This is a genomic window from Acinetobacter sp. YH12063 (genome assembly GCF_013419715.1).
In the GTDB taxonomy this organism is placed as follows: domain Bacteria; phylum Pseudomonadota; class Gammaproteobacteria; order Pseudomonadales; family Moraxellaceae; genus Acinetobacter; species Acinetobacter amyesii.
On sequence record NZ_VOZO01000004.1, the window covers coordinates 1 to 57,671 of the forward strand.

Annotated in this window: 50 protein-coding genes and 2 tRNA genes (1 of these 52 running past the window's edge); 30 read left to right on the plus strand and 22 right to left on the minus strand. The window is 40.8% G+C overall.

Annotation, left to right across the window (positions count from 1 at the left end):
- Nucleotides 1–120: 120 nt before the first annotated feature.
- On the minus strand, nt 121–1,308 hold the full coding sequence (locus tag FTU12_RS05350) for a glycerophosphodiester phosphodiesterase (RefSeq protein ID WP_180026670.1): 1,188 nt from the start codon (nt 1,306–1,308) through the stop codon (nt 121–123).
- Between the two features lie 276 nt (nt 1,309–1,584).
- Here FTU12_RS05350 and FTU12_RS05355 point away from each other — a divergent pair, with 276 nt between their 5' ends.
- The 3 genes from FTU12_RS05355 (at nt 1,585) to FTU12_RS05365 (ending at nt 6,933) form a co-directional block, all read left to right on the plus strand.
- Nucleotides 1,585–4,686, plus strand: coding sequence for a multidrug efflux RND transporter permease subunit (locus FTU12_RS05355; protein ID WP_180113917.1), 3,102 nt, complete (start codon nt 1,585–1,587; stop codon nt 4,684–4,686).
- Between the two features lie 232 nt (nt 4,687–4,918).
- Entirely contained in the window at nt 4,919–6,262 is a 1,344-nt protein-coding gene (mgtE, locus tag FTU12_RS05360) for a magnesium transporter (protein ID WP_180007504.1), read from the plus strand.
- 80 nt (nt 6,263–6,342) lie between these two features.
- Nucleotides 6,343–6,933, plus strand: a complete 591-nt coding sequence (locus FTU12_RS05365) for a DUF4112 domain-containing protein (protein ID WP_180049076.1) — start codon at nt 6,343–6,345, stop codon at nt 6,931–6,933.
- A gap of 161 nt (nt 6,934–7,094) precedes the next feature.
- On the opposite strand, the gene htpX is transcribed toward FTU12_RS05365, so the two are convergent.
- Nucleotides 7,095–8,000, minus strand: coding sequence for a protease HtpX (htpX, locus tag FTU12_RS05370; protein WP_078190437.1), 906 nt, complete (start codon nt 7,998–8,000; stop codon nt 7,095–7,097).
- A 133-nt stretch (nt 8,001–8,133) separates the two neighbouring features.
- On the minus strand, nt 8,134–8,997 hold the full coding sequence (locus FTU12_RS05375; protein ID WP_180007505.1) for a lytic transglycosylase domain-containing protein: 864 nt from the start codon (nt 8,995–8,997) through the stop codon (nt 8,134–8,136).
- 500 nt (nt 8,998–9,497) lie between these two features.
- Here FTU12_RS05375 and ttcA point away from each other — a divergent pair, with 500 nt between their 5' ends.
- Together ttcA and FTU12_RS05385 are read left to right on the plus strand one after the other, a co-directional pair.
- Nucleotides 9,498–10,427 (plus strand): tRNA 2-thiocytidine(32) synthetase TtcA, encoded by a 930-nt coding sequence (gene ttcA, locus FTU12_RS05380; protein ID WP_168378304.1) that lies wholly within the window; start codon nt 9,498–9,500, stop codon nt 10,425–10,427.
- A 222-nt stretch (nt 10,428–10,649) separates the two neighbouring features.
- On the plus strand, nt 10,650–11,033 hold the full coding sequence (locus FTU12_RS05385) for an SCP2 sterol-binding domain-containing protein (RefSeq protein ID WP_078190434.1): 384 nt from the start codon (nt 10,650–10,652) through the stop codon (nt 11,031–11,033).
- A gap of 76 nt (nt 11,034–11,109) precedes the next feature.
- Here the strand turns inward: FTU12_RS05385 and FTU12_RS05390 are convergent, their stop codons facing one another.
- Nucleotides 11,110–12,222 carry a transglycosylase SLT domain-containing protein gene (locus tag FTU12_RS05390; protein ID WP_180113918.1) on the minus strand — a complete coding sequence of 371 codons (1,113 nt, stop codon included), beginning with the start codon at nt 12,220–12,222 and terminating at the stop codon, nt 11,110–11,112.
- Between the two features lie 365 nt (nt 12,223–12,587).
- Here FTU12_RS05390 and greB point away from each other — a divergent pair, with 365 nt between their 5' ends.
- The 6 genes from greB (at nt 12,588) to epmA (ending at nt 16,652) form a co-directional block, all read left to right on the plus strand.
- Nucleotides 12,588–13,082: a transcription elongation factor GreB gene (gene greB, locus FTU12_RS05395; protein ID WP_180113919.1), complete on the plus strand. Its 495-nt coding sequence runs from the start codon at nt 12,588–12,590 to the stop codon at nt 13,080–13,082.
- 86 nt (nt 13,083–13,168) lie between these two features.
- Nucleotides 13,169–13,258 (plus strand) — tRNA-Ser (locus FTU12_RS05400).
- Between the two features lie 229 nt (nt 13,259–13,487).
- Nucleotides 13,488–13,577, plus strand: a tRNA-Ser gene (locus FTU12_RS05405).
- Nucleotides 13,578–13,742: 165 nt separating this feature from the next.
- Entirely contained in the window at nt 13,743–14,495 is a 753-nt protein-coding gene (locus FTU12_RS05410; RefSeq protein ID WP_180074387.1) for a class II aldolase/adducin family protein, read from the plus strand.
- Between the two features lie 115 nt (nt 14,496–14,610).
- Entirely contained in the window at nt 14,611–15,678 is a 1,068-nt protein-coding gene (locus FTU12_RS05415) for a 4-phosphoerythronate dehydrogenase (protein WP_180113920.1), read from the plus strand.
- A gap of 5 nt (nt 15,679–15,683) precedes the next feature.
- A complete protein-coding gene (gene epmA / locus FTU12_RS05420; RefSeq protein WP_373684139.1) occupies nt 15,684–16,652 on the plus strand; it encodes an EF-P lysine aminoacylase EpmA in 969 nt (322 codons plus the stop codon).
- Between the two features lie 36 nt (nt 16,653–16,688).
- On the opposite strand, the gene FTU12_RS05425 is transcribed toward epmA, so the two are convergent.
- The 7 genes from FTU12_RS05425 to ahcY all read right to left on the minus strand — a co-directional run bounded on the left by FTU12_RS05425 (nt 16,689) and on the right by ahcY (nt 27,243).
- A complete protein-coding gene (locus tag FTU12_RS05425; protein ID WP_180113922.1) occupies nt 16,689–17,129 on the minus strand; it encodes a GNAT family N-acetyltransferase in 441 nt (146 codons plus the stop codon).
- Between the two features lie 167 nt (nt 17,130–17,296).
- Nucleotides 17,297–18,532, minus strand: a complete 1,236-nt coding sequence (locus FTU12_RS05430) for a multifunctional CCA addition/repair protein (protein WP_180113923.1) — start codon at nt 18,530–18,532, stop codon at nt 17,297–17,299.
- Between the two features lie 81 nt (nt 18,533–18,613).
- On the minus strand, nt 18,614–20,893 hold the full coding sequence (locus FTU12_RS05435) for an NADP-dependent malic enzyme (protein ID WP_078192090.1): 2,280 nt from the start codon (nt 20,891–20,893) through the stop codon (nt 18,614–18,616).
- Nucleotides 20,894–21,033: 140 nt separating this feature from the next.
- Nucleotides 21,034–23,910: an EAL domain-containing protein gene (locus FTU12_RS05440; protein WP_180113924.1), complete on the minus strand. Its 2,877-nt coding sequence runs from the start codon at nt 23,908–23,910 to the stop codon at nt 21,034–21,036.
- Nucleotides 23,911–24,093: 183 nt separating this feature from the next.
- Nucleotides 24,094–24,807, minus strand: a complete 714-nt coding sequence (locus FTU12_RS05445) for a 16S rRNA (uracil(1498)-N(3))-methyltransferase (RefSeq protein WP_180034410.1) — start codon at nt 24,805–24,807, stop codon at nt 24,094–24,096.
- 32 nt (nt 24,808–24,839) lie between these two features.
- Nucleotides 24,840–25,676: a methylenetetrahydrofolate reductase [NAD(P)H] gene (gene metF / locus FTU12_RS05450; RefSeq protein WP_168378282.1), complete on the minus strand. Its 837-nt coding sequence runs from the start codon at nt 25,674–25,676 to the stop codon at nt 24,840–24,842.
- A gap of 184 nt (nt 25,677–25,860) precedes the next feature.
- Nucleotides 25,861–27,243 carry an adenosylhomocysteinase gene (gene ahcY, locus FTU12_RS05455; protein WP_078192086.1) on the minus strand — a complete coding sequence of 461 codons (1,383 nt, stop codon included), beginning with the start codon at nt 27,241–27,243 and terminating at the stop codon, nt 25,861–25,863.
- A gap of 236 nt (nt 27,244–27,479) precedes the next feature.
- On the opposite strand from ahcY, the gene FTU12_RS05460 reads away from it, so the two are divergent.
- The 3 genes from FTU12_RS05460 to FTU12_RS05470 all read left to right on the plus strand — a co-directional run bounded on the left by FTU12_RS05460 (nt 27,480) and on the right by FTU12_RS05470 (nt 29,354).
- On the plus strand, nt 27,480–27,749 hold the full coding sequence (locus FTU12_RS05460; protein ID WP_180113925.1) for a hypothetical protein: 270 nt from the start codon (nt 27,480–27,482) through the stop codon (nt 27,747–27,749).
- 67 nt (nt 27,750–27,816) lie between these two features.
- A complete protein-coding gene (locus FTU12_RS05465) occupies nt 27,817–28,764 on the plus strand; it encodes a DUF4424 family protein (protein ID WP_180113926.1) in 948 nt (315 codons plus the stop codon).
- A 65-nt stretch (nt 28,765–28,829) separates the two neighbouring features.
- Nucleotides 28,830–29,354 (plus strand): peptidase C39, encoded by a 525-nt coding sequence (locus FTU12_RS05470; RefSeq protein WP_180113927.1) that lies wholly within the window; start codon nt 28,830–28,832, stop codon nt 29,352–29,354.
- Between the two features lie 64 nt (nt 29,355–29,418).
- Here the strand turns inward: FTU12_RS05470 and FTU12_RS05475 are convergent, their stop codons facing one another.
- The 6 genes from FTU12_RS05475 to radA all read right to left on the minus strand — a co-directional run bounded on the left by FTU12_RS05475 (nt 29,419) and on the right by radA (nt 35,167).
- Nucleotides 29,419–29,931 carry a tetratricopeptide repeat protein gene (locus FTU12_RS05475; RefSeq protein ID WP_180020727.1) on the minus strand — a complete coding sequence of 171 codons (513 nt, stop codon included), beginning with the start codon at nt 29,929–29,931 and terminating at the stop codon, nt 29,419–29,421.
- Between the two features lie 102 nt (nt 29,932–30,033).
- Entirely contained in the window at nt 30,034–30,372 is a 339-nt protein-coding gene (locus FTU12_RS05480; RefSeq protein ID WP_180065030.1) for a DUF3325 domain-containing protein, read from the minus strand.
- Nucleotides 30,369–32,102, minus strand: a complete 1,734-nt coding sequence (locus FTU12_RS05485; RefSeq protein WP_180113928.1) for a PepSY domain-containing protein — start codon at nt 32,100–32,102, stop codon at nt 30,369–30,371. The genes FTU12_RS05480 and FTU12_RS05485 overlap by 4 nt, the downstream gene beginning before the upstream one ends.
- 1 nt (nt 32,103) lies before the next feature.
- Nucleotides 32,104–32,451, minus strand: coding sequence for a hypothetical protein (locus tag FTU12_RS05490; RefSeq protein WP_180109446.1), 348 nt, complete (start codon nt 32,449–32,451; stop codon nt 32,104–32,106).
- A gap of 202 nt (nt 32,452–32,653) precedes the next feature.
- The gene (locus FTU12_RS05495) at nt 32,654–33,655 is read right to left on the minus strand and encodes a Tim44 domain-containing protein (RefSeq protein WP_180113929.1); all 1,002 of its coding nucleotides are present in this window, start codon (nt 33,653–33,655) and stop codon (nt 32,654–32,656) included.
- A gap of 123 nt (nt 33,656–33,778) precedes the next feature.
- Nucleotides 33,779–35,167 (minus strand): DNA repair protein RadA, encoded by a 1,389-nt coding sequence (gene radA, locus FTU12_RS05500; protein ID WP_180113930.1) that lies wholly within the window; start codon nt 35,165–35,167, stop codon nt 33,779–33,781.
- A gap of 185 nt (nt 35,168–35,352) precedes the next feature.
- Here radA and FTU12_RS05505 point away from each other — a divergent pair, with 185 nt between their 5' ends.
- A complete protein-coding gene (locus FTU12_RS05505) occupies nt 35,353–35,880 on the plus strand; it encodes a hypothetical protein (RefSeq protein ID WP_306670099.1) in 528 nt (175 codons plus the stop codon).
- A gap of 75 nt (nt 35,881–35,955) precedes the next feature.
- Here the strand turns inward: FTU12_RS05505 and FTU12_RS05510 are convergent, their stop codons facing one another.
- The gene (locus FTU12_RS05510) at nt 35,956–37,317 is read right to left on the minus strand and encodes a sodium:alanine symporter family protein (RefSeq protein WP_180113931.1); all 1,362 of its coding nucleotides are present in this window, start codon (nt 37,315–37,317) and stop codon (nt 35,956–35,958) included.
- A 330-nt stretch (nt 37,318–37,647) separates the two neighbouring features.
- On the opposite strand from FTU12_RS05510, the gene FTU12_RS05515 reads away from it, so the two are divergent.
- The 7 genes from FTU12_RS05515 (at nt 37,648) to FTU12_RS05545 (ending at nt 44,297) form a co-directional block, all read left to right on the plus strand.
- The gene (locus FTU12_RS05515) at nt 37,648–39,051 is read left to right on the plus strand and encodes an amino acid permease (RefSeq protein ID WP_078192075.1); all 1,404 of its coding nucleotides are present in this window, start codon (nt 37,648–37,650) and stop codon (nt 39,049–39,051) included.
- A 344-nt stretch (nt 39,052–39,395) separates the two neighbouring features.
- Nucleotides 39,396–39,605, plus strand: a complete 210-nt coding sequence (locus tag FTU12_RS05520; protein WP_373684138.1) for a lipoprotein — start codon at nt 39,396–39,398, stop codon at nt 39,603–39,605.
- A gap of 24 nt (nt 39,606–39,629) precedes the next feature.
- Nucleotides 39,630–40,874 (plus strand): diaminopimelate decarboxylase, encoded by a 1,245-nt coding sequence (gene lysA / locus FTU12_RS05525; protein WP_180003346.1) that lies wholly within the window; start codon nt 39,630–39,632, stop codon nt 40,872–40,874.
- Between the two features lie 13 nt (nt 40,875–40,887).
- The gene (gene dapF, locus FTU12_RS05530) at nt 40,888–41,733 is read left to right on the plus strand and encodes a diaminopimelate epimerase (protein ID WP_111883917.1); all 846 of its coding nucleotides are present in this window, start codon (nt 40,888–40,890) and stop codon (nt 41,731–41,733) included.
- 84 nt (nt 41,734–41,817) lie between these two features.
- The gene (locus tag FTU12_RS05535; protein ID WP_180113933.1) at nt 41,818–42,651 is read left to right on the plus strand and encodes an enhanced serine sensitivity protein SseB C-terminal domain-containing protein; all 834 of its coding nucleotides are present in this window, start codon (nt 41,818–41,820) and stop codon (nt 42,649–42,651) included.
- Between the two features lie 77 nt (nt 42,652–42,728).
- On the plus strand, nt 42,729–43,646 hold the full coding sequence (locus tag FTU12_RS05540) for a tyrosine recombinase XerC (RefSeq protein ID WP_180113975.1): 918 nt from the start codon (nt 42,729–42,731) through the stop codon (nt 43,644–43,646).
- 279 nt (nt 43,647–43,925) lie between these two features.
- Nucleotides 43,926–44,297, plus strand: a complete 372-nt coding sequence (locus FTU12_RS05545) for a hypothetical protein (protein WP_218949190.1) — start codon at nt 43,926–43,928, stop codon at nt 44,295–44,297.
- Between the two features lie 501 nt (nt 44,298–44,798).
- On the opposite strand, the gene FTU12_RS05550 is transcribed toward FTU12_RS05545, so the two are convergent.
- Complete coding sequence (locus tag FTU12_RS05550) at nt 44,799–45,293, minus strand: Lrp/AsnC family transcriptional regulator (RefSeq protein WP_078190405.1); 495 nt, start codon at nt 45,291–45,293, stop codon at nt 44,799–44,801.
- A gap of 113 nt (nt 45,294–45,406) precedes the next feature.
- On the opposite strand from FTU12_RS05550, the gene FTU12_RS05555 reads away from it, so the two are divergent.
- The 7 genes from FTU12_RS05555 (at nt 45,407) to FTU12_RS05585 (ending at nt 53,807) form a co-directional block, all read left to right on the plus strand.
- Nucleotides 45,407–46,012, plus strand: a complete 606-nt coding sequence (locus FTU12_RS05555) for a LysE family translocator (RefSeq protein WP_180023307.1) — start codon at nt 45,407–45,409, stop codon at nt 46,010–46,012.
- A 527-nt stretch (nt 46,013–46,539) separates the two neighbouring features.
- On the plus strand, nt 46,540–47,292 hold the full coding sequence (locus tag FTU12_RS05560; RefSeq protein ID WP_180026694.1) for an electron transfer flavoprotein subunit beta/FixA family protein: 753 nt from the start codon (nt 46,540–46,542) through the stop codon (nt 47,290–47,292).
- Nucleotides 47,293–47,310: 18 nt separating this feature from the next.
- A complete protein-coding gene (locus FTU12_RS05565) occupies nt 47,311–48,243 on the plus strand; it encodes an FAD-binding protein (protein ID WP_111883923.1) in 933 nt (310 codons plus the stop codon).
- 648 nt (nt 48,244–48,891) lie between these two features.
- Nucleotides 48,892–49,329 carry a hypothetical protein gene (locus tag FTU12_RS05570; protein ID WP_257227288.1) on the plus strand — a complete coding sequence of 146 codons (438 nt, stop codon included), beginning with the start codon at nt 48,892–48,894 and terminating at the stop codon, nt 49,327–49,329.
- Between the two features lie 290 nt (nt 49,330–49,619).
- Nucleotides 49,620–52,604 (plus strand): DNA gyrase subunit A, encoded by a 2,985-nt coding sequence (gyrA, locus tag FTU12_RS05575; protein WP_180113934.1) that lies wholly within the window; start codon nt 49,620–49,622, stop codon nt 52,602–52,604.
- Between the two features lie 91 nt (nt 52,605–52,695).
- Nucleotides 52,696–53,166: a hypothetical protein gene (locus FTU12_RS05580; RefSeq protein WP_162689711.1), complete on the plus strand. Its 471-nt coding sequence runs from the start codon at nt 52,696–52,698 to the stop codon at nt 53,164–53,166.
- A 197-nt stretch (nt 53,167–53,363) separates the two neighbouring features.
- Complete coding sequence (locus FTU12_RS05585) at nt 53,364–53,807, plus strand: DUF3887 domain-containing protein (protein ID WP_180023310.1); 444 nt, start codon at nt 53,364–53,366, stop codon at nt 53,805–53,807.
- Between the two features lie 65 nt (nt 53,808–53,872).
- On the opposite strand, the gene gltP is transcribed toward FTU12_RS05585, so the two are convergent.
- A complete protein-coding gene (gene gltP, locus FTU12_RS05590) occupies nt 53,873–55,168 on the minus strand; it encodes a glutamate/aspartate:proton symporter GltP (protein WP_078190399.1) in 1,296 nt (431 codons plus the stop codon).
- Between the two features lie 459 nt (nt 55,169–55,627).
- Here gltP and FTU12_RS05595 point away from each other — a divergent pair, with 459 nt between their 5' ends.
- Nucleotides 55,628–56,176, plus strand: coding sequence for a hypothetical protein (locus FTU12_RS05595; protein ID WP_180113935.1), 549 nt, complete (start codon nt 55,628–55,630; stop codon nt 56,174–56,176).
- A gap of 119 nt (nt 56,177–56,295) precedes the next feature.
- On the opposite strand, the gene FTU12_RS05600 is transcribed toward FTU12_RS05595, so the two are convergent.
- Both FTU12_RS05600 and FTU12_RS05605 read right to left on the minus strand, forming a co-directional pair.
- Complete coding sequence (locus tag FTU12_RS05600; protein ID WP_180113936.1) at nt 56,296–57,414, minus strand: ABC transporter permease; 1,119 nt, start codon at nt 57,412–57,414, stop codon at nt 56,296–56,298.
- On the minus strand, nt 57,411–57,671 hold the end of the coding sequence (locus FTU12_RS05605; protein ID WP_180113937.1) for an ABC transporter permease. Its footprint extends 870 nt past the window's final position; only the last 261 of its 1,131 coding nucleotides appear in the window; its start codon lies off the right edge, out of view; the stop codon is at nt 57,411–57,413. Before FTU12_RS05605 ends, FTU12_RS05600 begins: the two co-directional genes overlap by 4 nt.

Sequence of the window (57,671 nt, forward strand, 5' to 3'; positions counted from 1 at the left end):
AGCTCCAGCACCTCAGCCAGTGGCAACGCAGTCAGCCGCAGAATATTTGGCAAACCCGCTTTAAGGTTTCCATTGAACAATAAAAAAGACGCCTCGGCGTCTTTTTTCATTTTAGGAAAATTAGGGCTTTTGCAGTTGCGTTAAGGTTTTACGTGCCAGTCCTGGATCATCGGCAAATACACCATCTACACCAGCTTTATAGAAGTTTTCAAATTCTTTAGCCGCACCTGTATCACAACGTTCGGTCGCCACTGAGTTACATTTTAAATAGTCAGGTAAAAAACCATTTTCAGGTCTGAGTGTATAAGGATGGACTTTCAAACCAGCAGCATGGGCATCTTTGACAAAACTGGTTTGTTTAAATTCAGTGTTTGAAAAAATATAGGTTTTACTTGGACCTACACCATCTGCATATTTTGCCACTGATTTTAGGCCATCTGCAGTGGCTAAACTTGCATAATTTTGAGGTGAGTTTTGTTGCTGTAAGTCACCCGGTATGGCAGTTGGGCTATCTAATAATTGAATAATTTTGCCATGTTTGAGGGTTTTCTTTTGCGTGAGTTGATCACGTAAGTATTTAAGATTGGTGGTTTCAAAGGACTGTAAATATACAGGCGCGATATCACGTGTATAACTGTATTTGGCAAGCGTTGTGAGTAAACGATCTTCCATGGCTAGATTTTGCTGTTGGAAAAATGTGGGATGCTTGGTTTCAATATATAAACCAACAATTTTTCCAGTTTTTTTATAATGAGCTTCGGCAAGTTCAATGATTTGTTCGAGCGTTGGGATGCTGTATTGATCATTATATTGAGTGTTATTAGGGCGATATTGAGCAATACGCTCACGTGCTTTTACATTTTGAGTCAGTTCATTCAAATTAAAGTCTTCCGTAAACCATCCTGTATAGTCGATACCATCGATTTTTTTGGTGGTTTTTCGATCCGCAAATTGTGACAGCGTACTAATATTGGTTGTCCCTGAAATTTCACTTTCATGGCGCGCAACCAGATAGCCATCCTTGGTTGGCACTAAATCGGGTTCGATAAAATCCGCACCATCATCAATCGCTTTTTGATATGCGGCAAGGGTATGCTCGGGTCGCAAAGCACTGGCACCACGATGCCCAACAATGACAAAACCTGTATCAGGCAAAATAGGGGGCTTGGTGACATGGGTTTTATCGTCATCCGAATTACATGCAGATAAACCAAAAACGCTAAAAAGGAGCAGTGAAGACACGCCCCATGAGGATTTCACTTTGCTTGTTATGGCTAGATTTAACTGTTTTGTTAATTGTTTTTGCATGGCTGCCTCGGCATCTTTTTATTTAAATGAATGAAGTTGCAGGCATACATTGCAGGGCAGTGGCTAAGACTTCATGACAGAGGCGGTTTTGTCACATAAATTTACTAAAATAGCTGAAGTGGAGGCTCTCCATATTTTCTACATATTTCGCTTCAAGCAAGGTTTTTATGTAGTCTAGGCTTGTAATCAAGCACATTGTGATTGATTATCAATAAGATTTTTTGAAAAAATCAATCAACATATTTTATTTCATTAATTGAAAAGTGACATGGACTGATGCTGTCTAAGTTTTTTATTTATCGACCGATTTTTGCAGGTGTCTTGGCGATCATCGTCATGGCGCTCGGGCTATTTGCTGTGCTCAATTTACCGGTAGAGCGCTATCCAGATATTGCGCCACCACGAATTACGGTCAGCGCAAGTTATAGCGGTGCGTCAGCAGAAACAGTTGAGGAAAGTGTCACACAAGTTCTTGAACAACAAATTAAAGGAATTGATCACCTTTTATATTTTAGTTCAAGCAGCGACTCTTCAGGTCGAAGCCGGATCAGCATCAGTTTTGAAAATGGCACTGACCCAGATACCGCTCAAGTACAAGTACAAAATGCCATAAATGGAGTAATCAATCGGCTGCCTGAAGATGTGCAGCGCCAAGGGGTAAATGTCTATAAATCTTTGGGTGATACCCATATGGTTATCGGCCTCTATGATGAGACTGGCAAGAGTTCGAATATCGAACTTGGTGACTATATGATGACTCATCTAGAGCAGGACATTGCTCGAATTGAGGGTATCGGTGAAGTCGATGTTTTTGGTTCGCAATTTGCCATGCGCATTTGGCTCAACCCACTGAAGTTAAAGCAATATAGCCTTATGCCCAGTGATATCCGTGCGGCTGTTGAATCACAAAATACGCAGGTTGCAGCCGGAGCCGTAGGTGAATTGCCGAGTGTATCGGATCAATATCTCAATGCAAAAGTCACTTCAGGTTCACGTTTAAAGTCAGTTGAAGAATTTGAAAATATTATTGTCAAATCTGCACGAAACGGCAGTTTTGTCTATTTAAAAGACGTTGCACGTGTTGAATTGGGTGCGGAAAATTATTCAGGGGTTAATACCATTAACGGGTATCCATCTTCAGGGATGGGGATCTCATTGGCTTCTGGGGCAAATGCACTTGAAACCTCAGCCTTAATTAAGCAAGAAATTGAACAGTTAGCGAAGCAATTACCTGCCGGTTATAAAATCGTTTATCCACGGGATAACACGCCATTTGTACAAGAATCGATTAAAGAAGTGGTGAAAACGTTATTCGAAGCCGTTTTACTGGTGGTTTTGGTGATGTTTATCTTCTTACAAAATTGGCGAGCAACGCTGATACCTGCGATTACGGTGCCTGTGGTGATTCTTGGGACTTTAGCGATTTTATATGCTTTGGGCATGACCATTAATACGCTCACATTGTTTGCATTGGTACTGGCCATCGGTCTGTTGGTCGATGATGCGATTGTTGTGGTGGAAAACGTCGAACGTTTAATGCATGAACAACAGTTAACAGCAAAACAAGCGGCCATCGAGTCGATGCATGAAATTAGCGGGGCATTAATCGGGATTACTTTGGTATTGACCGCTGTATTTATTCCCATGGCGTTCTTTGGTGGCTCAACGGGCGTGATCTATAGACAATTTTCCATCACACTCGTGGCTGCAATGGGCTTGTCACTGATGGTTGCGCTGATTTTAACCCCTGCATTATGTGCCTTAATTTTAAAACCCAATCCGAAACCACAGCGCTGGGCGATTTGGTTTAACACCAAATTAGAGACTTTAAAAACCAAATATCTAGCACTTGCACAAGCCACGGTTCGTTATCGCTTATGGACGGTGGTTTTGTTTGCGGGGCTCATTACGGTATTTGCTTTGTTTTATCGTGCTTTGCCGACCAGTTTTATTCCTAGTGAAGACCAGGGCATTTTGAGTGTGCAACTTAAATTACAAGAAGGTGCACCGATGTCGAAAAGTCGTGAGATCGGTGAACAAATTCGGCAGTACTTTTTGACTGAAGAAAAGCAAAATATTGATTTGGTGATGATTCGTTATGGACGAAATTTTTCTGGTACGGGTCAAAACTTAGGGCAAGGCTTTATTGCACTGAAGCATTGGGATGAACGTTCAGGACAGCACAATTCAGCGCAAGCGATTCGTGAACGTGCTATGAAACATTTTAAAAAGTTCAACAATGCACAAATCAATGTCAGCATGCCGTCTTCAGTCAGCGGTCTTGGGCAAACCGATGGTCTGGAGTTTTGGCTGCGAGATATGAATGGTGAGGGTCGTGCTTATCTCGATGAGCAATTTAAAAGCCTGCAAGAGAAATCCGCACAATTCAGTAGTTTCGAAAATTTAGACAAACGCTCTAACCCAGACAAAGCTGAACTGAAAGTTGATATTGATCAAAAACAAGCGATGGCTATGGGTTTAACGCAAAATGCGATTAATAGCACCATGAGTAGTGCATGGGGCGGGAGTTATATTAACGATTTCATTGACCGTGGACGTATTAAACGCGTCATGATGCAGGCAGATGCCGAATTCCGTTCTAAACCAGAAGATTTGGCTTATTGGCATGTACGTAATGACCAAAATGAAATGATTCCATTTAGTAATTTTTCAACCATTGGCTGGAGTGGCGGCCCTGAAGTCGTCAATCGCTTTATGGGATACACCGCATTACAAATGGAAGCGGATACAGCCAAAAATGTCTCAAGTGGCCAAGCCATGCAGGATGTTAAAGCTTTAGTCGATCAGGTGCCTGGCGTGGATGTGGCATGGAGTGGTTTATCTTTTGAAGAGCAAAAATCAAGTCATCAAGCGATTTGGCTATATTTGGTCTCGATTGGATTTATTTTCCTCTGTCTTGCCGCCCTATATGAAAGTTGGAGCATTCCGACCGCAGTCATGAGTGCGATTCCACTCGGGATAGGCGGTAATATTTTGTTTAGCTACATGACCGGTTTTCCAAATGACATCTATTTCCAAATTGCCTTGCTGACGACCATCGGTCTGTCCTGTAAAAATGCGATCTTGCTTGTAGAGTTTGCAGCGATGGCACAAGAAAAAGGCAAACATGTAATCGAGGCTGCAATGGAAGGCGCAGCACTACGTTTACGTCCTATTTTGATGACCTCTTTGGCTTTTGGTGCAGGGGTGGTTCCTTTAGTTCTTGCTTTTGGCGCAGGTGCAGCCAGTCGTCAAGAGATTGGGGTAAGCGTACTCGGTGGGGTAATATTCGGTACGGTCTTGGTGCTGATTTTTATTCCGTTTATGTATGTGATGGTCCGCTCTATTTTTAAAATCAAACCGGTGTCTGAAACTTAGAAATAATTCACGCACAGTGTATAGCTCTAGTAAAAGCCACCGTGAAAGCTTGAGTACATCGCGGTGGCTTTTTATGTCGCCAAATTTATGTCACCAAACTTTCGACAGGGAATGTTCACAGAGAATTTTCGCAAAGAACGTTCACCGAGAACATATTGAAGAGATTTGAAACTCTTTAGTTTATCCTTCAAAATGTGCTCTACATAGAAAGATTAAAATAAGAGTGAGTTGAATGGCGGATTTAATACAAAGACAGCGTGAAATTTCCGCTTTGCTGCAACAACAAAATTATGCAGCAGCAGTTTTCGCTTTACAGCCTCTGAACTACGCTGATCAGGCTCGTTTAATTCAGCAATTTCCAATCGAAGATCAAATCGAGTTACTTTCAGGTTTAGACCATCAAGGCTTGGTATTTGAGTTTTTCCCTTTTGAGTCACAGCGACAGCTGATTTCACGTTATCCACTGCGTCTACAAATTGAACTATTTGATGATATGCATTCTGATGATGCAACGGACTTATATAAAAGTTTAACTGATGCAGAACAAGATCGGATTTATCAACAACTTGATCAAGATACCCAAGAGCATCTAAAGGCGTTATCTGCATATGCAGAAGAGTCTGCAGGTGCAATCATGAGTTCAGACTATGTCAGTATGCCTGCTGACTTTACCATGCAACAAGCTATAGAGGCCTTACGCCATGAACCGCATGACCGTGAAACCCTGTATTTAATTTATGTCACCAATGATCAGTCTCAATTAGAAGGGGTGATTTCACTGCGGCAAATTTTGCAGGCCGATCGTGATGCACGGATTCAACAGGTGATGACCAAAGATGTGGTGACCGGCTGGATAGATGAAGACCAAGAAAGTATTGCTCGAAAATTGGCAGAATATGATTTTATGGCCTTGCCGATTGTGGATCATGCCCAGCGTTTGATGGGGATTGTCACCTATGATGATGCGATGGATGTGGTACAGGCTGAAACCACTGAAGACTTTTTAAAAGCCAGTGCGGTGAGTACCGAACCAGGTATGAGCATTAATAAAGCACCGATTTTAAAGTTGTATCAAAAGCGGGTGTTCTGGTTGGTGATATTGGTCTTTGGCAGCTTATTGTCCGGATTAGGCATTTCATATTATGAAGACATCATTGCCGCACATATCGTCTTGGTTTTTTTCTTACCCTTATTGGTCGGAAGTGGAGGCAATGCAGGTTCACAGTCTGCAACCTTAATGGTGCGAGCGCTTGCCACTGGGGATGTAAAAATTCGTGATTGGTTTTATTTATTGGGTCGGGAGACGCTCGTCGCGCTTTGCCTCGGTGGAACCATGGCCATTGCTGTATCGATTTTAGGCTACTACCGTGGTGATGCAACCGTCGCTTTGGTCTTGGCTTTAAGTATGATGGGTATCGTATTGCTCGGTTGTTTAATTGGCATGAGTTTGCCCTTTGTACTCAATAAGTTGAAGCTCGATCCTGCAAGTGCATCTGCACCCTTGGTGACCTCGATTTGTGATGCGACAGGCGTGGTGGTGTATTTGATGATTGCTTCACAATTGCTCAATTTATAGAGATTAGCATTTTGCTACAGATTGAAGACTTCTAATATGTTTTAATCTCAGTGATTTACACGGTTTTTATTGGATAAAACATGACTGAACCATTAAAACAAAAAATGTCAAAGCAAGAAGTCATTCGTCTTGAACGCGATCTCGCAAAGTTTGCCAATATGATGGACTCCGTGGTTCGGATTCCATTTACTCGACAAGGGGTAGGTGCGGACGCAGCGTTGAGTACCATTCCCGTAGCTGGTGATATCGCAGGATTTGTCTTGACCTGTTATGCCGTCTATAAAGCCAAACAGATTGGCGTACCACAAGCCAAATTAAATGGTGTGATGAAACTCGCAGTTATAGATGCTGTCGTGGGGTTTATTCCTGTTGCAGGGACGATCTTTGATGTGTTTATTCGACCGAGCCGTAAAGCTTTAGATGTTGTACATACGCACATTCGTGAAGAATATCAAATCAGTACAGATCAACATGTGGTACATCCGTTTTTACATGAAAAATTAGAACAGAAACAACAGCAATCTGCTTTTTGGCGCAACCCTGTGGTTGCATGGATATGGATCCATATCCCAGATATATTCGGGATGATTTTCTTATTAGTCTTTATCTTTGCAATTTATATGGGTGGTTCATTGCTTTGGCAATGGTTAAAGGCTAATGGAGTATTGTAGATAGAAATGCCTTGTTGCTTGAGCGCGATCAATGAGAGGCTATTCAATTGAAAGATCGTTCAACTGAAAGATTATTGATAAGACAGTAAATGTTCGGAAAAAATTAGACTTAAAAAAGCCTCCATAGGGAGGCTTTTTTACGACATACATTAGATGCTCGATTATGGGCAATCTAATTGTTGTAATGCCGCAACACGTTGTTCAATCGTTGGGTGTGTTTGGAACAATGCAGCTAAACTGAAACCTTGTTCTTGACCCGCAGAAATTGCAAAGGCTTTCATTTCTTTTGGCATTTGATCTGGCATTTCAGATTCTGCTTGTAAACGTAACAGGGCAGAAATCATCGCTTGTTTACCTGCTAAACGCGCACCAGCTTCATCGGCACGGTATTCACGGTAGCGAGAGAACCACATCACAATGGCAGACGCTGCGATACCAAAAACAATATCTAATACAATCGTAATGACAAAATATGCGATACCCGGTGCTTCACCATCTTCACGACCAAAAACATTACGGTCAATGAAGTCACCTGCTACACGCGCAAAGAACATCACAAAGGCGTTGACTACACCTTGCACCAATGCAAGGGTTACCATATCACCATTGGCTACGTGACCAATTTCGTGAGCGAGTACGGCACGGAGTTCATCTTTGTTCATACGCTCAAGTAGACCGGTAGAAACCGCTACTAAAGCATCATTTTTATTCCAGCCTGTTGCAAAGGCATTTGACTGGTACGATGGGAAAATACCCACTTCTGGCATTTTGATACCAGAACGTTGTGCCAGTTGCGCAACTTCGTTGAGTAACCATGCTTCAGCTTGGCTACGTGGTGCATTAGGGTCAATCAGCTCTGTACCCGTGGTTTTTTTCGCCATCCATTTTGACATGAATAGTGAGATCATTGAACCCACCATACCGAACACAAAACAGATAACGAGCAAGTTGCCTAAGTTTAAGCCGCCTGCACCGTGGTAACTACCGACACCGAAGAGTGACAAGATTATGCCAGCTACAACCAGTACCGCGAGGTTGGTCAGCAAGAACAAACCAATCCGCATCATTGGGTAAATCCTCTTATTATAGAAAAATGATCTGATTTACAAATAAAAATCATTAAACTCAATATGAGGTGAAAGTCTTAAAATTTCAAGGAAAAATTAATAAAACAGATGCAATTTTACAAAATCAGTGATTTTATTCATTGAAATAAATGCGCGCTGAGGCAGAAGCATTTGCTGTCGCAAATGAACCTGAAGGTGCATCGGTAAAACTACCATTGTCCGTTTGAATAATTTGACGTGCTGGAGACTTGGCTACAGTAGGGGCAGCGGCATGATAATTGTCCGAACTGGCAATAATCCGACCACTATTTGAAGTGCTATTTGAACTACTCGAACCCGAGACACTTAAACTACCAGCATATAGGTTGCTGTAGCGGCTAGTGACACGGCGGACATAGTCTTGAGTTTCACGAAAAGGAGGGATGCCACCATATTTTGCGACATTGCCTTCACCTGCGTTATAACCTGCTAAGGCAAGTGAGGTGTTACCATTAAAACGTTTCAGCAGCCAAGATAAATAGCGCGCACCAGCCATAATGTTCTGATGTGGATCATAGGCATTCGATACATTGAAGCGACGTGCTGTGGCAGGCATGAGTTGCATTAAACCTTGCGCACCGACAGGCGAGCGTGCATTGGTGTTAAAACCTGATTCGGTATGCATCACCGCTTTGATTAGACCTTCGGATACACCATGCTGGGCCGCGGCTTGTTTAATAATATTGTCAAAGGCATTTTTATTACGGCTATAACTTGGTAACACAGACGCTTCATTTGAGCCCCAGTTACTATAACTATGGATATTACTGTCCGGATAGTAGGTTTTTTTCTCGACTTTCAGATTGCTATAGCGGCCTTGTTTATTGGTTAGTAGCGTTGTGCCGTTACTTTCACGTAATTGATAGATCGTTTGGCCGGCAAAAATGCTCGGTGCAGCTAAACTGATAGCCACACTTCCACTTAATAACAGCCCCAAAGTCCAAGTATTGTTTTTCATTTTATTGTGAAGAAAAAAATTCTGTCCCCAAACAGTTAAAATAGAGTTTATCAAAAAAAAATCAGATGAAAAGGCTTCGAGGGCTGATTTCTTCTTTACTTTGTAAAAATCAAGTCATTTTGATGATTCAATAATCAAAAAAAATATTTATTTTTTTTTAATGAGCATAACTTGACACATCTAAAGCATTGATAAGTAAGGGATAATAAATTGATCAAAAAATGATCAATTTAAATAGAAGCCTTAAAATAAGGGCAGCTCACCTTGTCAAGTCATTTAAAATCCACAAAGTTATCCACAGCTTTTGTGGACAACTGTGGAAAAGTCCAAAAGATAAGCGTTTCGCCTAAAAAATGAACTCGACCGTATAAAATAATGCGCTGAGGATGACGTGATCATGACAGTATTTTTACTTTTTTCGGAAATTACATTCTTTTGATGCGAGAAGTCTGCGAATCGGATAAAATTGCGCGGTATTTTTTTTTAGGTTTAACTCGTCTATGTTCTCGCCAGTTGAGTCCGAACAAGGATTTAATTTCAAACCAGAACTACCAACTAGCTCTGCGTATTATCGTTTATTGAAAAAGCTACGCCGTCAGGTCGGTCATGCCATTCGTGATTTTAAAATGATCGAAGAGGGCGACAAGGTGATGGTCTGTATTTCAGGCGGTAAAGACAGTTATACCTTGCTCGACATTTTGTTGCAGTTTAAGCGTATTGCACCGATTAATTTTGATGTGGTTGCGGTCAACCTTGACCAAAAACAACCGGGTTTCCCTGAAGAAGTATTGCCACGTTATTTAGAAGAAAACAAAATTCCGTATTACATCTTAGAAAAAGATACCTACAGCATTACTAAACGTTTAACCCCAGAAGGTAAAACGTATTGTGCAGTATGCTCACGTTTACGTCGTGGTTCGTTATACGGCTTTGCTCAAGAAATTGGGGCGACGAAAGTGGCTTTAGGTCATCATCGTGATGATATTTTGGCGACGTTCTTCTTGAACTTGTTCCATGGCGGTAGCTTAAAAGCCATGCCACCGAAATTATTGTCTTCTGATAAAAAGAACATTTTGATTCGTCCACTGGCTTATGTGGAAGAAAAAGACATTATCAAGTATGCAGAAATGCGTAAGTTCCCAATTATCCCATGTAACTTGTGTGGTTCACAGGAAAACTTACAACGTGCGATGCTAAATGACATGCTGCGTACTTGGGATAAAGAATTTCCAAAACGTTTACACAGTATTTTTGGCGCATTGCAAAATGTATCGCCTTCACAACTGGCAGACCGTGAGTTATTCGACTTTGAAGCCTTGGATGAACAACGCGAATTTGACTTCAAAAATAGCGAAAGTTGTTCAACTGAAGAAGGTGAGCCTGAAAGCAAACGCATTAATATGGTGAACTTAGGTTTTATGGCAGATTAAGCCGAAAACTTCATCACGCAAAAGGCATTCTACGGAATGCCTTTTTTATGCTTATGATTTTTCTCATTTTGTTGTTAAACAGTTAAATATTGAACGGTGCGTACAAAAAACTTTAGCCTTTTCGCAAATGATCATGCTATAACAAGCCTCAAGCAAAATATGCTTGCACTGATGTTGTCCGGAACGGCAACACACACGAACAAAATAAATTGAGGAAAGATCATGCCTGCTTTTTTAACTGATGATTGGTTTTCAACTGTAGAAACTCTGACAGCTCAAGCTGGTGATTTAAACTTACCACCTGCATTGGCTAATCTTGCAATTAACCTTGTAGTTGCTGACGCTGCAGGCAATACTGAATTGTCATTAGACGGTGGTGCAATTAAAAAAGGTTTATCTTCAAACGCGAAAACAACGTTGAACATGGATGCTGAAACGTTACGTAAAGTATTCCTTGAGTTTGATATGGCTGCAGCGATGCAAGCATTTATGACGGGCAAAATTAAAGTACAAGGTGATATGTCACAATTGATGGCATTGCAAACTGCAAAACCAAGTACTGAACAAAAAGATTTATTCAAAAAAGTACTTGAGCAAACTGCTTAAGTTTAAAACGAAAAAAGCTTACCCGAAGGTAAGCTTTTTTTTGTGCGCTCACATGTAAATGTTAGATGGATGCATATTAGATATTCACCAGTTGTGGTGTGGTTTTAATATGTTCCAAATAAGCACGAATACGTGTGACATATTGCACGGCTTGACGATAACGACCATTGCTGGCTTTGTTACGGTCGAGATAAGCATATAAGTTCACCCACTTATTCGGGTTTTTACCCTGAGCTTGGATGCGCTTTTGAATCTGACTTACAGCACCAGGACCCATGTTATACGCCACTAAGGCATACCAATTACGATCTGGGTAGGGAATGTTGCTATAACGGTTTAACATTTGGTCATAGTACTTAGCACCGCCCTGAATGCTTTGCGTCGCATCTGTACGGTTGCTCACACCCATTGCTTTTGCTGTACTGTTGGTCAGCATCATAATGCCACGAACACCCGTCGGGGATACCGAGTCAGGTTTGAGGTAAGACTCTTGATAACCAATCGCTGCCAATAAATGCCAGTCAAGATCATATTGCTTGGCCGTGTTTTTAAAACTAGCCTTATAGATCGGCATACGTTTACTTAAATCACGTTGAATCACATTCCAAGAATCTTGTTTGACCACATTACGGTTGTAGAACGATGCCAACTGTCCAATTGCGCCATTTTGTTTGGCTCGGCAAATAAAACCACTTGCGGTTTGGCTGAGTGGATCATCTGCATTTTTAAATACCCAGTTTAAGTTGCTGTTTAAACCATTTTTTTTCAAAGAAACGGTATCACCACAACTGGCTGAAAATGAAGTCAAGTGTTTGGCTTCAATGGTACTCATTCCGGCAGTGGTCATAGCAAAATTAGCTTGACCTTTGGCAACCATTTTTAAAGCAGTGGCATTGTCGTTCACTGTTTTAAAATCTAATTGGACATTTAAACTTTCTGCATAGTTACGTGCAAGGTCGTAACCAAAACCATGTCGATGTTTACCATCCTGAAAAACAATGTCAGGATTGGCAACGGCAACAACAGTGAGTTTATTACTGTTGACGACAGCATCATATTGATGAGCTGTTTTGCTGGCATTAATACTGTGAAAAGGAATTAAGACAGTACTGAGTGCAAGCGCTTTAAATGGGAGAGAGTTAAAAGAGTTAAGGCAAAGCCTCGACCCAGAAGTTGAACTACTGTGCATGTTGTCTCCGCTACAAGTAATTTATGCCCTAAAAAGCAAAGGCAAACACGCCTCAGACTTTTTCAAGTTTGATAAATTCAATAAGGGTTGGGCAGTCATGACGTCATTCAAAAATGACTAGGGGTTTTCGGGAAATATGTAGAAAATCTACACTGGATAAAAATTAAACAAGCCTAAAAGATGTGCGCATAATAATAAGCAAAAAAATACTTGTCAAATTTTGTACGAAAAAATATTAAAATATGTAACATAAATAATTGATTTTGTTTGCGAATAAATTTTATATACTTTGCCTGTGTAGAAATGGAGGATAAAATAGGCATGTTTTGTAAAAATCAGCGCTTGCTCAAGGCCGAAAAATCATCATGAAATCTAACTTAATTACCCGTGGTGGACACGATTTATTGGTCGCTGAACTTCAACATTTATGGCATGAAGAACGACCTGAAATTACCAAAAAAGTGAACTGGGCGGCCAGTCTTGGCGACCGTTCGGAAAACGCGGATTATCAATATAATAAGCAATTATTACGCAAAATTGACCGACGTGTACGCTACTTGGGAAAACGTTTGGAAGAGCTACGTATTATCGATTATTCACCCGAACAAAAAGGGAAAGTCTATTTTGGGGCGTGGGTCGATATTGAAAATGAAGACGGTGAACAAAAAACGCTAAGGATCGTGGGGGGGGATGAAATTTATGATCATCATCCGCAGCATATCTCGATTGATTCACCTATGGCTCGAGCACTCCTGTCCAAGCAAGTGGATGATGAGGTCGAAGTGCTGACCCCGCTGGGAAAAAAATGTTGGTATATCAATTCAATTCGTTATGAAATGGGCGAAAGTACTGAAAAATAACAGACTGCTCTTATTTTGTTCAATTGAACGTGTTTTTTACAAAATAATTTGCCATTGTTGAAATTTATTTATATGATGGCGGCCATGGAAGCGTGGCAGAGCGGTTTAATGCACCGGTCTTGAAAACCGACGAGGGCGCGAGTCCTCCGTGAGTTCGAATCTCACCGCTTCCGCCAAATTCAAAAACCCTGATGTTTTTAACATCAGGGTTTTTTTATATGCGTAAATTTAGGCAATGCATTTTGCCTTGATCTCAATTTAATACATATTGATTCAGCTTCTATTTTTCAGTTCGAAGCCAAAATTTTACAATCGCCTAAATTTTGTATGAACGATTCGCCATGTGTTCAAAATGAGGCAAAATAATTTGCCAATCTGAATTTTTATTTATATGATAGCGGCCATGGAAGCGTGGCAGAGCGGTTTAATGCACCGGTCTTGAAAACCGACGAGGGCGCGAGTCCTCCGTGAGTTCGAATCTCACCGCTTCCGCCATATTCAAAAACCCCAATGTTTTACTTTGGGGTTTTTTTATTGCCTAAATTTTTGAATAGTTTTTTTCTACAGGCGAAGTTGATATACAGCATGAATATGACATGCTATTAATTATTCACAATAAACAGAAAACAAGATTAATCGATTTAGAAAAGGAATTCATCCATGCAAAAACCAGAGCTTATTCATGAACTGGAATGGCAAGCGCGTTGTCAATTGGCGGCACTGTATCGCTTGGTGGCTTATTATAAAATGACCGACTTAATTGATACCCATATCAGCCTGCGTTTAGGTCATGAACCTGAGCATTTTTTGATTAATCGCTATGGTGTGACCTTTGACAAAATGACAGCTTCTGATTTGGTCAAAATTGATCATGAAGGAAAAATTATTGAAACTTATGATGCAGGGAAGATGGTGAATGTCGCCGGCTTTGTAATTCATTCGGCCTTACATCATGCGCGTGCAAATATTAATTGCGTTATTCATACGCATACTGCAGATGGCGTGGCAGTTTCTGCACAGGAACATGGATTATTGCCAATCTCACAACATGCGTTAAAGTTCTATCAGAACATTGCTTATCATGAATATGAGGGTATTGCCTTTTCAACTGAAGAGCGTGAAAGACTGGTACAAGATATGGGGCATTATCGTTGCATGATTTTACGCAATCACGGCTTGCTTGCGACTGGAGATAGTGTGGCACGGGCATTTCATGAAATTTACTTTTTAGAACGGGCTTGTCAAATTCAAGTAAAAGCGTTGTCGAGTGCTACATTGCATTATCCGAGTCCGAAGGTTTGTGAACATACGTTGCAGCAGTTTGAAAATCCGATGGCCGAGCCCATTATTCAAGCGGCTTGGCAGGCGGCCTTGTCTTTAATTGAAGATCAGCACTCAGATTATTGTCGTTAATATAATTTTCTATCATTTAGCTTATAAAAAAATGGCGCTATGCTTTATGTGCAGAAGAATAGTCATGGCATGAGCAACGCGTTATCATGTTCGTAGTGGAATTATGAGATGAACTATGAAAATCGTTGCAGATGAAAATCTGGCATTTACTGAGTATTTTTTTACCGAATTTGGTGAAATAAAGCAAGCGGCAGGTCGAACATTGACCCATGAGGATGTCAAAGAAGCCGATGCATTATTGGTACGATCAGTGACTCAGGTAAATGCAGAATTAATTCAACAGACCGCACTCAAATTTGTCGGTAGTGCTACGATTGGAACAGATCATTTAGATATTAATGCTCTAGAAAAGCAGGGCATTGCTTGGTCAAATGCCGCAGGTTGTAATGCACAAGCGGTTGCTGAATATGTGATTACTGCATTGCTCTTCGTTAAACCTGAATTATTGAATGCAAATGAACAATTTACCTTGGGCATCGTTGGCTTAGGTAATGTCGGTTCACGTTTGGCCGTCATGGCAGAATTATTCGGTTGGAATGTCATTGGCTATGATCCATTTGTGCAATCTGATCATGTGAAACAAGTTGAATTTGCAGAACTGTTAAAAAAAGCAGATGCGATTAGTATCCATGTGCCACTAACTAAAGTGGGGGAATATCCAACCTATCATTTAATCAATGCTGCTGCACTTGCCGTTATGAAGCCTTCAGCGATTTTGATTAATTCCGCGCGTGGGCCCGTGGTCGAAGAAGCTGCCTTAATTGCCGATATTCAACAAACTCAGCGTAAAGTGGTCTTAGATGTTTTTGAACATGAGCCAGAGATTTCAGTAGCATTGTTGGATTTAATTTACGTGGTGACACCCCATATTGCAGGCTATAGCTTGGAAGGTAAAGCACGTGGCACACAGATGATCTATGAAGCATTCTGTCAAACTTTCAATCAACCGATAAATAAAGCTTTTGAAAGTCAGTTGCCCGTCTGTGAGCAGTATTTTACGGGTGCTGACTTTAAGACGGTATTACAGCGTTATTTAAAAGATATTTATGACATCGCTCGTGATGATGCCAACTTACGTGCTTGCCTAAAAGACGGCAAGGTGGATCAAAAAGCCTTTGATTATTTACGTAAAACCTATCCTTTACGCCGTGAATGGGCTGCACATGGAGGCCCAGCAGCATGAGTCAAATGAACTTTCAACCGAGTTGTGAACTCACTGCACTTCGTGCACGTGCCACGATGTATGCTCAAATTCGCCAGTTTTTTGCGGCACGTGATGTACTAGAAGTGGAAACACCTGTGCTTTCTCAAGCGGGTGTCACCGATGTGCATTTAGCATCGGTACAGGCTCAGCGCCATGTGAATGGTCAAAAGCAAACGCATTATTTGCAAACTTCACCTGAATTTGCCATGAAACGTCTGTTGGCAAGTGGCAGTGGATCTATTTACCAAATCTGTAAAGTTTTCCGTGATGATGAACATGGACGTAAACACAACAGTGAATTCACCATGTTGGAATGGTACCGTCCGGGTTTTAGCTTAAAAGACTTGATGTTTGAAGTGACGGACTTATTGAATGAAACTTTGAAACAGCGCTTTGGTGAAGTTCGTCCAACTATTTTGAGCTATAAGCATGCCTTTATGGATCGTTTGGATTTGAACCCGTTACAAGCTTCTTTACAAGATCTGAAAGATTGCTGTCGTCGTGTGGGGCTAAGCTTAGATCTGGGTGAAGACCGTTTAGGCTATATCGATTTATTGTTCTCGCATTATGTTGAGCCGAGCCTCGGTTTTGATACGCCAGTGTTCCTTACAGATTTTCCACCGGAAATGGCTTCTTTGGCGAAAACCCGTGTGGACGAAGATGGTGAATTGGTTGCAGCACGATTTGAGCTGTATATCGAAGGTTTAGAGTTAGCAAATGCTTATGATGAACTGATTGATGCAGACGTTTTACGCCGTCGTTTTGAGGCGGATAATGCAGAGCGCGCTAAACTTGGCTTGCATGTGATGCCGATTGATGAATATTTGCTTGCTGCATTACCGTATATGAGTGAGTGTGCAGGTATAGCCTTAGGCATTGATCGATTGCTAATGGTGGCAACGAATCAGTTAAAACTTAAAAAAGTCATTAGTTTCCCAGCTGATATTTCTTAAAAAATGTCTGGGTCGGCTGATGGTAAAATTGGCCGATCAATTTAAATATTTAGTAAAACCCAAACTATAGGCTTCAAACCCTAAATTTTGATAAAAAGCATGTGCGGCATAGCGTTCAGGACGATTACCACTGTTGAGTAAAATACGTTTTAGCCCTTGTCGCCGAGCGCTTTGCTCAATGGCTTGCATGAAGCGTCGCCCTAAACCTTGACCGCGGTAACGGGCATCAATGACAAAAGCCTGACTCCGAATAAATTCTTCCTCAAACTCCCAACTGTATTGTTGGATAAAACCTGCATAACCAATGACGCGGTCATCAGCCGTCATCACCACGGTTTGATAATGCTTATCCAAATGAATCAACTGCCATTGCTGTTGGAGTCGCTCTAGTGGTATTTCATAACCCAATTGGAGTGTGAGTTGATGAATGTCGAGGAGATCGTCTTGGAGTTGTAACGGACGAATTTGGGGATGCATATTGTCAGCTCGATGGTTTTCCTTAGAGCATAGATAAAAGTGCATAAAGGTGAATGCTGATATTTTTCAAAGCTTATCTATATCTGAAAGGGCAAGGTGAAATATTGCAAAAGTTAAAGTTTTAAAAATATAGAAAAGGTAAAAAAAAGCACCCGAAGGTGCTCTAATTATGCTTCAACTGCATATTGACTGGTTTTAAGTGCCGCAATGGCTTGAATACGTCGTTCAATTAGCATTTCACCAATATCCGGCCCTGATACATCTGGAGGAAGATCGGCAGCTTTAATATTACGAACCACTTGCATCGCATCTAAAACGTATTGAGCTTGTGGATAGGCACGATCCTCTAAACCTAAGCGACCACGTGAATCACATTCACAGGCTTGTACAAAGGCCTCTACGCGTTCAGGACGGCGTAGCACATCCATACGTTGTAATAGACGCCATAATGTACCCGGTTTTAAACTCAAGGCTTGATGGCATTTTAAATGCTCTTTACACACGGAGATGGCCAATTGTTTGGTATTGGTGGGAACACGCATACGGTCACAGACTTCGGTAACGGGTTTTACACCACGCTCTTCATGCATGATATGGCGCGGTAACTCATCCACTGGAGTGAGTGCTTTGCCCAAGTCGTGTACAAGTACAGCAAAACGAACATCCAAAGAATAATTGGCACGACAGGCTTGCTGCAATGACATCATGGTATGAATACCACAGTCTATTTCAGGATGATATTCAGGACGCTGTGGAATACCGTATAACGCATCAATTTCAGGGAATAAGACTTTTAAAGCGCCACAGGCTCTTAAGACTTCAAAATATTCATCTGCATGGTCTTCCATTAATGCACGGGATGTTTCCTTCCATACGCGTTCAGGTGTGAGGGCTTCAAGCTCGCCAGATTTGGCAAGCTCTTGCATCAACGCAAGTGTTTCTTCAGCCACTTTAAAACCTAAAGCTTTATAACGTGCTGCAAAACGTGCAATCCGCAGAACTCGCAAAGGATCTTCGACGAAGGCATCAGACACATGGCGAAGGATGCGTCGCTCTAAATCTTGTTGACCATGGTAGGGATCATAAATTTGGCCTGCATCATCCATGGCAATCGCATTGATCGTGAGGTCACGTCGAATGAGATCTTGTTCGAGTGTGACATTGACGTCGGTATAAAATTCAAAGCCATGATACCCATGTCCAGACTTACGTTCTGTACGGGCTAAGGCATATTCGTCTTTGGTCTCTGGATGAAGAAAAACAGGGAAATCTTTACCCACAGGTTGATAACCTTGAGCAAGTAATTGTTCCGGCGTTGCACCGACAACGACATAATCTTTTTCGTGATAGGGGTGCCCGAGCAAGTGATCTCGAACTGCACCGCCTACTAAATAAACTTGCATGAAAAAACCTCTATTCTTAGAGCAATCATGCTACAGAACAGAGGTTTTCTCAAGTCACAAAGTGTGTTCAGGTCAACTAAATTAGAGTGCTAATTTTTCGTTTTCTTGAATCTCTGCAACAGTCAATGCAGTCATATTCACTAAACGGCGAGTTGTCGCTGTTGGCGTTAAAATATGAACGGGTTTTGCAGCACCCAAAAGAATTGGGCCAATCGTCACGTTACTACCTGAAGTTGATTTCAACAAGTTGAACGAAATGTTCGCTGCATCCAGATTAGGCATAATCAGCAAGTTCGCAGAACCTTTAAAACGTGAGTTCGGGTATGCGAAATGACGAATATTTTCATCCAGTGCGGCATCACCATGCATTTCACCTTCAACTTCAAGTTCAGGTGCAATTTCTGACAAAATATCATAAACCTTACGCATTTTTTGTGCGCTAGGATCATTTTGGTCAGAACCGAAACTTGAGTGAGAAAGCAATGCTACACGCGGTGTAATACCAAAACGGCGTACTTCTTCAGCCGCTAAAATAGTCATTTCAGCAAGTTGTTCAGCTGTTGGATTACGGTTAATGTAAGTATCAGCAATAAACAAGTTACGGTCTTCAAGCATCAATGCATTCAGCGTGAAGAAGTTATTACGGCCTTCTTTTAGCCCAATCACATTGCTGACGAAGTCTAAGTGAATGTCATAGCTTGAATAAGTACCACATAGCATACCGTCAGCGACACCATGACGAACCAACATTGCCGCAATAAGTGTAGAACGGCGGCGTGCTTCACGCTGAGCGTATTCAGGCGTTACACCTTTACGCTGCATGATGCTGTAATAATCGTCAGCAAACTTATCATAATCAGGGTTTTTTTCTTGATCGACGATAGTGATGTTCACGCCGTCTTCAAGACGTAGGCCTAATTTCTTGATGTTTGCTTCAATGACTGCAGGGCGACCGACAAGGATTGGTTTTGCCAAACCTTCATCAACAGCAATTTGCACCGCGCGAAGTACACGTAAATCTTCACCTTCAGCATAGGCAATGCGTTTTGGATCAGTTTTCGCTTGCGCAAAAATTGGTTTCATCATAAACGCAGAGTTGTAGACGAATTCAGACAAACGTTGACGATATGCAGAGAAGTCTTGAATCGGACGAGTTGCAACACCTGAATCCATCGCTGCTTGTGCAATTGCAGGTGCAATTTCAAGAATCAAACGTTGATCTAATGGGCGCGGAATGAGGTAATCACGACCAAATGAAGCAGATTTTTCACCATACGATGCAGCATCAGCTTCGACATGTGCCATGCGAGCAATCGCATGTACACAAGCAATCTTCATCTCTTCATTAATCGTAGTTGCGCCAACATCTAGTGCACCACGGAAGATATAAGGGAAGCAAAGTGCATTATTCACTTGGTTTGGATAGTCTGAACGGCCAGTTGCCATAATCACGTCTGGACGTGCTTCATGTGCATGTTCAGGAAGAATTTCAGGGTCTGGGTTAGCAAGGGCAAAGATAATCGGATCTTTCGCCATGACTTTAACCATTTCTTTGGTCAAAATACCTGCTGCAGAAAGACCAAGGAACATGTCCGCACCTTCCATTACATCAGCAAGCTGAGAGCCTTCGATGTCCTGAACGTATGCCTTTTTCGACTCATCCAAGCCTTCACGTTTAGTCGTCAATAAACCGCGTGAATCTGCCACAACGATGTTTTCTTTTTTCACGCCAAGTGCGCAAAGTAAGTTCAAACATGAAAGGGCAGCAGCACCTGCGCCAGAAGCGACAATTTTGATTTCTTCAATTTTTTTGCCATTGAGTTGAAGTGCATTCAGTAATGCAGAACCCACAATGATCGATGTACCATGTTGGTCATCATGGAACACAGGAATATTCATGCGTTCACGAAGTTTTTGCTCGATGTAGAAACACTCTGGGGCCTTGATGTCTTCAAGGTTGATACCACCGAAAGTTGGTTCTAATGCTGCAACGATATCTACGATTTTGTCTGGATCGTTTTCAGCAATTTCAATGTCAAAAACATCAACACCAGCGAATTTTTTGAATAGAACGCCTTTACCTTCCATAACAGGTTTTGACGCTAAAGGACCAATGTTACCTAAGCCCAGTACGGCTGTACCGTTACTGACTACAGCAACAAGATTACCGCGCGCTGTGTAAAGTGCAGCAGTAGATGGGTCGCGTTCAATTTCTAAACAAGGTGCAGCGACACCTGGCGAGTATGCGAGGGCTAAATCGTGTTGGTTGACCAATTGTTTGCTTGGTGTAACGCTGATTTTCCCCGGAGTTGGAAATTCGTGATAATACAAAGCCTGCTGTTTTAAAGATTGATCGTCCATCTGTATCTCGATTGTGTTTTGTTTATCCAATATAAAGCTGCAATGCTTGCTTTATCCGCTTGAATATAACATTAGTTGCACAGTTGGGACAGTCGAAGTCGCGTCTTTTTCAGACAATCTTATAGCTCAGGCATAGTGACTTATATTAAGTAAGTATAAGCAGGCGAAGAGATATTGTTTTCAAGGAACACGGTTGCCTCTTCTTGTGGCAGTGGCTTAGAGAAAAAATAGCCTTGAGCAATGTCACATTCTAAGTCTTGTAGATACTGTAACTGCTGTTCAGTTTCAATCCCTTCAGCGACTACCGTCATGCCCATCGCTTTACCCATGGCAATCATGGCACTAACGATGGCCAATTGTTTATTTTCACCAATTTTAGAGATAAAACTGCGATCTATTTTTAAGATATCAATTGGGAAATCAGCTAAATAGGACAGTGATGAGTAGCCCGTACCAAAGTCATCAAGTGAAATATTGATTTTACGTTTTTTTATTTCGTTTAATAGTTCACGTACTGAATCTAGATTTTCGACCAAAGAAGATTCTGTAATTTCCAGTTCCAGACTGGCACCCTCAATTTGATTGGCATCTATCGCTTCATCTAAATCATTTAATAATTGTCCACGGCGCAGTTGCTGTGCAACAATATTGACGGATACACAAATATTTTGATAACCCAAATTATTCCAAAAGCGAATTTGCTGCGCGGTTTTTTGCAGGACAAAACGCCCGATATCGGAAATTAAACTGGTTTGTTCTGCTAAAGGAATAAATAAGCCCGGTGGTATTAAGCCTTTTTCAGGATGATTCCAGCGCACCAAGGCTTCAAAACCGTAAATATTTTTATCACGGAAATTGATCTTCGGTTGGTAATACACCACCAGCTCATTATTTTGAATGGCTTTACGCAAGTCGCGTTCCAAGAAGATCCCTTGCTCTAATAATGCGGTATTTTCATTGGAATAATAACGTGTAGTATTGCCTCCCAAATTTTTAGCTTCGCTCAGCGCTTGTTCTGCACAGTTATTTAGATAATCTAGCTGACGGCCATGCTCAGGATAGAACGCTACACCCATCGATAAGGTGATGACATGTTCTTGGCCAAAAATATTAAATGGAATGCTAAAGGCTTTATTGATGCGTTCACAATGTTCTTGTACTGAAGGGCGGATATGTGAAATTTCATACACAATCGCAAAATCATCGCCATTTAAATGCGCAACAAATAATGCTTCGGCATTGGTTAGACGTAAACGCTGTGCGACTTGGCGTAACAGTTCGTCACCACCATTGTTGCTGAGATATTCATTTAATGGACGGAAACGATCGATGTTTAAACGAATGACAGCCAACTGTTTAATCGAATCTTGCTGCGAAACTAAATATTGATGCAGTTGATAGTTGTAATAAAAACGGTTCGGTAAATCCGTTAAGGTGTCATAGTTTTCTAAATATGATAAGCGTTGTTCTTGCAATTTACGTTCGGTCAGGTCTGAAACGATCCCGATATAATGGGTGACACGGTTTTGATCATCGGTAATGGCATTAATATGCATCCACAGCGTCAGTTCTTTACCTGAAAGAAATTTTTCGTGCAATTCACCATCATATTCACCAATTTTCAGCACTTGTTTAATGATCGAGTAGTGCATACTGCGTTGAATTGATTTGTAATTTGCTGTGATATCAAATAGATGTTTGCCAATAATTTGGTCGTAGTTAAATCCGGTTAATTGTTCGTAAAACGGATTGACTTCGATATAGCACAGTTCTTCATTTAAAATGAAAATTCCTTCAGCGGCTTGTTCGAGTACACTAGCTGCAAGTTTTAAACGTTCTTGTGATGTTCGTTCTTGATGGATATCACGTCGAATACCGACCATGCGCAATGGCTTACGATTATCTGGATCGCGTTGAATGACCCGTCCAATATCATGTACCCAACACCATTTTCCTTGACTGTTTTGAATCCGATAGGTGGCCTCATAACGGTCTTTAAATCCACGTAGATGTTGAATCATCGCTGATTTAAAATGAGGGATATCATCAGGATGGATCACATGTTGTAACTGTTGCTGATGCTCTTTCGAATGTCTAAGGGTTTTTTCTTGCTTATAGTTGGTGACAACGATTTTACGGTCTTTGATATTCCAATCCCAAGGACGTAAACCGGCGATTTCATGCGCAAGGACTAAATTGGCTTGTTGGTTTTCTAAATCTTTATTCATTTGCTCAATGTCGAAGGTCCGCTCTTTAACTTTCTGTTCAAGGATTTGGTTACCCAGTTGTAGCTGTAATTCGATGTCTCGTGATTTGTTGACTTCATCTTGGAGCTGCTGACACAGTTCATCAGTCCATTTGACTTGTTGCTTGGCACTATCGACCAGTAGGTTATTTTTAGCATGTAAGGTCGATACACGACGGTGAATCCGATACGACGTCATGGCGCACATTAGAATCACAATGAGCCCAAAATTAATACTCAGGCTAAATAAGTGATTTGAACCATCTAAGAAAAAGAACTGTGCAATCAGATACGGCACAATAGACGGGATGAAGGCCAAACAAAAATAATTGAGTTTTTGCGTTAAATAGGTCAAACCAAAGGTTTGTGTCACGATCAAGAGTAGGGCGGAGAGCGTTAAGGCCTGAATCGGTTCAAAGCTTTGATTGGTCGCAGGTAAATAGTAAAAAATTAAAAAGATACCGCTCGCAATCAACGTACCAACTGAAAAACACTGAAACTGTAGCCAACGATGCGCAATCATCAGTGAATATTGTTCGGGTTTAAAATAAACGGTGCTCATCAGCCAGCATAAACTGACAAAAACTTCTGTAAAAATAAACCAAATATTGAAATACAAAGATGGCGATTTATAAAAAATTTGATATATCGAAAAAATATATAAGCAAATAATCAGGATACTGACTAAAAAATAGCGGCTATGGCGAATCGTGTTCGCAATTTGAGCAGTATGATTGTACTGCTTGATATATTCATCTTGTTTATACGTCATGAATATAAAAACCCTGCCTTAACTAAATCTAGATCGTTGTATTTGTATTGTTCCTGAGAGTATTTGTTTATTCTTGGTAACAAATCATTTGTTTTTATTGACTCTAGGGTAATTGCGTTACAAATAAAAAGCAATATCAAGGATGCCATCATTGATGCTTTCAGATGAACTATCGAGTAAAAATTAAATAAATTTATAATTTAAAATTGAAAGTGCAACTACAGGTGCAGTTTCTGTGCGAAGGACACGTTCACCGATACACCAGTTCACGAAACCTTTCTCATTTGCTGCGCTGATCTCGGCTTCGCTCAAGCCACCTTCAGGGCCAATCAGTAAGGCAAATTGTGGGTCAGCATCAGCTAATACATCAATTTCATCTTTATTGGGTGCGAGTACCAATTTTGTTGTCGGTAGGTCACTTTCCAACCATTTTTCAAGGGAAAGAGGCGGAAGTACTTTAGGAACAATGTTGAGTCCACACTGTTCGCAAGCAGCAATAGCAATGCCTTGCCAATGGTCAAGTTTCTTTTGATCACGATCGTACTTCAAACGCATCTCACAACGTTCTGAAGTGAGTAGTTGAATTTCAGAAACACCGAGTTCCACCGCTTTTTGAATCGCATAATCCATGCGGTCGCCTTTGCTCATCACTTGACCCAATAGTGCCGTAAAATGTGGTGTGCGATTGCTTGGATTGAATTGCAAAACTTGGACGGCAGCCGACTTTTTAGCGATTTCAACCAATTCAATATGGTATTCGCCACCTTGCCCATTGAACAAAGTGGCTGTTTCGCCCACTTGAGCACGTAAAACTTTTACCCAGTGATGAAACACTGTTTCCGTTAATTCAACAGTCGTACCAACAGTTAAATCAGCTTCAATATAAAAACGTGGCATTAAAGTTTTACTCTCAAAAAGGTCGAAATGTCTTATGCAAGACCGAGGTCTTTCACAAGTTGACGTGTAGGGTCAGTGGTGTTCATGGTGTAGAAGTGCAGGCTTGGCGCACCACCAGCAATCAGGCGTTCGCAAAGTTTTACAATCACTTCATGACCAAAGGCTTTGATTGACGCTGTATCGTCGCCATAAGTCGCAAGCTGTTTGCGAATCCAACGTGGAATTTCTGCACCTGTACCATCAGCAAAGCGAATTAAATTACTTGCATTGGTAATAGGCATGATGCCTGGAGCGACAGGAATGTTCACGCCTTCTTTTTGAATGCGTTCTACAAAGTAGAAGTAGGCATCTGGATTGAAGAAGAACTGTGTGAGTGCTGCGTTAGCGCCCGCATTGGCTTTGTCGCAGAAACGTTTGATGTCGAGATCAAAGCTGTCTGCTTGCGGGTGCATTTCTGGGTATGCTGCAACTTCAATTTTGAAATGATCACCAGTGTGCTCACGGATGAAACGCACAAGATCTGTTGCATAAGGCAATTCGCCCAAGCCCACTTGGCCAGACGGCAAGTCGCCGCGCAGCGCAACAATACGGTCAATGCCTTGCGATTTATACAAATCCAGCAATTCAGCAATACGTTCTTTGCTGTCACCAATACAAGACAGGTGGGGGGCAACCGGTGTGCCTTTACCGTTGAAATCATTCAATGTAGACAAAGTGCGTTCACGGGTAGAACCGCCTGCACCGTATGTTACAGAGAAAAATTCAGGATTTAATAATTGAAGTTCTTGGTGTACAACTTTAAGTTTTTCCGCGCCCGCATCAGTTTTGGTCGGGAAGAACTCAAAGGAAATAGGAATCTGTTTTGACATGTTCAAATCCTTTTTTATAAATACTTTTATTTAAAAAAATCCCCTCATCCTAACCTTCTCCCAGAGGGAGAAGGGACTTCCATTATGAAAGTAATAGTGATTTGGAGTTAACATCAAATTTGCTTTCACAATGAAGAGTTCCCTCTCCTTTTAGGAGAGGGTTAGGGAGAGGTATTTATAAAACTTAGTATTTATAAGCCTCAGCTTTGAACGGGCCTTCAACTTGAACACCGAGGTAATCCGCTTGTTCTTGAGTCAAAGTCGTTAATACGCCACCGAAACCTGCAACCATTGCAGCAGCAACTTCTTCGTCTAATTTCTTAGGAATAAGTTCTACGCGGATCGCAGCTTGTTTTTGATCTTCAGGAAGATCAGCAAATTTTTCAGCGAATAGGTGCATTTGACCCAATACTTGGTTGGCAAAAGAACCATCCATAATACGTGAAGGGTGACCGGTTGCATTACCAAGGTTCACCAAACGGCCTTCTGAAAGAAGAATAAGGTAATCATTTTCATTTTCTGAACGATACACTTGGTGAACTTGTGGCTTAACTTCAACCCACTTATAACCACGTAAGTAATTTGTGTCGATTTCAGTATCGAAATGACCGATGTTACAAACTACAGCGCCAGCTTTTAATGAATCAAGCATTGCAGCGTCACATACGTGGTAGTTACCAGTTGTTGTTACGATCAAGTCAGTATTTTGAAGAAGATCAAGGTTGATGTCTTCTTTCTTACCCGTTTGAATGCCATTTTTATACGGAGCAACAACTTCGAAACCGTCCATGCATGCTTGCATTGCACAGATAGGGTCAACTTCAGTGACACGTACAATCATGCCTTCTTGACGAAGTGATTGAGCAGAACCTTTACCTACGTCACCATAACCGATTACAAGCGCACGACGACCAGATAAAAGCATATCTGTACCACGTTTGATTGCATCGTTAAGTGAGTGACGGCAGCCGTATTTATTGTCATTTTTAGACTTGGTTACAGAGTCATTTACGTTAATCGCTGGAACTTTTAAAGTACCGTCGCGGTGCATTTCGTAAAGACGTTGAACACCTGTAGTGGTTTCTTCAGTAATACCGTGGATTTTTGCAATCACTTCTGGGTATTTTTCGTGAACAAGTGCAGTTAAGTCACCGCCATCGTCCAGAATCATGTTGGCATCCCAAGGTGTACCGTTCACATTGATTTGCTGTTCAAGACACCACATATATTCTTCTTCAGTTTCGCCTTTCCAAGCAAATACAGGAATACCCGCAGCAGCGATTGCAGCAGCAGCGTGGTCTTGAGTAGAGAAGATGTTGCAAGAAGTCCAGCGAACTTCTGCACCTAATTCAACTAGAGTTTCAATTAAAACTGCAGTTTGAATGGTCATGTGGATACAGCCAAGGATTTTCGCGCCAGCAAGCGGTTTAGCCGCTGCATAGCGTTTGCGAAGACCCATTAGGGCTGGCATTTCTGCTTCTGCAAGTTTGATTTCTTTACGGCCGTAGTCAGCTAGTGAAATGTCGGCAACTTTATAATCTGTAAATGAAGCATTAACCGCGTTCATCACGATCTCCTTAATAAAAACAATTGATCATTATGTTCGCGGATGCCGTTGTTGATTGGAGCGAGTGTCCAACCGAATCGTCGAGCCTAGCGATCTTATATTTAGTGCCTATAAGAAAGTCGCAGCATCCCTCGACTAGGGCAGTATTGTACTTGGAAATAGAGTGAGTTCCAATCAAAAATTGGTTAATATGTAGATGAATAATCTGATAATAAAAAGATAATAACGTACATATCATGAATATATTAAAATTTAATATTTTCCTAGTTTTACTCGTATCTTCACAAGCTGTCTCAGCAAGGCGAGGCGACTTTTCACCACAAGATATTTTTTTTCTGCCTTTAATTTTGATTGGGGTTTTATCCTTATTTAAATTTTCAGGCTTTATTGAAAATTATACGAAAGGCTTAAATTTAACCCTTAGAGTAGTCATAAAAGCAGTGAGTTTTATTATTTTGATTGGCATCATTGCCCTTATAATTATCGGGATAGGGCTAATTTCTTAGTATATTCCTGAAAAATGGTCGATGATATTCTAGTGCAATTTTAAATATAAAAAATTGGAAGCTAATAATGAAAAAATTAACTGCATTCATATGCTTGTGTTTTTCAGCACTAACATATGCCAACGATTCAACAGGCTATGTGGCAACAGGCGGTGTGCAGTACCTTAAAAATAAAGACATTCAAATGTTCAGTGAAGACCTGTTTATTAGTAAAAAAATCATCAAGGTCGATTATCAGTTTAAAAATCTGAGCAATAAAGACGTGACTGAAACCATACTCTTTCCACTGCCAAAAGTTGAAAACTTCTTTGAATCTGATTTTGCCAATACTGAAAAATTGCTAAAAAGTTTTAAAGTTCAGGTGAATGGAAAAACGATTCAGCCAGAAATGCATGTGCGCACTTTTATTCAAAAAGATGAAAAAACAGCGCCGATTGATATGACTGAGAGTTTTAAGCAATGCGGATTTACGGAAAAAGACATGTTGAATCCGTGGAGCAGGCAAGATGTTGAATATAAAACTTTTGAGGCAAAGCTTAGAAACTGTAAAAATGCAGCGCTGCAAAAAGTATTGCCCAAAGATTTGAGTGAAGAAATTTCATGGTCATCTCAGGTGATTTATAGCTGGAAGCAAACGTTTAAAGCCAATGCGCTCACACGTGTACAGCATCAATATGCACCGCTAGTGGGTGGGTCTGTGGCTTTATATCCTGATGAATATAATAAAAGTTATTGTATGGATCAAAACTTTAAGGCAGGACTCAGAAAGGCTAAATCACAGCATGCACCATTTCAAGCGCTGGGCTATATCTTAAAAACTGGTGCCAATTGGGCAAAGCCTATTCAAGATTTTAAACTGACTATCGAGCGTGATGCAGGAGAGTTGGTTTCTTTTTGCTGGGCAGGTAAAGTGAAGAAAATCAGCGCTACGCAGTTTCAAATGGTTGAAAAGAATTTTGTGCCCAAACAAGATTTGGACATTATTTTTGTGCATGTGAAATCAGGTCTGGATTAAAACTTGCAGGCAAAACTGCTGCGATTTGTTTATCATCGTCCATAAGCAATTTTGAGTTTTGATATATGTCGATGGAAATACCTGATGAGTTGGCAAATTTAGAAGCCAATGGCGGCATTTATGCAGTGTGGATGTTGCTGCAGCACTTAGGTATAGATGCAGACATTCAGCAGCTCATCGAAGTTTGCGCTTATGAAGCTGGCCATGGCACAACAACCATTGGTTTGGCTGTAGGACTGAAAAAGTTTGGCTTTCTAGTAAAGTTTTACACAGAGCATGATCCTGAGCTGCAAGACAGTGAAAAACGCAGCTATGCAGAAGCGGATCAATTGGAACTGCCTATATTACCTGCAATTGGCTATGCACAAATCCAGCAGGCTTTTGAACAAAATCAGTTTGTGATTGTCTATTACGACACCCTAGAGGGCGTGGGGAATCATTCTTTGGTGTATGAAATTGACGAAGCAGAAATCAGTTTCTTTGACAGTTTTGATGCCATGCCAGCAGACGTATTTGAACAGCAGCGTGGGGCAGAGGGCATTTGCAGACAAGTCATTACGGTGGATGTAAATGACTATGTGGCGAGCTGAGCCATTTTGTTAAAAGCAAAAAGCCCATCATGAGATGGGCTTTATTTTTTAGAAAAGAATTGGATTACTGCTCAGCCACATTGGCTTTTTCATTCCAAAAATCTGCTTTTTCTTCATCGGCGTCGATGCCTAAGCCATTGACATAAATAAAAGCCAAATCACGCATGGCTTGAACTTCGCCCAGTTTGGCAGATTGTTCAACAAGTTCAATGGATTTAGCGACATCTTTTTCCACCACATCGCCGCGACGGTAAAAATTGGCCAATTCTAAAATTGCAGCAGGATGGTCATGTTTTGCCGCTTGTTCTAACCAGCGGTGCGCATGTTCAAAATAGGTTTTAGATTCTTCAGGATCTTCTTCGAGCATATCTTTGGCATAGACTGCATAGCCTTCACCCAGCCAATACATGGCTTCTACATGACCTAACTGAGCTGCTTTGAGTGCCCATTCTTCAGCAAGTTCAACATGCTCATCATTTTCACTTTGCATATAAATTTCAGCCAGTTCAAATTGAGCATCTTTATTGCCTACCATAGCGCGGTTATATAAAGCAGGAGAGATTGAAAGTTCAGACATGTGTAATCCAAAAGAGCAGAATAGGCATAGCCTAATCTGTTGGCATGAAAAAAGCCAATCCGAAGATTGGCTTTCAATGTTTAGAGAATGTTGTCTAAAGAATTAAAATTTCAATAACACTGCTGACAATACAAATACGACAACCAATGCACCAATAATTTTCCAAAAATATTCAGCGATATAACTAATACATAGCCCGACAAATAAAGCCGCAATAGTCAGCGCGCCAAACCAATAACTGATGTTATTGCTCGGCGTTCCAAGAGAGAGGCAAATTATCAAGGCAATAATCAATAGCGCCCAGCCGACTAACGTGGCTAAGCGTGTTTGGCCCACACTTAGTTCTTTGCTGTAGAACTGCTTTTGATGTTTAGACATGCTGCATGCCAAGGCAAAAAAACCTAAGCTACTCAGTGCCCAAATCAGGAGAAAGAACATCATGCTTCAACCTCCTTTGTGCCACGTGCTTTTTTAACAGGCAGCCCTTTATGCTTTTTCACTTTGTAAAATGAATAGGCAAACAAGATAGCCAAAAGCCACATTGCAAGATCAAAGGATGCAATCATCCATTGGCCATTTGCCATGGTATTCCAAAGCGCTTGACCACCAGTCATGAAGTTTACAATTGGCAGTAAAGCAAAAATTGCTGTGGCAAAAGCTAAAAGTTCTAGCCACGCTTGACGATGCGTACGGAACATCGCATAAATAAGCGTTAGTAGCCAAACAATAAAGAAACTACGAATTTCTAATTCCGAACGGTTTTCAAGTTGTGCGGGAATAAAACGGTTGGCATAGAAAAATGCTGCGCAGGCAATCGGCAAACCAATAATCGCTGCAATATTGGTCACTTCAACCGTGCGGTAGCCAAATGATTTAAAGCCTTGTTTTTGCTGTTGCGGCGCACGTTTTACACACCACAGAATGAGACCTGTAGCGACCATCAGTGTGCCTACAATCCCTGAAATAAACAGCAGCCAACGTAGTGCTAAATCTACACCGCGTGCTTCATGCAGCGTAGTCACTACATTGTAAATACCCATAGGTACAGAAGGGTGCTTTAACTTAGCACTTTCGTCAGTTAAGTCTTTACCAGTTACGCCATCAAATTGTTTGCTTGCATAGACATTTCGATACGCGACACTTTCACCATGTAAGGCTCGTAGTTCAATTTTAGCTTGGGCTGTATTCGGTGCAATGATGCTAACGGTACTAATAGGATTAGTTTTCCATTCAGTCTGAACCGCAGTCACGATAGGCGCTAAATTGGTCAACGGCGCAGCAACGACAGGTTGCTCTTCACGTTTAGAGCGACGATCTCCTCGACCTTCACCACGGCCCTCAGCACGATTTTCGCCTTGGTTTTGTGCAGAATTGGCACGGGATTGTTGTGGGCGTTCGCCACGTTCTTCACGTCCTTCAGGTTTATTTTCCTGAACCAAGGCACGATTTTGTTCTTGTAAAAATTGTCCACGGTTTTCATAAATACGCTCAATCCCCCAAGGCATGATCGTAAATAACAACAGCAACAGGCCACTAAAGGTGATCATGATGTGGAAGGGAAGCGCAAATACTGCGGTTGCATTATGTGCATCGAGCCAAGAACGTTGTCCTTTACCTGAACGGAAGGTAAAGAAATCTTTAAAGATTTTTTTATGAGTAATGACACCACTAATGATGGCAACTAACATCAACAGTGTGGCTATCCCGATAAACCATCGTGTCCACATACGTGGCATGCCATATAGTTCGAAATGGAAACGATAGAGAAAATTACCACCACGCGTATCGCGCGGCTCAAGTACTTCACCTGTAGCACTATCAATGTAGATTTGTTTACCACCACGGCGTGCGCGAGGGTCTTCACCTTGTTCACGAACGGTAATTAATGTGGCATTTTGACGCGTATTTGGCAGCAAAATATTCCAAGCACCTGCATTCGGATGATTTTGCTGTAAATAATTCAGTGCGACTTCAGTTTGTTGGACTTGTGAACTGGCTGGAACAGATTGATGCAGCTCAGGTGTCATCCAAACATTGATTTCATTTTTAAAGAAGCTCAGGGTTCCGGTCAGGAAAATAGCATACAGCAACCAACCTAAGATTAGGCTAGCCCATGTATGCAGCCAAGACATGGACTGGCGAGGCCCCTCTACTTTTGCATCAACACGCATTTTAGCTTCCCATCATCATGTAAATGGCATACAAACACACCGCAGGGATCACAATGCCTAAAGTTGCTTTGAGGGTTTTATTCACCATAAAGACCCAAATAAATGCACAGCTCCACAGGATAAATGAAATTAAAGTTGCACTCATGGCTGCACTTCCACGGTCTTCGCTAAATACATCTGCAATTACGATGGCAGATAGCATTGCGACAACATATCCGCCCACTAAAGCGAGGGCAAAGCGATAGAAAATCATCAAGCGATAGGTCAATAGAGAAGGAGTGTCTTTACGCGTTTTAGGCAGCGCAGATTTGAGGGGTGTCACGAGTGCCTCAGGTGGTGAGCTATTCATAAAATACTTAAGCGCTTGGAAATTGTATTAAAGTTAATCTAAATGATAACAATTATTATTAATAATTAGAATAATGTATTCACATAATTATTGATATTTCAGCATGCTGAGTAGAAATTGATTTAAAAAGAGGGGAAATAAAGGCAAAAAAATAGCGACCGAAGTCGCTATTTTAGAATGCAAGAATGCTTAATTGTCTACATTATTGCTCTTGTTGAATGCCTGCAACTAACCAGTCTTGATCAGAACCCGCAGGTTTAACAAAATGCCATACTTCAGCAAAAGGCTGTGGCAGGCTATTTAAGTCTTCACTTACAGTACCTGTAAAACGCACACTTACAACGTATTGACCATTTTCGTTAGCAGAATCGACCACCATAGCATTTAAGTTAGAAAACTCAGCAACGTCTTCATCTTTATTCGCCATAATGTCGTTATACATAGACTGGTAAAGATCAGGCGTTAAGTAACGCTGAATTTCAGAAATGTTGCTTGCCGTATTCATCGATTGAATGTGGTTAAAACGCTGACGTGCAACACGTAAAAATGTTGCTGGCTCTGTACCATCAGGCAATTGATTGCCGCTGTTGGTATAGGCAGCACCAAAAGGCGCGTTCGTTGCAGCAGCTGCACCAAATGGAGCATTTGAAGCTGCTGAATTACCGCCTACAGAATTACCAAAAATATTCGTATTGTCATTGCCTGCACGAGGTGCAGCATTTTGTTGGCCAAACGGTGCATTGTTTGCACCGCTGTTTGGCGCATACGGATTGTTAGTGGTTAGTTTTTTTTTTGCGCCCATCTTACGGAAAATGAAGAAGGCAACAGCAGCGGCAAGTAAAATCCAGATCCAGCCTGGAATACCACCTTTCTCTTCCTGTTGTTGAGCTTGCGCTTCAGAAGCTGCTTGACCGTTATTGTCATCGGCCATCGCATTTGCAGCGACAGCACCAATTGCAGCACCAGCCACACCAGCAGCAACCATTCCGCCCACATTCGAGCCAGATTTTGCTGGAGCGCCAGCAGTTGCAGGCTGTTGAACAGGAGCAGATTGACGAGGTTGCTGATAAGACTGAGTTGGAGCAGCTTGACGGCTCATACCATGGCTTTTACCACCACCGGCACGTTTCGCTTCTGCAATCGGCGCTACCAAAAGGGCTGCTGTTAAAAGAGCAGTCATCAAACCACGCTGTCGAACTTCCATCAAATTTTCCTATATCTATATAAAGTTAAAATAGCCATCTAGTTATGCCGCCATTTGTATTGAATTTCAATAGAACATCGGTAAAAAATTGAAAATTCATTCAAAATAAACTAATCAACGTGACTAAGACTCATCGGTCAGCGTAATTGCCTGACTCAACGCCTCATGTAAACGTGCGACAGAAATAATCTCTACACCTGAAATGGGTTTTTGCGGTGCATTACCACGAGGTAAAATAATGGTTTTAAAACCATGCTTAATGGCTTCTTTGAGTCGTTCCTGTCCATTGGGTACAGGACGGATTTCGCCTGAAAGTCCGACTTCGCCAAATACCGCCAAATGCTGTGGCAGGGCTTTAGCTCTTAAGCTAGAGGCACAGGCTAAAAGTACCGCAAGGTCAGAACCGGTTTCCGTGATTTTTAAGCCACCGACGACATTGACATAGACATCTTGTCCTGCAGTTTGTACGCCACCATGACGGTGCATAACGGCTAAAAGCATGTTTAAACGGTTTTGTTCTAAACCTAAGGCTACGCGCCGCGGTTGTCCATGCGCATCATCCACCAAAGCCTGAACTTCAACTAAAAGTGGACGTGTACCTTCACGGCTAATCATGACAATGGAACCCGGAATGGCTTCATCATAACGACTCAGGAAAATAGCGGATGGGTTTGATACCTCGCGTAGACCTTTATCGGTCATGCCAAATACACCAAGCTCGTTGACTGCACCAAAACGGTTTTTCACCGCACGAATCATACGGAAGCGAGAGTCAGGCTGACCTTCAAAATACAAAACACAATCGACCATGTGCTCAAGCACGCGAGGGCCAGCCAAAGAACCTTCTTTTGTTACGTGACCGACAATAAACAATGCTGTGCCACTATTTTTGGCAAAGCGGGTCAGGAGTGCAGCCGATTCACGAATTTGGGAAACACCCCCCGGCGCAGACTGGAGTGTCTCGGTGTATAAGGTTTGGATCGAATCTAAAATGGCCACGGCAGGGCGTTCATGTGCCAATACTTCACAAATGCGCTCGACACAGGTTTCTGCCATGACTTTGAGTTGATCGGTCTGCAAATCTAGGCGCTGGGCACGTAGAGCAACCTGAGACAAAGATTCCTCACCTGTGACATATAAGGCAGAACTTTTACTCGCCGCCATATAGGTTGCGGTTTGTAGCAAAATAGTGGATTTACCAATGCCGGGGTCACCACCAATCAGCACTACTGAACCTGTGACCAGTCCACCGCCGAGCACACGGTCAAATTCACCAATACCTGTTGCCATTCGAGTTTCATGCGAAACGGAAACTTGATTTAAGGTAGTCACAGCAGCTGCTTGACCTGCATAGCCACCGCCCATTTTAGGCTGCGCACGGTGTGTAACAGCGGGTGCAATATTGACTTCGACTAATGAATTCCATTCACCACATTCGGTACATTGACCGGCCCATTTGGGATGATCAGCACCACATTGTTCACATCGATAGACACTTTTTGCTTTCGCCATAATATTTACTGTGCACAAACTCAAATTGAGTCACAGCATAGCGGTGAATACATCGAAAAACCAAGTTTTTATCGCATGAAATGACTGATGAAGGTCAATTGATGTCGTTTTATTTTCAATAGCTGCACTTTTACATAGTAAGCACTTTATAATAGCGCATTATATTTTTTGAAATGGGTCACCACATGACTGAACTATTACGACATATCGATGCCATCGCACGTGAAAAAAATCGTGATGTGTTATTTGTGCATTTTGAAGAATATGATCATCAACATCCTGAAAAAAATACGGTGCGTAATGATGTTATGCACTGGTTTGACCTGCAAAATATCGACTATTTCCCTTGTATGGGGCTAGAAGGTGAGTCGTTAATCGATAGCTATACAGGTGATTTATACCTTGACGTGCCTTTTGATGAAAGCAGCCCTGCATATAAAACCCTCAGTGAATACCTTGAAGATGAACAAGGGAACATGAAAATTCAGGGGGTATTGTTCTTTTCTTTATCCTTGGAAATTGCCCTAGAAATCGAAGCCGATTTGATGGAAGCCAGTTCTGTAGATTCTGAATATGCTGAAAATGAGTTTGGTGACCAATTTGGTGAAGGCTTTATTGAAGATACTGAATCAGATCCAAAAGATGAAGCAGCCAATGAAAGCAACACGAAAAACGACAAATTTGATGATGGTCAAATTGGCACAATTCAATAAGTAAATATCGATTTTCAGTCCGAATAAAAAAGCCACGTGAATTCACGTGGCTTTTTGTTGAGCAGGATGCAGGTATTAGTACAACTCACCTGATTTACGACGTTCAATAAAATCTTTCGATTCTTTCACAATGATGCCTGAGAGCAATAACAGTGCAATACAGTTTGGTGCAGCCATCAAACCGTTAAAGGTATCGGCAAATAACCAAACGAGATCAAGTGTTACGACACAGCCGACAAAGACTGATGCGATGTAAATTAAGCGATAAATCAGTACTGATTTTTCACCTAAGAGGTAAGTACAGCATTTTTCACCATAATAGCTCCAACCCAGAATGGTTGAATAAGCGAAGAAAATAATACCGAAAGTCACGACCCAACCACCGAAGCCCGGAAGTAGTTTGTCAAAAACACTAATCGTCAGTACGGCACCCGTTTGATCACCAAAGCTTTGTCCTGCCATGATGAAGCCCATGACAAGTACAATACCTGTAATTGAGCAAACAATGATGGTGTCTAAGAACGTACCTGTCATAGAGACAAGACCTTGACGTGCTGGGTGGTCAGTTTTTGCAGCCGCAGCGGCAATGGGTGCTGAGCCCATACCTGCTTCATTAGAGAATACACCACGTGCCACACCATAACGAATCGCAGCACCAATCGCACCACCCGCAGCAGCTTCGCCCGTAAATGCATAGCTAAAGATCATTTTTAGTGCAGGGATCACCAATTCAAGGTTGGTGAAAATAATGATTAAGCCACCCAATACATAACCTACCGCCATAATTGGAACAATAAATGAAGAGGCTTTAGAAATGGATTTGATGCCGCCTAAAATAACGAGTGCAGAGAATATGGTGATAACGATTGCAGTGGTGAGTGTGCTGATCCCTAAGCTGTTTTGCACAGCAAGCGCGACAGTGTTCGACTGTACTGAGCTACCAATACCAAAGGATGCCAAAGTACCAAATAGGGCAAATACCACTGCCAACCATTTCCACTTAGGCCCAAGTCCACGTTCGATGTAATACATCGGACCACCGTTCATTTCGCCATTTTCATTTTTATGACGAAACTTTACAGCGAGTACACCTTCACCATATTTGGTTGCCATACCAAAGAGCGCGGTTATCCACATCCAAAACACTGCGCCCGGACCACCGAGCACACAAGCGGTGGCTACACCGGCAATATTACCTGTACCAATGGTGGCAGAAAGTGCGGTCATAAGTGAGGCGAAATGAGAAATATCGCCATCATGTTGATTGGCTTTAGGATGCTTGCCAAAGACTTGTTTGAATGCGAAAGGCAACATGCGAAATTGCCAGAAAAGTAGTCGGAAGGTGAGGAATACACCTGTTCCGACAATGAGGACCAGCATGTACGGGCCCCAGACCCATCCACTGAGTGTATTCATGAGTGTGTGTAGATCTTGCATAGTATCTTTCTTCTTATCGGTCCTGAGTGAATGCTACATTTTTGATATCTGTAGCAATTGATATGCCATTGTTAGAAACTTCCATGATTTTTGGCATAAATTTTTTATCGTTGGGAAAATATTTTTTGCATAGAATTGAAGTTTTTACAAGTAAATTGTTGTTTTGTTTGTCGCTTTGAATTTGGGATAGAGGTTAAGATTTTTATATATAAGAAAAATAAATTAACTTTGTCACTTAATCCGAAAATATAGATGATGAGAAATAATTTTGTATTTTCTGAAATTTTTACGTTAATTTGTCGCAATTGGAACGCGAAGTTGAATTAAATAATGTCAAATGAAATTCATGGATCGCACGCTGATAGCGGCGATTTGAAACGAAGCTTGTCCAACCGACACCTGCAATTGATTGCGATTGGTGGTGCGATTGGTACAGGTTTATTTATGGGGTCAGGAAAGACCATCAGTTTAGCTGGTCCGTCCATCCTTATTATCTATATGATTATTGGTTTTATGGTTTTCCTCGTCATGCGTGCATTAGGCGAGTTATTACTATCAAATCTTGAATATAAATCTTTTATCGATTTTGCAACCGACTTAATCGGCCCGTGGGCAGGCTATTTTGTGGGTTGGACCTATTGGCTGTGCTGGATCACTATAGGGATTGCAGATTTATCGGCCATTATTTATTACCTGCAATTCTTTAATGGAGGTAACCCGTTCTCGCCCGAAGAAGGGGTGATGATCAGTGTTGCCGCCATTGTGTTTATCATGGGTTTAAACCTTGTTACGGTTAAACTTTTTGGTGAGTTAGAGTTTTGGTTTGCACTGATTAAGATTATTGCAATCGTGGTGCTCATTGGTGTCGGTCTTTGGATGATCTTTACCGGATTTACCTCATCGACAGGTGAAATCGCATCATTCACGCATTTATGGTCACATGGTGGTCTATTTCCAACAGGTGTAACCGGCTTCTTGGCAGGTTTCCAGATCGCCATTTTTGCCTTTGTCGGCGTGGAACTCGTCGGTACTACGGCTGCAGAAACCAAAGATCCAGAGCACAACTTACCTAAAGCTGTGAACTCGATTCCGATTCGTATCATTATTTTCTATGTGCTTGCACTTGTGATTGTGATGTCCGTTACGCCATGGAATGCCATTGACCCAAGCATTTCACCATTCGTGAACTTGTTTAGCCAAGCCGGTATTGCTGCTGCTGCCATTATTATGAACTTGGTGGTGTTGTCATCGGTCATGTCATCTATGAATAGTGGTGTGTTCTCGACTTCACGTATGTTGTTTGGTTTATCTCGTGAAGAGCAAGGTCCAAAAGCGTTTGGTCGTCTAAACTCACGTGCAGTTCCTGCAAATGCATTGTATTTCTCTGCAGTTTGTTTACTGTTGGGTGCGGCATTACAGTATTTCGTACCGAACACGGTTGAAGCCTTCACATTAGCAACCACACTGTCTACGATTTTATTTATCTGCGTATGGCTCATGATTATCTGGAGCTATATCGTTTACTATAAAACTCGTCCTGAGTTACATGCGAAGTCAACCTTTAAATTACCGGGCGGCTTATATACCTGCTGGCTTGTGATTATCTTCTTCATCGGCATGATTTATGTCTTGTCGCTAGAAGCAGATACCATGAAAGCGCTCATGGTGAGCCCAATTTGGTTCATCATTTTGATTATTGGTTATTTTGGTTTTTATAAGAAAAAGCACCATTAATTTACATTTTTGATCTGATGTAAAAACATAAAAAGTTGCTCCTGAGGGGGCAGCTTTTTTATTTGGATATGGACTTATTTTAAGTTAAAACAGACTGTTTATTAGCGTTTCGATTTGTATTAAACAGCATTCAAATTGATAAGCTATTTCAGTGAAATCAATAGCCTGATCGAGCTAGAAATAAAGACAAATAAGGATTGAAAACAGCACCATCAAATTTTGCTTAAATTTAGTGCAGAATGGCAAAAAGCTCACTTGGAATTACAGGGCTTTTCTTTTATCCGCGGGTTGATCACGTTATACTCGGAAAAATCTTTTCATTAGGTACGTTTATGTATCGTTTTATGAATTATAAAATTATTGTATTAGCAAGTGCTGTGCTGCTGACCGCTTGTGGTCAGTCTGGTGCATTGCATTTACCTTCAGATGCCAATGCAGATAAGCGTGCAAAATATCTGATTTATCCAGATACGCTTGCACAGCAAAAGCAGGAAAAACAAGCGGCTCCTGTTGCAACTGAATCGGAATCTTCAAATTCTAACCCTACACCTTAACGCTTTTATAGAAAGGATACTTTCATGAGTTTCACCCGTACGAATGGGGTATTGCATGCAGAGCAATGTTCTTTACAACAGCTTGCACAGCAATATGGCACACCGCTTTATGTTTATTCAAAAGCTACTTTTGAAAAGCATTATTCAGATATGGATCGTGCATTTAGCTTTATCGACCATCAAATTTGTTTTGCGGTAAAGTCAAACTCTAATCTTGCGGTGTTAAACGTACTTGCCAAGCAGGGCGCTGGTTTTGATATCGTGACGGGTGGAGAACTCGCACGTGTGTTAAAAGCCGGTGGTGAAGCTTCTAAAATTGTATTCTCAGGTTTGGGTAAAACTGAAGCCGATATCCAAAAAGCATTGGACGTGGGTATTGCATGTTTTAACGTTGAATCACATGCAGAGTTGGATCGAATCCAAAAAGTTGCTGCTGCAATGGGTAAGAAAGCACCGATTTCATTGCGTGTAAATCCAGATGTGGATGCTAAAACCCATCCTTATATCTCTACGGGTTTAAAAGAAAATAAATTCGGTATTCCTTCAGACAGCGTTTTTGAAACTTATGCGTATGCGGCATCATTGCCAAATCTTGAGATTATCGGGATTGATTGTCATATCGGCTCACAGTTGACTGAAACTCAGCCTTTTGTTGATGCACTTGATCGTGTCATTGTAATGATCAATCAACTGAAAGAGATGGGTATTCATCTAAAACACATCGATATTGGTGGTGGTTTAGGCGTGACTTACAAAGACGAAGTTCCGCCAACTGTTGAAGAATATGCTCAGGCAATGCGTCCGGCTTTAGAAAAATTAGGCCTTAAGGTATATATGGAGCCGGGGCGTAGTATTTCTGCAAATGCAGGTGTGTTGTTAACCAAAGTTGATTTACTCAAACCGACCAATCATCGTAATTTTGCCATTATTGATGCTGCTATGAACGACTTAATCCGTCCCGCTTTATATGAAGCATGGATGGATATTCAGGAAGTAACGCCTCGTACTGATACAGAAAAGAAAGACTGGGATGTTGTTGGTGCGATTTGTGAAACCGGAGATTTCCTCGGAAAGCAACGTCATTTGGCGATTCAAGAAAATGATGTGCTTGCAGTATTGGGTGCGGGTGCTTATGGTTTTGTCATGAGCTCAAACTACAACAGCCGCGGACGTGCTGCTGAAGTGATGGTTGATGGTGATCAGTCTCATTTGATTCGTGAGCGTGAAACCATCGAATCCTTATGGGAACGTGAACGTTTATTGCCTTAAGGAGAAATTCGAGATGTTATTAGAATTTACCAAAATGCATGGCCTTGGCAATGACTTTATGGTGGTCGATCTAATTAGCCAACGGGCTTATTTAGATACAGTGACGATTCAGCGTTTGGCTGACCGTCATTTTGGTATTGGTTTTGATCAGCTTTTGATTGTAGAGCCACCTGATTTGCCTAATGTCGATTTTAAATATCGTATTTTTAATGCAGATGGTTCGGAAGTTGAACAATGCGGTAATGGCGTACGTTGTTTTGCGCGCTTTGTGCATGAACGTAAGTTGACCAGCAAAACCAAAATCAAAGTACAAACCAAGTCAGGTATCGTAGAGCCTGAATTAGGTGCGAATGGTTGGGTGCGCGTCAACATGGGTTATCCACGCTTTTTGCCGCATGAAATTCCATTTATTGCGGAAGAGCCTGAAAACTTATACGACATTGCATTGGCGAATAATGAACAACTCACCATTGATGTGGTGAGTATGGGTAATCCGCATGCAGTGACGATCGTTCCTGATGTCATTACTGCAGACGTCGCTAAAATTGGTCCACAAGTCGAATCGCATGAGCGTTTTCCACAGCGTGTAAATGCAGGTTTTATGCAAATTGTGGACGAGAAACATGCACGCTTACGTGTATTTGAACGTGGTGTCGGTGAAACTATGGCCTGTGGTACAGGTGCTTGTGCAGCGGCAGTATCAGGTATGCGTCGTGGTTTATTAGCTAATTCGGTCGAAATAGAGTTGGCAGGTGGTAAGCTGCAAATTGAGTGGCAAGAAGGTGGTGTGGTTTGGATGACTGGACCAACTGCAACAGTTTACGAAGGACGCTTAGATTTAAGTTACTTCCAAGGTTAAAATCAAAGCCCTGATTCATTCAGGGCTTTTTTCATAAAATAAAAAGTGAATAAAAAATTATAATTCAATTGGATTGGAATCAACATGGAACAAATAAACGAAGAAATAAAAGAAGAAATCTTAGAACAACTTTTTCATAAAGCCTTACATGAACCCGCGTATCGACCCGAATTTTTAGCTCAGTTATTGGCAGCCAATGTGTATTGTGTGGGAACAACAGGGGGACGTGATTCACGTATTGCCGAAGATTTGATCTTGGATGAAGGCGACAGCGTTCAATTGAAATCATGGGAAGATGAGACTTATGATTGCGTCATCCCGTTTTTTACGTCCTTGGAAAAAATGCGGTTGGCAATATCTGAAAAGGAGTCGTATATCCGGCTACCAACCAAGGCATTATTTGAAATGACCTTGGGGGCAAGGCTTGTATTGAATCCTCAATCACCTGATGCGACGAAGGACTTTGTACCAGAAGAAATTCAACATTTGCTGAACGATCAGTATATTCAGCCCTCAGAAAACTATGAAGTTACGGAAGATACGGAGGTTTTAATTGGTCAGCCGGCGGAATATCCTCAGTTTATGATTGATCAATTAAGCATTTTTTTCGGCACAGAGCGTGTGGTAAAAGCTGCTTATTTGGCGCAAATGCTGAATCAAGCTCGAGATGATTCACCAACTTTACTCATCGGACTAGATTTAGAGGCGGGATTGTCTGAACAACAAATTCAAGATTTGCACAGTAAAATTGGTCGTATCACACAGGATAGTTTTAAAGAGCAATGCCCAGTGGATTTAATCCATGTCAATCCGCACAGTGTCGATGGTGTAGAAGGGTATTTGCTTAATGAAACGCAAGCTTTTTACCAACGTGTTGATGGTAAGCCTAAGGGGTTCTTTGCTAGACTCTTTTCATAAAACAGATATGTAAGATCGCTTTAGAGAACGTACCACAACGCTAAAGCACATGTTGAAATGGGAGAAGACAGGTGACGATGGATCAGAGTCAACTACTGACTATGTGGTTGAAGGAACGTGAAATTCAAAATCAGTCTAAACATACATTGCAAGCGTATGAGCGTGATGTCAGTGATTTTCTCCAATTTTGTACAATACGCAACTTGCCACTGCATGATGTTGAAAAGTCAGATCTGCGTGAATTTGTTGCTCATAAAGTGGAACAGTTTCAGCTCAGTCCAAGTAGTTTACAGCGCATGTTATCTTCGATACGCCAATTTATGAAATGGGCAGAACAAGGAAATTATCTCAATTTTAATCCTGCAGATGATTTTCAGCTCAAACGCCAATCACGTCCTTTACCTGGATTGGTCGATATTGAAACCATTAAACAAATCATGGAACAGCCTGAGCCAGAAAGTGAAATTCAACGGCAGCTTTGGATACGTGATAAAGCGATTTTGGAGCTGCTATATTCAAGTGGTTTACGTTTGGCTGAAGTGCAGGGCTTAACCATTCGAGATATTGATTTTAATCGCCAACTGTTACGTATTACGGGTAAAGGGAATAAAACGCGCATTGTACCTTTTGGTTCTAAAGCCAAAGAGGCTGTGATGCATTGGTTGCAATTATATCCTGCATGGCATGGTGATTTTGTCCCAGAAGCCCAAGTTTTTATCACTCAAAAAGGTAATCCACTGGGGGTAAGACAAATAGAAAATCGAGTTAAATTTCAAGCTCGACGTGCAGGTGTAAATGTCGATTTACATCCGCATTTATTACGACATTGCTTCGCTAGCCATATGTTGTCCAATAGCGGTGACTTGCGTGCTGTACAAGAAATGTTGGGTCATAGTAATTTAACCACTACACAAATTTATACCCATGTGGATTTTGATCGATTGGCACAAGTTTATGATCAGGCCCATCCAAGGGCACAGCATAAAGATTCGTAACAATTGCAAAAACGACTTTGGTACTCAGTGGTCTAAATTTTGCTTAAATTCACAGGCTAGATTTCACATTTTGCATCCTAAAGTGGTCTACTTCATGAAAATTAAATAAGGATGTGAAAAAATATTGGTAAAATTGACCGACATTTTGAACTATTGTCGCATTATAAAAATTCAAATTATCGGGTATAAAAATTGTCCATTATTGAATTGACGTAAGTGCTGAAGTGAAATTCGCCATTTACTAAATTGCTGTACCGTTAAAAATATATAGGCCATACCATGATTTCAGATATTCAAGAAAAATATGACCAGTTAAATGGTCAGCAAAAAGAAATTTTTGCAGGATACGGCTTACGCCAGATCAAACACTTTGTTGAAATCAGTTTGCCTGAAGTAGAAGCTGTATTGCCTGAAGGTGCGCAGCTACAAGGGATTAATGCCGATGGAAAAGTTCAGGCGTTTAATGCGGCGACGGGCCAATACTTTATTTGGATTTCGGATAAACAATGGCAGCTTACCAATAAAGCAACTGCTAAATTTGACAGTAAAGAAGATGCCCTCACCATTTGGCGTATTTTTGATTTGGCACAATATGAACTTATTGACCTAAGCCACATCCATCGTGACTTTTTGGAAAATCAGCCAGCCTAAACCATTGGTCAAATAAACAACTCATGGGCTATCTTCATTGGTTTTGGATGTTTAGCCCTTATATCACCCGCACCATGACATGTTGTGATGCTTATGAGCAGAGCGTTAAAGTGTCTACCTCGTTTGGTTTTAAGCTTTCAAATAAACATTTGAGATAAGCTAGTGGACGTCTTTGCAAAACTTATGATGCTAAACAAAATCTCTAAATGTAAACCCATTTTGCTGTTCAGTAATCAATTCGCTCAGTTTTGATAGCGAGAGCCTGTAAATCCAATCAGTCGTATTCTTGTTTAAGAAATTAAGCTCAAAGGCTCCTTAGATTGTGTTCGTTCATTTGCCGCAAATCATTATTTTTCTTTGCTTAAAATATAAGTAAATACCGCATTGCTAGGTATTTGCATTCGAGGCTGTGAAGGTAATCCGTCACTACATTGCCAAGCTTGTAGTTTCAGCCTCGTCGTTTCTGATGCTTGAGTTGTTCCTTGGCAGACCAATTTCTGTTTATAAATCTTCTAGCGGTAACTGGAAGCTTTGTTTGATGATTTGGCTTGGTAAATCAGTCTTTACACTGGTGATGCCATTTTTCTTGGTTAAGTGAGTAGACTGAAATTTGCGGTAACTTTCTAGGTCAGGCACCACTACTTTGAGCATTGCATCGCACTCACCCAAAATAATGTAGCACTCCATGACTTGAGGAAGTTCTTTCATTGCTTCGATAAAGGTATCGATGGTTTCAGCATCCTGCCCAGTCAACCAAATACGAGAGAATAAAATCAATTGAAAGCCAATCTTTTGTGGATCGACCACGGTGGTGTAATTCTGAATCACACCTGCCTCTTCGAGTAATTTGACCCGACGTAAACAAGAAGAAGGAGAGAGTCCGATTTCCTTGGCTAAGTCATTATTTTGCATGCGACCATTATTTTGAAGTGCGCGAATGATATTTTTATCAATACGATCTAGTTTAACTAGAATTGACTTAGAAGATGTCTTCATAAAATAGAATATAATTCTAATAATAATATCTATTATAGAATATTTGATATCCTATTTTAAAGCGATTCAAACATACTAATTTCACTTTCAGGACATAGAAAGGGAAAATTGAAATGTCTGTATTTGCTTTGTTTGCCTTAACGGTAATTCCCCTTATTTTCACACCAGGACCCGATATGCTTTTTATCCTGTCACAAGTGATGGGTAAGGATGCAAAAGCAGGCATGATGGCAACTGTAGGTGTGTGCTCAGGTTATTTGGTTCACTCGATTTTGGTGGCATTGGGTATTGCTGCGATTATCGTGTCATTTCCACTACTGTTTGAAACAATCCGCTGGTTGGGGATTGCTTATCTTTTATATTTGGCGACGCATTTGCTACGTTCAGTATTTAGCAGTAAAAAATTAAGTATTGAGAAAAAGTCAGCGTCCAACCCGATTAAAAAAGGCTTTTTTACGGCTTTGCTGAACCCGAAAGGTATGTTGATTTATTTTGCAATTTTGCCGCAATTTATCGATAAATCAGCGAATACTGTGAGCCAAGGTTTGATTTTGTCCTTCATTTTTATTGGGCTGATATTTGTGGTGTATTGTAGTTTGAGTGTGGTCTTTGCACGTATTACACAAAAAACTCAAATTGATGAACGCAAACAAAAGTGGATCGATGGTACATCAGGCGGTTTATTGGCTCTTGCTGCGACATGGTTAATTGCCAATTAAAAACAGCAAATGTAAATAGAAATAATTGCCTTAACTAAAACCTTCGTGAAGGCGGAGGTTTTTTTATATGTGGTGAGTATCGACACATATTAAGAATAAGAAAGAGAGAAAAACCCACCAATTAGCTTCGGAAAAGTGAAATTAGCGCTAAATTCATTAGGCTTCTATCTTAAATGACAAGTTTAGATATGTTGCCGAATGTGTAGAGGGAAAGCTCTATTTCAGAAAGATTGATCGAAAATTGATATTAAATCAGATCTTTTGATGAGCTAAATCAAGTAAAAAAATAATAAAAATCAATGCTTAAAAAATAACTGAATAATGCGTTTTTTTGGATAACTGAACCATTCTTTAAAAAATGTGAACGATAAGTTCAAGGAAATTACGCTTTTTTACAGGTCTTTCGATAATTGTGACTTGACCGAAATGCCGTACACATTGCAAGATAGGGCACCTAAAAAATTTAAAGTGAAGAGTTAATATAACTTTTCTCAACATTTACATTTGCTAAAACAGCCGAGGATTACATGAAGGCTCTTGTTGCTGTAAAACGTGTGGTTGATGCCAACGTTAAAGTTCGCGTTAAGCCGGACAACAGTGGTGTTGACTTAACGAACGTTAAAATGTCAATTAACCCGTTCTGTGAAATCGCAGTGGAAGAAGCGGTTCGTTTAAAAGAAAAAGGAACTGTTTCAGAAATCGTTGTTGTTTCTATTGGTCCTAAAGAAGCTCAAGAACAAATCCGTTCTTCTATGGCGCTTGGTGCAGACCGCGGTATCCTTGTTGAAGCTGACGACAGCCAGTTAGGTGCACTTGAAGTTGCAAAAATCCTAAAAGGTGTTGTAGACGCTGAACAACCTCAATTGATCCTTCTTGGTAAACAAGCAATTGATGACGACTCTAACCAAGTTGGTCAGATGCTTGGTGCGCTTTTAGGTGCTGGCCAAGGTACTTTCGCTTCAGAAGTTAAAGTTGAAGGCGATAAAGTACAAGTGACTCGTGAAATCGACGGTGGTTTACAAACTGTTGAACTTGCACTTCCTGCAATCATCACAACTGACTTACGTTTGAATGAGCCACGTTATGCTGCTCTTCCAAACATCATGAAAGCGCGTAAAAAACCGCTTGATACTAAGTCACCTGCTGATTATGGCGTAAATCCTGCGACTAAGCTTAAAACTGTTAAAGTTGAAGCTCCTGCAGAACGTAAAGCGGGCGTACAAGTGAAGTCTGTAGACGAGCTTGTAGATAAATTGAAAAACGAAGCGAAAGTGATCTAATACAGAAGGATAAAAATCATGAGTATTTTAGTTATCGCTGAGCACGACAACAAAGCACTAAATGGTGCAACTCTTAACGTTGTTGCTGCAGCGCAAAAAATCGGTGGTGATATCACTGTATTAGTAGCTGGTTCAGGCGCTCAAGCAGTTGCTGACCAAGCGGCTAAAGTAGCTGGTGTAAGCAAAGTATTGCTTGCTGACGACGCTGCTTATGCAAACCAATTGGCTGAAAACGTTGCTAAATTAGTTGCTTCTATCGGTGCGGGTTACACTCACATCCTTGCTGCTTCAACAACAACAGGTAAAAACGTACTTCCACGTGCTGCTGCGCTACTTGACGTAAGCATGATCACTGACATCATTGCTGTTGAAGGTCCTAAAACTTTCAAACGTCCAATCTATGCAGGCAACGCGATTGCAACTGTAGAGTCTGGCGAGTCTGTTGTGGTTGCGACTGTTCGTGGTACTGCATTTGATGCTGTTGCAAGCGAAGGCGGCTCTGCTGCAGTTGAAGCTGTTGCATCTACTGGTGATGCTGGTATTTCTAAGTTCGTTTCTGAAGAAATCGTGAAATCTGAACGTCCAGAATTAACAGCTGCGCGTATAGTTGTTTCAGGCGGTCGTGGTGTTGGTTCAGGTGAAAACTATCACACTGTACTTGATCCATTAGCGGACAAGCTTGGTGCTGCGCAAGGCGCATCTCGTGCTGCTGTTGATGCTGGTTTCGTACCAAACGATATGCAAGTGGGTCAAACAGGTAAAATCGTTGCTCCTGACTTGTACATCGCTGTAGGTATCTCAGGTGCGATTCAGCACTTGGCAGGTATGAAGGAATCTAAAGTGATCGTTGCGATCAACAAAGACGAAGAAGCGCCAATTAACTCAGTAGCTGACTACTGGTTAGTGGGTGACTTGAACACTGTAGTTCCAGAATTAGTATCTAAAATCTAATTTCTGAACGCAGTTCAAAACGCTCCTAAGCTTATGGTTTAGGGGCGTTTTTATTGTTTGAAGAATTAGTAGGTCTTCTTGGCAATGTTTAATCGATTAATTATACGTAAATGTACATATATAAATTGCACTTAGATGTTTCATGCTTATGAGGGTAGTGGATTCTTAGTTTAGTAGTTCAAAATTCATATAGTGTTTCTTATTATTGGTATTAGACACTACTGTAGCGTAAGGTATTTGTATGTTAAAACTTAAATGGTAAGTAAGCAGGCGCAATCGCTTGGTAATAGGATGGAAATTAATAAATTATAAAAAATACAAAGATTTAAAATAAAATAATAAAAATTTATCCTTCAAGTTTGAATCTTAAACTTAAAGCAAGCTTAAAGGATTGTATATTTTGTGTTAACATTGCTTTTTTATTGAACTTGCCCTTTAGGCTGAGTCTCCCTTTGAAATTTGATTTTCAGTTACCAGTCAGTGTATTGGTGCTGATGATCTGCTGTTTACTTTTTCCTGTTTTACAAAGTATCTCTTTTCCTTTATTTGATGGAATGACTGTTACAGCAGTTGAATCGGTCCAAGCATTGTTATTGCTGTTTTTTGCGATTTTTACTTTTTTCTATATTCGACCACTTGAAATGCAAGATGGAAAGAAACAATTTTGGTTGTGGGCTGTCGCATGGTGGTTGTTGCTATTTGGTCGTAGCATTAGCTGGGGGGCGTGACTATTTCCCTGATGCGCCTAAACCGTATTTTCGTTTAATTTCGGTATTCATGATTGCACCAGTCGTCTTTATGCTATTTTCGCCTTATTTGCGTCAAGAAATTGTACATAAACTAAAAACCTTGGCTTTGCCAATTTGTCCATTAGGCTTGGTGATATTGGGCTTACTTATTTCTGATGCAGTTGAGCATAGTCGAAGTCTTAGTTTTTTATTTTTGTACGATTTGGCTTATAAAGATTTCATCGAAGAAGTTTATGAATTTCTGCTTATTTTAGGTTTGTTTCTAACAGCATACCCATGGATGCAGCAGGATCATGTGCCTCAAGAATTAGAGGTTATGCAATATCATAAAGAGTGATTTTTATCACATTTATGCCCCTAAATTTGAAGCTTCGAAAAGAAATCTTTTGAACATTAAACAACCTCTATTCGTAGAGGTTTTTTTCACAGCAAATAAAATCAAAATGCTTAAAATAAATACAAAAAATCATGGTTCTAGTGCAAGATGATTGGCACAAAAATCAGGGTTTTTATGCTATACTGTCCGACTTGATTTTTGATATTGGTTCAGTGTTTTTTGAACTAATTTTTACAGATTTACGATATATAAATGCGGGCAGAATTCTGCTTGTATAACAAGGAGTATGCATGAGCGTATCGGAAATTAGACCGATTGCCATTGAGGATGAACTGAAGAGCTCATATCTCGATTATGCAATGAGCGTGATTGTGTCACGTGCGTTGCCAGATGTCCGAGATGGTCTCAAACCTGTTCACCGTCGTGTGCTTTTTGCAATGCACGAATTGGGCAATGACTACAACAAAGCTTACAAAAAGTCTGCCCGTGTAGTCGGTGACGTCATCGGTAAATATCACCCACATGGTGACTTAGCTGTATACGAAACTATTGTTCGTATGGCTCAAGATTTCAGCTTACGCTACCAATTGGTTGATGGTCAGGGTAACTTCGGTTCTGTCGATGGGGACAGTGCAGCAGCAATGCGTTATACCGAAGTTCGTATGCGTAAATTGACCCACGAACTTTTAGCGGATCTTGAGAAAGATACCGTAGAGTGGGAAGACAACTACGACGGTTCTGAACGTATTCCACAAGTCATGCCAACACGTGTGCCTAACTTGTTGATTAACGGTGTAGCTGGTATTGCTGTAGGTATGGCAACCAATATGGCTCCGCATAACATGACAGAAGTCATTAATGCATGTCTTGCTTATGCCAACGATCCGCACATCAGCATTGAAGGATTAATGGAACACATTTCTGGTCCAGACTTCCCTACAGGCGGTATCATTTACGGTAAATCTGGCATTGTCGATGCGTACCGTACTGGTAAAGGCCGTTTGCATATCCGTGGTAAATATCACATTGAAGAAGACCAAAAATCGGGCCGTAGCACGATTGTCTTCACTGAAATTCCTTATCAAGTCAACAAAGCAAAAACCATTGAACGTATTGCTGAGTTGGTCAAAGAGAAAAAACTTGAAGGTATTTCTGAACTTCGTGATGAATCAGATAAAGAAGGGATGCGTATTGCAATTGACTTGAAGCGTGGTGAAAACGCTGAAGTGATTGTAAATAACTTATTCCAAAATACCCAATTAGAAAATTCATTCAGCATTAACATGGTCTGCCTCGATAATGGTCAGCCTAAGTTAATGAACTTGAAAGATATTATCGCTGCGTTTATCCGTCACCGTCAGGAAGTGGTTACACGCCGTACCATGTTCGAATTGCGTAAAGCACGTGAACGTGGACATATCTTAGAAGGTTTGACGGTTGCTCTGGCAAATATCGATGCGATCATTGAAACCATCAAAACATCTGCAAACCCTAGCGAAGCACGTGAACGTTTACAAGCGGGCGAGTGGGCAGGCGGTGGTGTTGTTGCATTGCTTGAAAAAGCGGGTGCGGTATCTGTCCGACCAGATGAAATTGAAGGCGAAGATCCAGCACGTCCATTTGGTTTAACAGGTGATATTTATCGTCTGTCTCCAACCCAAGTAGGTGCGATCTTAGAACTTCGTTTACATCGCTTAACTGGTCTAGAACAAGACAAGTTACAAGCTGAATATACAGAAATTCTAGGTCAAATTGCTGAATACACTGCAATTTTGAACGATTTTAACTTATTGATGAATGTAATTAAAGAAGAATTGGCTTTAATCCTTCAACAATATGGCGATGCACGTCGTACCGATATCGTGGAATCACGTATCGACTTCTCTCGTGAAGATTTAATCCCTGAAGAGCAAATGGTACTAACTGTTTCTAAATCAGGCTATGCAAAAACTCAACCATTGTCAGACTACGCTGCACAGCGTCGTGGTGGACGTGGTAAGTCTGCAACTTCAATGAAAGAAGACGATTACATCCAGCATTTGATCGTGACTTCAAACCACGCAACAGTGCTTTGCTTTACCAATGTAGGTAAAGTTTATCGTCTGAAAGTCTATGAAGTACCTCAAGCATCTCGTGGTGCGAAAGGTCGTCCAATGGTGAACTTATTGCCATTAGATGAAAACGAAACCATCACCGCTATTTTACCTGTGGTTGATGCGCCGAAGAAATTTAAAGAACGTTTGGCTGACTTTAAAGCATTTGTAAAAGCCAATAGTGCGCAGTTACAAACCAATGAAGTGATTAATAGTCATTTTGCTGGATTAGAAGCTGCACTTGCTGAGACTGAAGACGGTGCAGATGACTTGTCTGATGCATTACGTGTTCAATTGAAACAGTTGGGCTTAGAGCTTTCTACCACTGATCTTGATGACGAAATCATCAATGACTTTGCACAGCAAGCAGAAGCCGTTCGTAAAAACTTCTACGTATTTATGGCAACAGAATACGGTACGATTAAACGTGTTGAGTTAGAACAATTCTCGAATGTTCGTTCAAACGGTCTACGCGCGATTGAACTCAATGGTGATGACACTTTAATTGGTGTTGCCATTACCGACGGCGAACAACAAATCATGTTGTTCTCAAACGAAGGTAAAGCCATTCGTTTTGCAGAAACTGACGTGCGTTCAATGGGTCGTTCTGCCAAAGGTGTCCGTGGTATGCGCGTGACCATTGGTGCAGCAGCTCAAGCTGAAGACGCTGAGGATGCGGATGTAGAGTCTGATGATGAAGATACCTCTGATTCAGCTCTCATTAGCCGTATAGTGTCATTGGTGGTTGTTCCGGAAACTGGTGAAGTACTTTGTGCTTCAGCTAATGGTTATGGTAAACGTACACCAGTAGATGACTTCCCAACCAAGAAACGTGGCGGTAAAGGTGTTATTGCAATTAAAACATCTGAACGTAACGGTGAGCTTGTTGGTGCTGTAGCGATTGATGCGTCTAAAGAGCTAATGTTAATTTCAGATGGCGGTACGTTGGTTCGTACACGTGCGTCTGAAGTGGCACAAACAGGTCGTAATGCTCAAGGTGTTCGTCTGATCCGTTTAGGTGAAAGCGAAATCTTAGTCGGTGTTGTGGCGATCGAAGCAGTTGAAGAAGACGAAACTTTTGAAGAAGTGGAAGCAATCGAAACTGAGCAACTTGTAGATGACTCAACGATTATTGATCAAAATGACAATGAATCAGATCTCAATGAGCCTGAAGAAGACTAATTGAAGATTGAGAAAAGAGGGCGCTACGGCGTCCTTTTTGATAGATGAATAGTATTAACAAAAATTTATATAAACAAGAATAGTGACTTAAATGTATTTCAAAAAATTAATTAGAACCAAAGGAATAGTCATTTGTTTTGCATTAATGGGATGTAGTGAGCCGACGTCTGTAGAGTTTAATGAAGGTATAAAAAAAGAATCATCTATTCCTTATAAGCTGACACCTTTGCAACTTAAACACATTGAGCAATTGTATGTTGCTATACGTGATAAAGATTTAGATCAAATCCAGAAAATAACAGATGAGAAGTTTTATCAAGCTTTGTTAGAAGATCCAACATTACTACCAGAAATATCTTCATATATTCCATATTTTGAAAAAGTTTTAGATTATAAAATGTTGGAATATAAAAGTATTAAAAATAGTGTGCACGGTGAACTAATTGAAGCAAACCTTAAGTATGAATACGAGCAGCAAACTGTATTTTACACCGTATTATTTAAACAAGATGATCCTTTGGCTAAAATTATCGGTAGTCATCTAAAGTTGGTACTTAAATAAACCCTTAGAATTTTCAGTGGTACTTTATTTAAATACATTAAAAGTGAAGCTCATTTACCTTGCGTAAGTGAACAGAGTTTAATTTAATGTATTGTCAACAAGTTGGAAAGAGAAAAGTTAAAGAGATATCTTAATTTTAATATCAACTTTGAAGTTTTATATATACTCAAAAGCTTAAATTAGGAATAAGTGTGGTTATGAAGGCAAATTTTTTGTTACTAGGTTGTGTCATAGCGTTGTCAGGTTGTGACCAAATTGGCCAAAAAGCATTAAATGCAATACCAGACCCAAGTACTGAACAGACTGAAGTTGCCCAAGCTGCCTATGATCAGTTGCGTGAAGGCAATTTTGAAAAGCTGTACACCTACTTTGAACCAGAACTCAAAGCCAAGTTTGAACAGAATGAAAAAGAGCTGCGTAAATTTGCACGAGGTATTCCGAAACAAGATTACTCACGCAAAAATATAGTGGCTAAGCACATTGAAAAATCGACTGAAAAACCGTCTTTATATACGGTCACTTATGAGTACGGTTATACCAATAAAAACCTTGTACAGTATGATGTAAGTTTTGATAAACCCGCAGGAAGTAACAAAATTCGAGATTTTAATATTTCAGTTTTTGGCGAAAAAAATAAATAAAGTTTGGAAAAATAAAACAAAGCTGTAAAAAAGGACGCCGAAGCGTCCTTTTTTATGACATAAAATTAAGCGGCATCTTTTAGATTAGCAGCATAATTTTTTTGTTTTTCAGTATCAAATTGGCCTTCCCATTTACTGATCACCAGTACCGCAAGCGCGTTACCAATCACATTCAGTACAGTACGCGCCATATCTAAAATACGGTCAATACCTGCAATGAATGCCAGACCTTCGAGAGGAATACCGACACTGCCGAGAGTCGCCAGCAAGACCACGAAAGAAACGCCAGGTACACCTGCAATCCCTTTAGAGGTAATCATCAAGGTCAGTACTAGAATCACTTGTTGGGTGATTGTCAGATCAATCCCGTAAAGCTGAGCAATAAAGATAGCTGCAATACTTTGATATAGGGTCGAACCATCGAGGTTAAATGAATAGCCAATTGGAATCACGAAACTGGTAATCGGTTTCGGAGCACCGTAAGCTTCCATTTTTTCCATAATACGGGGGAGGACAGTTTCAGAACTTGCAGTTGAATACGCGAGAATCAATTCATCTTTTAAGATCTTGATAATGGCCCAAACACTGAAGCCACAGAATTTAGCAACTGCACCTAATACAATGAAAATAAAGAAGAAGATTGCACCATAAACTAAAACTGCGAGTTTAAGCAGTGGCACAAGTGAGCTGAAGCCGAAATTCGCAACAGTTGCAGCAATCAAGCCGAATACACCAATAGGTGCAAACATCATGATCATGTGCGTAACTTTAAACATCGTTTCAGAAACAGCGGTCAACACTTTAATTAAAGGTTGTTTTACTTCCTGATCAAGCGCACCTAAACCTACGCCAAACATCACAGAGAAAAAGATGATTGGGAGCATTTGACCACTAGTCAAAGCTGCAAAAAAGTTAGATGGAATAAGTGAAAGTATTGTTTGAATCAAACCATGAGAATGTTCACTGACTTCATGTGTTGTTTCTTGATACTTTGAAATATCGACTTGCGTCAATGCAGACATATCAATGCCGGCACCAGGTTGGAATACGTTGGCTGCAACTAAACCGACTAAAATAGCAACAGTGGTAATGATTTCAAAATAAATAATCGTTTTGAAACCTAGTTTACCTAAGTTACTACCGTGACTTGTATTGGCAATACCTAAAATAAGCATCGACACAACAAGCGGAATAACGATCATCTTAATAAGATTAATAAAAATTGAGCCCAAAGGCGTCAAAAAGTTATTAACTAAAGCATCACGATATTCAGGAGAATAGTGTAGGAAAGCACCAACAAGTATACCTAGAATGAGAGCAATCACGATTTGCCAGGCAAGGCTCACCTTAATCTTTTTCATACATCAGCTCTTATGTCAGATTTGGGAGAAAAAAGCCCACAGTCATCCACGAACAAATGTTGCAGACAGACTGAATCCGCCATGACAAAAAGTTCTGAATAATTTGGGAGATAAATACGATAATATTTTGCAGTTTATATGAGAATACAGCCAACGATTTTGATCAAAACCAAACTGTTTGATCGATAAATTATCATTTTTAGTTGTATAAGCGATTTGATTATTAAGTTTAATTTATAAAACGAATAAAATTGAGTTATTAATAAACACTTCACAAAATTTCTGATTTGCCTAGAAAGATCGAAAAACTAAATGTGAGCCTGTATTTTTCATTTTTATATAGAAGTTTGCTTTATACTTGTCAGGCAGATAAATCAGTGAAAATTCTATAAATCACACAGATTATCCGAAATAAATTTTAACTTTATATTTTTTAATAATAACCAGAGGGCTTGTACGGTGTTGAAAAAATTAGTCGTCATCATCGCTTTAATCTTACCTATAACGGCTTGTGAGAAAATTGGCGATTTCTTGATTGCAAAATTCGAATCAAGCCTACCAAGTGAGACAAGCTCACAGCGTACTAAGTCAGAAAAATTATTCGCAGCACTACACCAACCCCATCAAGACAGCTTTTTGGCATTGGTTGAAGAAAATGTTCGTGATGCGATGCTAGCAGATCCAGAGCTGTTTTCACGTATGAAAAAGCTGATTCCTGCAGGTCAAACTAGCGCTGAAGCGCAAGTGATTCAGCGAATGGCAAATACTCGGCTGGGAGAAGGTAAGACCACAACAATTGTGTATAAATATGATTATCCGCAAAAAGAACTGTATATGAGTGTGGTCTTTGCAGGTCATGATGGGGACGATAAAGTGAAAGGATTCTGGCTTGAAAACGCTGCAGAAAAAGAATCAGATGATTTGGTTACTGAGATCACTTCAGATGCAGATGATTTTGATATTCAAGTGGATGAGGCATCGACTGTGACGCCAACAGCATACAGTTAATTGGCGACAGAAAGCATTAAAATTTCAGACATGCTAAGAAGCAAAGCGTTCGAGTCCATGATGAATAGGTTTGAACGCATTTCGCTTGAGACCAGACATGTCTTACAGCACAAACAGTTTTATCTTTTGGCAAACTTTAAACGCCAGACAGCAAGACATAAAAAAATCAGTCCAATACTTGTGAGGTAAAGCAGTTTTGGGGTGACGATTACTGTAGGCACACCCATCTGATTGAGTTGAAGGAACATTTGAATGCCTTGGGTCGAAGGTAATGCTTGAGCGAGTATTTGCATCCATTCAGGCATAGCTGCATGTGGCCATGCCGTTCCCGAAAGTAGAAATAGCGGAATAGAACTAAAAACGATGACATGTCCTGCACGTTCTGGCAGGTCAAGAAAGGTGGCTAGATAGAGCGTCATCGCAATAATACAACTGAGGAAGATGGGTACAGCAATGAACATGCCACAAAAATTTCCACCGCGTGGATAATCATTCAGCCAAAAGGTAAAACCAAATAAATAGAAGCATCCCAACGTTCCAATGGTCAAAATACACAAGAAGATGCCAGCCAATTGTGTATAGCTCGGACGCCATGCTGTGTTTTGTCGATAGGTCGCAATAAGCATGCACAGACCCAATAAAATCGTCTGATGAATAATTAAGGGAGCAACCGCTGGGAAAATATAGCTGCCGTAGCCTGAAAGTGGATTAAACAATGGAATCTTATGGATAGATAAAGCTGGGCTAAAATCGGATATGTTCTGGAATTTTTCTGCATATTCGCCGAGAGCATTTTCCATCGAACTGGCTAAACCTAAGCCAATTTTTTGCGTCTTTAGAAAGTTTGCAGCACTGAGATATAAACCAATTCCACCGGTTTCACCACGGCGAATGCTATTTGAAAGATTACTCGGCAGCAGTAAAATCCCGTCAGCTTGCTGACTTCGGAGCATATTTTCAGCTTCCGCAAAATTACCAGTCACAGCTCGAATTTCTACATTGGGACTATTGGCTACAGCACCAATAATCGTATTGGTGAGTATGCTTTGTTCCTCATCCACCACAATAATGGGGAGCGATTCCGCGTGTTCCGCTTGATAAGCAATGGGATAAAAAAAACTATAAAGAAAAACAGAAAGCACCAAAGTGGTAAAAATCGAACTGTGCTTCACAATATCTTTAAAGCTTTGAATATAGTATCTGAGCAAAGTTGATAGAAATGACACGATTTTATTCATATGATTTGCTCCTTCAGTACTTTCCGTAAAAAGAAGCTGGCAAGAACCAAATAGAACAGACAGTAAATGATCAGAGTGACAAGCGGTGTGATTGAAATAGAGATTGGGCTACCAATGACCCATTGTTCTGTTTGTAATTTGGCATAAGGCGTATAGGGAATAATATTGGCCCAGAATTTTGTAAACATCGGCGCGTTATTCAGCGGCAATGTCACCCCTGCAAAACTCAGTGATGAGCCCCCATATACCGCAATAAA

Excerpts from the sequence above, each read along its gene's own strand:
- FTU12_RS05375 (WP_180007505.1), bottom strand. The coding sequence starts at position 8,997 with ATGAAAAACAATACTTGGACTTTGGGGCTGTTATTAAGTGGAAGTGTG.
- FTU12_RS05555 (WP_180023307.1), top strand. The coding sequence starts at position 45,407 with ATGTCTGTATTTGCTTTGTTTGCCTTAACGGTAATTCCCCTTATTTTC.
- FTU12_RS05540 (WP_180113975.1), top strand. The coding sequence starts at position 42,729 with ATGGATCAGAGTCAACTACTGACTATGTGGTTGAAGGAACGTGAAATT.
- FTU12_RS05545 (WP_218949190.1), top strand. The coding sequence starts at position 43,926 with ATGATTTCAGATATTCAAGAAAAATATGACCAGTTAAATGGTCAGCAA.
- greB (WP_180113919.1), top strand. The coding sequence starts at position 12,588 with ATGAAATCTAACTTAATTACCCGTGGTGGACACGATTTATTGGTCGCT.
- FTU12_RS05600 (WP_180113936.1), bottom strand. The coding sequence starts at position 57,414 with ATGAATAAAATCGTGTCATTTCTATCAACTTTGCTCAGATACTATATT.
- FTU12_RS05435 (WP_078192090.1), bottom strand. The coding sequence starts at position 20,893 with ATGGACGATCAATCTTTAAAACAGCAGGCTTTGTATTATCACGAATTT.
- FTU12_RS05385 (WP_078190434.1), top strand. The coding sequence starts at position 10,650 with ATGCCTGCTTTTTTAACTGATGATTGGTTTTCAACTGTAGAAACTCTG.
- lysA (WP_180003346.1), top strand. The coding sequence starts at position 39,630 with ATGAGTTTCACCCGTACGAATGGGGTATTGCATGCAGAGCAATGTTCT.
- FTU12_RS05580 (WP_162689711.1), top strand. The coding sequence starts at position 52,696 with ATGTATTTCAAAAAATTAATTAGAACCAAAGGAATAGTCATTTGTTTT.
- FTU12_RS05475 (WP_180020727.1), bottom strand. The coding sequence starts at position 29,931 with ATGTCTGAACTTTCAATCTCTCCTGCTTTATATAACCGCGCTATGGTA.
- gyrA (WP_180113934.1), top strand. The coding sequence starts at position 49,620 with ATGAGCGTATCGGAAATTAGACCGATTGCCATTGAGGATGAACTGAAG.
- FTU12_RS05410 (WP_180074387.1), top strand. The coding sequence starts at position 13,743 with ATGCAAAAACCAGAGCTTATTCATGAACTGGAATGGCAAGCGCGTTGT.
- metF (WP_168378282.1), bottom strand. The coding sequence starts at position 25,676 with ATGTCAAAACAGATTCCTATTTCCTTTGAGTTCTTCCCGACCAAAACT.
- htpX (WP_078190437.1), bottom strand. The coding sequence starts at position 8,000 with ATGATGCGGATTGGTTTGTTCTTGCTGACCAACCTCGCGGTACTGGTT.
- dapF (WP_111883917.1), top strand. The coding sequence starts at position 40,888 with ATGTTATTAGAATTTACCAAAATGCATGGCCTTGGCAATGACTTTATG.
- gltP (WP_078190399.1), bottom strand. The coding sequence starts at position 55,168 with ATGAAAAAGATTAAGGTGAGCCTTGCCTGGCAAATCGTGATTGCTCTC.
- FTU12_RS05550 (WP_078190405.1), bottom strand. The coding sequence starts at position 45,293 with ATGAAGACATCTTCTAAGTCAATTCTAGTTAAACTAGATCGTATTGAT.
- FTU12_RS05350 (WP_180026670.1), bottom strand. The coding sequence starts at position 1,308 with ATGCAAAAACAATTAACAAAACAGTTAAATCTAGCCATAACAAGCAAA.
- FTU12_RS05510 (WP_180113931.1), bottom strand. The coding sequence starts at position 37,317 with ATGCAAGATCTACACACACTCATGAATACACTCAGTGGATGGGTCTGG.
- FTU12_RS05460 (WP_180113925.1), top strand. The coding sequence starts at position 27,480 with ATGAATATATTAAAATTTAATATTTTCCTAGTTTTACTCGTATCTTCA.
- radA (WP_180113930.1), bottom strand. The coding sequence starts at position 35,167 with ATGGCGAAAGCAAAAAGTGTCTATCGATGTGAACAATGTGGTGCTGAT.
- FTU12_RS05430 (WP_180113923.1), bottom strand. The coding sequence starts at position 18,532 with ATGCAAGTTTATTTAGTAGGCGGTGCAGTTCGAGATCACTTGCTCGGG.
- FTU12_RS05485 (WP_180113928.1), bottom strand. The coding sequence starts at position 32,102 with ATGCGTGTTGATGCAAAAGTAGAGGGGCCTCGCCAGTCCATGTCTTGG.
- FTU12_RS05520 (WP_373684138.1), top strand. The coding sequence starts at position 39,396 with ATGAATTATAAAATTATTGTATTAGCAAGTGCTGTGCTGCTGACCGCT.
- FTU12_RS05465 (WP_180113926.1), top strand. The coding sequence starts at position 27,817 with ATGAAAAAATTAACTGCATTCATATGCTTGTGTTTTTCAGCACTAACA.
- FTU12_RS05470 (WP_180113927.1), top strand. The coding sequence starts at position 28,830 with ATGTCGATGGAAATACCTGATGAGTTGGCAAATTTAGAAGCCAATGGC.
- FTU12_RS05480 (WP_180065030.1), bottom strand. The coding sequence starts at position 30,372 with ATGATGTTCTTTCTCCTGATTTGGGCACTGAGTAGCTTAGGTTTTTTT.
- FTU12_RS05570 (WP_257227288.1), top strand. The coding sequence starts at position 48,892 with ATGGAAAGAAACAATTTTGGTTGTGGGCTGTCGCATGGTGGTTGTTGC.
- FTU12_RS05585 (WP_180023310.1), top strand. The coding sequence starts at position 53,364 with ATGAAGGCAAATTTTTTGTTACTAGGTTGTGTCATAGCGTTGTCAGGT.
- FTU12_RS05365 (WP_180049076.1), top strand. The coding sequence starts at position 6,343 with ATGACTGAACCATTAAAACAAAAAATGTCAAAGCAAGAAGTCATTCGT.
- FTU12_RS05505 (WP_306670099.1), top strand. The coding sequence starts at position 35,353 with ATGACTGAACTATTACGACATATCGATGCCATCGCACGTGAAAAAAAT.
- FTU12_RS05425 (WP_180113922.1), bottom strand. The coding sequence starts at position 17,129 with ATGCATCCCCAAATTCGTCCGTTACAACTCCAAGACGATCTCCTCGAC.
- mgtE (WP_180007504.1), top strand. The coding sequence starts at position 4,919 with ATGGCGGATTTAATACAAAGACAGCGTGAAATTTCCGCTTTGCTGCAA.
- ahcY (WP_078192086.1), bottom strand. The coding sequence starts at position 27,243 with ATGAACGCGGTTAATGCTTCATTTACAGATTATAAAGTTGCCGACATT.
- FTU12_RS05355 (WP_180113917.1), top strand. The coding sequence starts at position 1,585 with ATGCTGTCTAAGTTTTTTATTTATCGACCGATTTTTGCAGGTGTCTTG.
- FTU12_RS05560 (WP_180026694.1), top strand. The coding sequence starts at position 46,540 with ATGAAGGCTCTTGTTGCTGTAAAACGTGTGGTTGATGCCAACGTTAAA.
- FTU12_RS05445 (WP_180034410.1), bottom strand. The coding sequence starts at position 24,807 with ATGCCACGTTTTTATATTGAAGCTGATTTAACTGTTGGTACGACTGTT.
- FTU12_RS05490 (WP_180109446.1), bottom strand. The coding sequence starts at position 32,451 with ATGAATAGCTCACCACCTGAGGCACTCGTGACACCCCTCAAATCTGCG.
- ttcA (WP_168378304.1), top strand. The coding sequence starts at position 9,498 with ATGTTCTCGCCAGTTGAGTCCGAACAAGGATTTAATTTCAAACCAGAA.
- FTU12_RS05515 (WP_078192075.1), top strand. The coding sequence starts at position 37,648 with ATGTCAAATGAAATTCATGGATCGCACGCTGATAGCGGCGATTTGAAA.
- FTU12_RS05440 (WP_180113924.1), bottom strand. The coding sequence starts at position 23,910 with ATGACGTATAAACAAGATGAATATATCAAGCAGTACAATCATACTGCT.
- epmA (WP_373684139.1), top strand. The coding sequence starts at position 15,684 with ATGAACTTTCAACCGAGTTGTGAACTCACTGCACTTCGTGCACGTGCC.
- FTU12_RS05535 (WP_180113933.1), top strand. The coding sequence starts at position 41,818 with ATGGAACAAATAAACGAAGAAATAAAAGAAGAAATCTTAGAACAACTT.
- FTU12_RS05415 (WP_180113920.1), top strand. The coding sequence starts at position 14,611 with ATGAAAATCGTTGCAGATGAAAATCTGGCATTTACTGAGTATTTTTTT.
- FTU12_RS05390 (WP_180113918.1), bottom strand. The coding sequence starts at position 12,222 with ATGCACAGTAGTTCAACTTCTGGGTCGAGGCTTTGCCTTAACTCTTTT.
- FTU12_RS05565 (WP_111883923.1), top strand. The coding sequence starts at position 47,311 with ATGAGTATTTTAGTTATCGCTGAGCACGACAACAAAGCACTAAATGGT.
- FTU12_RS05495 (WP_180113929.1), bottom strand. The coding sequence starts at position 33,655 with ATGGAAGTTCGACAGCGTGGTTTGATGACTGCTCTTTTAACAGCAGCC.